51 protein-coding genes and 7 pseudogenes are annotated in these 53,696 nt (G+C 70.1%); 32 read left to right on the top strand and 26 right to left on the bottom strand.

The features are described 5' to 3' along the window. Positions 1 to 1,030, bottom strand: a pseudogene (locus ACFVJQ_RS32855) (IS200/IS605 family accessory protein TnpB-related protein); the annotation flags it as partial. 137 nt (positions 1,031 to 1,167) lie between these two features. Between ACFVJQ_RS32855 and ACFVJQ_RS32850 the strand changes: the two are divergent. The 3 genes and pseudogenes from ACFVJQ_RS32850 (at position 1,168) to ACFVJQ_RS32840 (ending at position 5,032) form a co-directional block, all read left to right on the top strand. After that, the gene (locus tag ACFVJQ_RS32850) at positions 1,168 to 1,401 is read left to right on the top strand and encodes a hypothetical protein (RefSeq protein ID WP_385517521.1); all 234 of its coding nucleotides are present in this window, start codon (positions 1,168 to 1,170) and stop codon (positions 1,399 to 1,401) included. Between the two features lie 132 nt (positions 1,402 to 1,533). Next, the gene (locus ACFVJQ_RS32845) at positions 1,534 to 3,072 is read left to right on the top strand and encodes a glycoside hydrolase family 43 protein (protein WP_385517528.1); all 1,539 of its coding nucleotides are present in this window, start codon (positions 1,534 to 1,536) and stop codon (positions 3,070 to 3,072) included. Positions 3,073 to 3,788: 716 nt separating this feature from the next. Continuing rightward, positions 3,789 to 5,032 (top strand): annotated as a pseudogene (locus ACFVJQ_RS32840) (RNA-guided endonuclease InsQ/TnpB family protein). Here the strand turns inward: ACFVJQ_RS32840 and ACFVJQ_RS32835 are convergent. After that, positions 5,029 to 5,388, bottom strand: coding sequence for an ArsR/SmtB family transcription factor (locus ACFVJQ_RS32835; RefSeq protein WP_385789247.1), 360 nt, complete (start codon positions 5,386 to 5,388; stop codon positions 5,029 to 5,031). The pseudogene ACFVJQ_RS32840 and the gene ACFVJQ_RS32835 overlap by 4 nt on opposite strands. Before the next feature lie 135 nt (positions 5,389 to 5,523). Between ACFVJQ_RS32835 and ACFVJQ_RS32830 the strand changes: the two genes are divergently transcribed. The 4 genes from ACFVJQ_RS32830 (at position 5,524) to ACFVJQ_RS32815 (ending at position 9,383) form a co-directional block, all read left to right on the top strand. Continuing rightward, positions 5,524 to 6,501: a zinc-binding alcohol dehydrogenase family protein gene (locus ACFVJQ_RS32830; RefSeq protein ID WP_385789245.1), complete on the top strand. Its 978-nt coding sequence runs from the start codon at positions 5,524 to 5,526 to the stop codon at positions 6,499 to 6,501. A gap of 188 nt (positions 6,502 to 6,689) precedes the next feature. Then, on the top strand, positions 6,690 to 7,367 hold the full coding sequence (locus ACFVJQ_RS32825) for an SDR family NAD(P)-dependent oxidoreductase (protein ID WP_385516160.1): 678 nt from the start codon (positions 6,690 to 6,692) through the stop codon (positions 7,365 to 7,367). Between the two features lie 153 nt (positions 7,368 to 7,520). After that, positions 7,521 to 8,408 (top strand): hypothetical protein, encoded by an 888-nt coding sequence (locus tag ACFVJQ_RS32820; protein ID WP_385789243.1) that lies wholly within the window; start codon positions 7,521 to 7,523, stop codon positions 8,406 to 8,408. 207 nt (positions 8,409 to 8,615) lie between these two features. After that, on the top strand, positions 8,616 to 9,383 hold the full coding sequence (locus ACFVJQ_RS32815; protein WP_385789241.1) for an SDR family oxidoreductase: 768 nt from the start codon (positions 8,616 to 8,618) through the stop codon (positions 9,381 to 9,383). A gap of 45 nt (positions 9,384 to 9,428) precedes the next feature. Here ACFVJQ_RS32815 and ACFVJQ_RS32810 read toward each other — a convergent pair whose 3' ends face one another. Next, positions 9,429 to 10,127 (bottom strand): TetR/AcrR family transcriptional regulator, encoded by a 699-nt coding sequence (locus ACFVJQ_RS32810; RefSeq protein WP_385789239.1) that lies wholly within the window; start codon positions 10,125 to 10,127, stop codon positions 9,429 to 9,431. A gap of 180 nt (positions 10,128 to 10,307) precedes the next feature. Here ACFVJQ_RS32810 and ACFVJQ_RS32805 point away from each other — a divergent pair, with 180 nt between their 5' ends. The 3 genes from ACFVJQ_RS32805 (at position 10,308) to ACFVJQ_RS32795 (ending at position 12,099) form a co-directional block, all read left to right on the top strand. Beyond that, positions 10,308 to 10,703 carry a hypothetical protein gene (locus ACFVJQ_RS32805; RefSeq protein WP_385516164.1) on the top strand — a complete coding sequence of 132 codons (396 nt, stop codon included), beginning with the start codon at positions 10,308 to 10,310 and terminating at the stop codon, positions 10,701 to 10,703. Between the two features lie 68 nt (positions 10,704 to 10,771). Next, the gene (locus tag ACFVJQ_RS32800; RefSeq protein WP_385789237.1) at positions 10,772 to 11,716 is read left to right on the top strand and encodes an alpha/beta hydrolase; all 945 of its coding nucleotides are present in this window, start codon (positions 10,772 to 10,774) and stop codon (positions 11,714 to 11,716) included. 56 nt (positions 11,717 to 11,772) lie between these two features. After that, a complete protein-coding gene (locus ACFVJQ_RS32795; protein WP_385789235.1) occupies positions 11,773 to 12,099 on the top strand; it encodes a winged helix-turn-helix transcriptional regulator in 327 nt (108 codons plus the stop codon). Positions 12,100 to 12,477: 378 nt separating this feature from the next. Here the strand turns inward: ACFVJQ_RS32795 and ACFVJQ_RS32790 are convergent. Both ACFVJQ_RS32790 and ACFVJQ_RS32785 read right to left on the bottom strand, forming a co-directional pair. Then, a pseudogene (locus ACFVJQ_RS32790) lies at positions 12,478 to 12,846 on the bottom strand (MFS transporter); the annotation flags it as partial. Positions 12,847 to 13,225: 379 nt separating this feature from the next. Continuing rightward, positions 13,226 to 13,473, bottom strand: a pseudogene (locus ACFVJQ_RS32785) (helix-turn-helix domain-containing protein); the annotation flags it as partial. 186 nt (positions 13,474 to 13,659) lie between these two features. Between ACFVJQ_RS32785 and ACFVJQ_RS32780 the strand changes: the two are divergent. From ACFVJQ_RS32780 to ACFVJQ_RS32765, 4 genes are all read left to right on the top strand, one after another. Next, the gene (locus ACFVJQ_RS32780) at positions 13,660 to 14,067 is read left to right on the top strand and encodes a DUF2255 family protein (RefSeq protein ID WP_385516167.1); all 408 of its coding nucleotides are present in this window, start codon (positions 13,660 to 13,662) and stop codon (positions 14,065 to 14,067) included. Next, on the top strand, positions 13,994 to 15,040 hold the full coding sequence (locus ACFVJQ_RS32775; protein ID WP_385789233.1) for an NAD(P)-dependent alcohol dehydrogenase: 1,047 nt from the start codon (positions 13,994 to 13,996) through the stop codon (positions 15,038 to 15,040). Before ACFVJQ_RS32780 ends, ACFVJQ_RS32775 begins: the two co-directional genes overlap by 74 nt. A 109-nt stretch (positions 15,041 to 15,149) precedes the next feature. Continuing rightward, on the top strand, positions 15,150 to 15,650 hold the full coding sequence (locus tag ACFVJQ_RS32770; RefSeq protein ID WP_385516169.1) for a cation:proton antiporter: 501 nt from the start codon (positions 15,150 to 15,152) through the stop codon (positions 15,648 to 15,650). Positions 15,651 to 15,687: 37 nt separating this feature from the next. Next, complete coding sequence (locus ACFVJQ_RS32765; RefSeq protein ID WP_385789231.1) at positions 15,688 to 16,557, top strand: low temperature requirement protein A; 870 nt, start codon at positions 15,688 to 15,690, stop codon at positions 16,555 to 16,557. A 25-nt stretch (positions 16,558 to 16,582) separates the two neighbouring features. Here the strand turns inward: ACFVJQ_RS32765 and ACFVJQ_RS32760 are convergent, their stop codons facing one another. The 4 genes and pseudogenes from ACFVJQ_RS32760 to ACFVJQ_RS32745 form a co-directional block, all read right to left on the bottom strand. Then, positions 16,583 to 16,966 carry a nuclear transport factor 2 family protein gene (locus tag ACFVJQ_RS32760; RefSeq protein WP_385516171.1) on the bottom strand — a complete coding sequence of 128 codons (384 nt, stop codon included), beginning with the start codon at positions 16,964 to 16,966 and terminating at the stop codon, positions 16,583 to 16,585. Positions 16,967 to 17,040: 74 nt separating this feature from the next. Continuing rightward, positions 17,041 to 17,832, bottom strand: coding sequence for an SDR family oxidoreductase (locus ACFVJQ_RS32755; RefSeq protein ID WP_385789229.1), 792 nt, complete (start codon positions 17,830 to 17,832; stop codon positions 17,041 to 17,043). Beyond that, positions 17,829 to 18,764, bottom strand: a complete 936-nt coding sequence (locus tag ACFVJQ_RS32750) for an SDR family oxidoreductase (RefSeq protein ID WP_385789227.1) — start codon at positions 18,762 to 18,764, stop codon at positions 17,829 to 17,831. Before ACFVJQ_RS32750 ends, ACFVJQ_RS32755 begins: the two co-directional genes overlap by 4 nt. Before the next feature lie 178 nt (positions 18,765 to 18,942). Then, positions 18,943 to 19,497 (bottom strand): annotated as a pseudogene (locus ACFVJQ_RS32745) (integrase core domain-containing protein); the annotation flags it as partial. Between ACFVJQ_RS32745 and ACFVJQ_RS32740 the strand changes: the two are divergent. Beyond that, a pseudogene (locus ACFVJQ_RS32740) lies at positions 19,487 to 19,690 on the top strand (hypothetical protein); the annotation flags it as partial. The pseudogenes ACFVJQ_RS32745 and ACFVJQ_RS32740 sit on opposite strands and share 11 nt — an antisense overlap. Before the next feature lie 717 nt (positions 19,691 to 20,407). Here ACFVJQ_RS32740 and ACFVJQ_RS32735 read toward each other — a convergent pair. From ACFVJQ_RS32735 to ACFVJQ_RS32720, 4 genes are all read right to left on the bottom strand, one after another. Further along, positions 20,408 to 20,677 (bottom strand): hypothetical protein, encoded by a 270-nt coding sequence (locus ACFVJQ_RS32735; protein WP_385789225.1) that lies wholly within the window; start codon positions 20,675 to 20,677, stop codon positions 20,408 to 20,410. Positions 20,678 to 20,836: 159 nt separating this feature from the next. Continuing rightward, the gene (locus ACFVJQ_RS32730; protein ID WP_385789223.1) at positions 20,837 to 22,471 is read right to left on the bottom strand and encodes a cation acetate symporter; all 1,635 of its coding nucleotides are present in this window, start codon (positions 22,469 to 22,471) and stop codon (positions 20,837 to 20,839) included. After that, complete coding sequence (locus ACFVJQ_RS32725; protein ID WP_385516175.1) at positions 22,471 to 22,782, bottom strand: hypothetical protein; 312 nt, start codon at positions 22,780 to 22,782, stop codon at positions 22,471 to 22,473. The genes ACFVJQ_RS32730 and ACFVJQ_RS32725 overlap by 1 nt, the downstream gene beginning before the upstream one ends. 319 nt (positions 22,783 to 23,101) lie before the next feature. Then, positions 23,102 to 24,478 (bottom strand): PucR family transcriptional regulator, encoded by a 1,377-nt coding sequence (locus ACFVJQ_RS32720; RefSeq protein WP_385516176.1) that lies wholly within the window; start codon positions 24,476 to 24,478, stop codon positions 23,102 to 23,104. A 365-nt stretch (positions 24,479 to 24,843) separates the two neighbouring features. On the opposite strand from ACFVJQ_RS32720, the gene ACFVJQ_RS32715 reads away from it, so the two are divergent. From ACFVJQ_RS32715 to ACFVJQ_RS32690, 6 genes are all read left to right on the top strand, one after another. Next, complete coding sequence (locus tag ACFVJQ_RS32715; protein ID WP_385516177.1) at positions 24,844 to 25,713, top strand: ABC transporter ATP-binding protein; 870 nt, start codon at positions 24,844 to 24,846, stop codon at positions 25,711 to 25,713. After that, a complete protein-coding gene (locus ACFVJQ_RS32710) occupies positions 25,710 to 26,645 on the top strand; it encodes an ABC transporter ATP-binding protein (RefSeq protein ID WP_385789220.1) in 936 nt (311 codons plus the stop codon). Before ACFVJQ_RS32715 ends, ACFVJQ_RS32710 begins: the two co-directional genes overlap by 4 nt. Then, positions 26,642 to 27,532 carry a branched-chain amino acid ABC transporter permease gene (locus ACFVJQ_RS32705; RefSeq protein WP_385516179.1) on the top strand — a complete coding sequence of 297 codons (891 nt, stop codon included), beginning with the start codon at positions 26,642 to 26,644 and terminating at the stop codon, positions 27,530 to 27,532. The genes ACFVJQ_RS32710 and ACFVJQ_RS32705 overlap by 4 nt, the downstream gene beginning before the upstream one ends. Further along, positions 27,525 to 28,781, top strand: coding sequence for a branched-chain amino acid ABC transporter permease (locus tag ACFVJQ_RS32700; protein WP_385789218.1), 1,257 nt, complete (start codon positions 27,525 to 27,527; stop codon positions 28,779 to 28,781). The genes ACFVJQ_RS32705 and ACFVJQ_RS32700 overlap by 8 nt, the downstream gene beginning before the upstream one ends. After that, complete coding sequence (locus ACFVJQ_RS32695; RefSeq protein ID WP_385789216.1) at positions 28,778 to 30,031, top strand: ABC transporter substrate-binding protein; 1,254 nt, start codon at positions 28,778 to 28,780, stop codon at positions 30,029 to 30,031. The genes ACFVJQ_RS32700 and ACFVJQ_RS32695 overlap by 4 nt, the downstream gene beginning before the upstream one ends. Before the next feature lie 163 nt (positions 30,032 to 30,194). Further along, a complete protein-coding gene (locus ACFVJQ_RS32690) occupies positions 30,195 to 30,506 on the top strand; it encodes a hypothetical protein (RefSeq protein WP_385516182.1) in 312 nt (103 codons plus the stop codon). A gap of 40 nt (positions 30,507 to 30,546) precedes the next feature. Here ACFVJQ_RS32690 and ACFVJQ_RS32685 read toward each other — a convergent pair whose 3' ends face one another. From ACFVJQ_RS32685 to ACFVJQ_RS32665, 5 genes are all read right to left on the bottom strand, one after another. Next, positions 30,547 to 31,845 carry a S8 family serine peptidase gene (locus tag ACFVJQ_RS32685; RefSeq protein WP_385789214.1) on the bottom strand — a complete coding sequence of 433 codons (1,299 nt, stop codon included), beginning with the start codon at positions 31,843 to 31,845 and terminating at the stop codon, positions 30,547 to 30,549. After that, positions 31,842 to 33,551: a S8 family serine peptidase gene (locus ACFVJQ_RS32680; RefSeq protein ID WP_385789212.1), complete on the bottom strand. Its 1,710-nt coding sequence runs from the start codon at positions 33,549 to 33,551 to the stop codon at positions 31,842 to 31,844. Before ACFVJQ_RS32680 ends, ACFVJQ_RS32685 begins: the two co-directional genes overlap by 4 nt. A gap of 378 nt (positions 33,552 to 33,929) precedes the next feature. Continuing rightward, on the bottom strand, positions 33,930 to 34,772 hold the full coding sequence (locus ACFVJQ_RS32675; RefSeq protein WP_385789210.1) for an alpha/beta hydrolase: 843 nt from the start codon (positions 34,770 to 34,772) through the stop codon (positions 33,930 to 33,932). A 380-nt stretch (positions 34,773 to 35,152) separates the two neighbouring features. After that, positions 35,153 to 35,758 (bottom strand): TetR/AcrR family transcriptional regulator, encoded by a 606-nt coding sequence (locus ACFVJQ_RS32670; RefSeq protein WP_385516185.1) that lies wholly within the window; start codon positions 35,756 to 35,758, stop codon positions 35,153 to 35,155. A 188-nt stretch (positions 35,759 to 35,946) separates the two neighbouring features. Next, positions 35,947 to 36,732: a tetratricopeptide repeat protein gene (locus ACFVJQ_RS32665; RefSeq protein ID WP_385516186.1), complete on the bottom strand. Its 786-nt coding sequence runs from the start codon at positions 36,730 to 36,732 to the stop codon at positions 35,947 to 35,949. Between the two features lie 286 nt (positions 36,733 to 37,018). Between ACFVJQ_RS32665 and ACFVJQ_RS32660 the strand changes: the two genes are divergently transcribed. Beyond that, positions 37,019 to 37,594, top strand: coding sequence for a TetR/AcrR family transcriptional regulator (locus ACFVJQ_RS32660; RefSeq protein WP_385516187.1), 576 nt, complete (start codon positions 37,019 to 37,021; stop codon positions 37,592 to 37,594). 49 nt (positions 37,595 to 37,643) lie between these two features. On the opposite strand, the gene ACFVJQ_RS32655 is transcribed toward ACFVJQ_RS32660, so the two are convergent. Both ACFVJQ_RS32655 and ACFVJQ_RS32650 read right to left on the bottom strand, forming a co-directional pair. Continuing rightward, positions 37,644 to 38,069: a cupin domain-containing protein gene (locus tag ACFVJQ_RS32655; protein WP_385273042.1), complete on the bottom strand. Its 426-nt coding sequence runs from the start codon at positions 38,067 to 38,069 to the stop codon at positions 37,644 to 37,646. Between the two features lie 283 nt (positions 38,070 to 38,352). Continuing rightward, the gene (locus ACFVJQ_RS32650) at positions 38,353 to 39,591 is read right to left on the bottom strand and encodes a thiamine pyrophosphate-binding protein (protein WP_385789207.1); all 1,239 of its coding nucleotides are present in this window, start codon (positions 39,589 to 39,591) and stop codon (positions 38,353 to 38,355) included. A 221-nt stretch (positions 39,592 to 39,812) separates the two neighbouring features. Between ACFVJQ_RS32650 and ACFVJQ_RS32645 the strand changes: the two genes are divergently transcribed. Continuing rightward, positions 39,813 to 41,723, top strand: coding sequence for a glycoside hydrolase family 9 protein (locus ACFVJQ_RS32645; protein WP_385789205.1), 1,911 nt, complete (start codon positions 39,813 to 39,815; stop codon positions 41,721 to 41,723). Here ACFVJQ_RS32645 and ACFVJQ_RS32640 read toward each other — a convergent pair. Both ACFVJQ_RS32640 and ACFVJQ_RS32635 read right to left on the bottom strand, forming a co-directional pair. Then, the gene (locus tag ACFVJQ_RS32640) at positions 41,707 to 41,886 is read right to left on the bottom strand and encodes a hypothetical protein (RefSeq protein WP_224739995.1); all 180 of its coding nucleotides are present in this window, start codon (positions 41,884 to 41,886) and stop codon (positions 41,707 to 41,709) included. The genes ACFVJQ_RS32645 and ACFVJQ_RS32640 overlap by 17 nt on opposite strands. Before the next feature lie 61 nt (positions 41,887 to 41,947). Then, positions 41,948 to 42,142, bottom strand: a complete 195-nt coding sequence (locus tag ACFVJQ_RS32635) for a hypothetical protein (protein ID WP_385789202.1) — start codon at positions 42,140 to 42,142, stop codon at positions 41,948 to 41,950. Between the two features lie 130 nt (positions 42,143 to 42,272). Here ACFVJQ_RS32635 and ACFVJQ_RS32630 point away from each other — a divergent pair, with 130 nt between their 5' ends. Beyond that, positions 42,273 to 42,719, top strand: a complete 447-nt coding sequence (locus ACFVJQ_RS32630) for a DUF6924 domain-containing protein (protein ID WP_385516191.1) — start codon at positions 42,273 to 42,275, stop codon at positions 42,717 to 42,719. A 75-nt stretch (positions 42,720 to 42,794) separates the two neighbouring features. Here ACFVJQ_RS32630 and ACFVJQ_RS32625 read toward each other — a convergent pair. After that, positions 42,795 to 44,034: pseudogene (locus ACFVJQ_RS32625) on the bottom strand (cytochrome P450). Between the two features lie 522 nt (positions 44,035 to 44,556). On the opposite strand from ACFVJQ_RS32625, the gene dacB reads away from it, so the two are divergent. From dacB to ACFVJQ_RS32600, 5 genes are all read left to right on the top strand, one after another. After that, a complete protein-coding gene (dacB, locus tag ACFVJQ_RS32620; protein ID WP_385789200.1) occupies positions 44,557 to 45,900 on the top strand; it encodes a D-alanyl-D-alanine carboxypeptidase/D-alanyl-D-alanine-endopeptidase in 1,344 nt (447 codons plus the stop codon). Positions 45,901 to 46,061: 161 nt separating this feature from the next. Further along, positions 46,062 to 47,099: a ricin-type beta-trefoil lectin domain protein gene (locus tag ACFVJQ_RS32615; protein ID WP_385789198.1), complete on the top strand. Its 1,038-nt coding sequence runs from the start codon at positions 46,062 to 46,064 to the stop codon at positions 47,097 to 47,099. A gap of 49 nt (positions 47,100 to 47,148) precedes the next feature. After that, on the top strand, positions 47,149 to 48,114 hold the full coding sequence (locus ACFVJQ_RS32610) for a transcriptional regulator (RefSeq protein ID WP_385789196.1): 966 nt from the start codon (positions 47,149 to 47,151) through the stop codon (positions 48,112 to 48,114). 379 nt (positions 48,115 to 48,493) lie between these two features. Then, on the top strand, positions 48,494 to 49,408 hold the full coding sequence (locus ACFVJQ_RS32605) for an acyl-CoA dehydrogenase family protein (protein ID WP_385789194.1): 915 nt from the start codon (positions 48,494 to 48,496) through the stop codon (positions 49,406 to 49,408). Next, the gene (locus ACFVJQ_RS32600; RefSeq protein ID WP_385789192.1) at positions 49,392 to 50,354 is read left to right on the top strand and encodes a helix-turn-helix domain-containing protein; all 963 of its coding nucleotides are present in this window, start codon (positions 49,392 to 49,394) and stop codon (positions 50,352 to 50,354) included. Before ACFVJQ_RS32605 ends, ACFVJQ_RS32600 begins: the two co-directional genes overlap by 17 nt. A 3-nt stretch (positions 50,355 to 50,357) precedes the next feature. Here the strand turns inward: ACFVJQ_RS32600 and ACFVJQ_RS32595 are convergent, their stop codons facing one another. Both ACFVJQ_RS32595 and ACFVJQ_RS32590 read right to left on the bottom strand, forming a co-directional pair. After that, positions 50,358 to 50,948 (bottom strand): flavoprotein, encoded by a 591-nt coding sequence (locus ACFVJQ_RS32595; RefSeq protein WP_385789190.1) that lies wholly within the window; start codon positions 50,946 to 50,948, stop codon positions 50,358 to 50,360. 71 nt (positions 50,949 to 51,019) lie between these two features. Continuing rightward, positions 51,020 to 51,364, bottom strand: a complete 345-nt coding sequence (locus tag ACFVJQ_RS32590; protein ID WP_385789188.1) for a hypothetical protein — start codon at positions 51,362 to 51,364, stop codon at positions 51,020 to 51,022. A gap of 57 nt (positions 51,365 to 51,421) precedes the next feature. Here ACFVJQ_RS32590 and ACFVJQ_RS32585 point away from each other — a divergent pair, with 57 nt between their 5' ends. Together ACFVJQ_RS32585 and ACFVJQ_RS32580 are read left to right on the top strand one after the other, a co-directional pair. Continuing rightward, positions 51,422 to 51,787: a hypothetical protein gene (locus tag ACFVJQ_RS32585; RefSeq protein WP_385789186.1), complete on the top strand. Its 366-nt coding sequence runs from the start codon at positions 51,422 to 51,424 to the stop codon at positions 51,785 to 51,787. Between the two features lie 156 nt (positions 51,788 to 51,943). Continuing rightward, complete coding sequence (locus tag ACFVJQ_RS32580; protein WP_385789184.1) at positions 51,944 to 52,417, top strand: DNA starvation/stationary phase protection protein; 474 nt, start codon at positions 51,944 to 51,946, stop codon at positions 52,415 to 52,417. A gap of 81 nt (positions 52,418 to 52,498) precedes the next feature. Here ACFVJQ_RS32580 and ACFVJQ_RS32575 read toward each other — a convergent pair whose 3' ends face one another. Further along, the gene (locus tag ACFVJQ_RS32575; RefSeq protein ID WP_385516199.1) at positions 52,499 to 53,038 is read right to left on the bottom strand and encodes a CGNR zinc finger domain-containing protein; all 540 of its coding nucleotides are present in this window, start codon (positions 53,036 to 53,038) and stop codon (positions 52,499 to 52,501) included. A gap of 118 nt (positions 53,039 to 53,156) precedes the next feature. Between ACFVJQ_RS32575 and ACFVJQ_RS32570 the strand changes: the two genes are divergently transcribed. Further along, the gene (locus tag ACFVJQ_RS32570; protein WP_385516200.1) at positions 53,157 to 53,585 is read left to right on the top strand and encodes a hypothetical protein; all 429 of its coding nucleotides are present in this window, start codon (positions 53,157 to 53,159) and stop codon (positions 53,583 to 53,585) included. Positions 53,586 to 53,696: the final 111 nt, after the last annotated feature.

The following is a 53,696-nucleotide window of genomic DNA, read 5'->3' as shown; positions in this document are numbered from 1 at the left end:
AGCGGTCTGTTCCCCTGAGGCCTCCGGCCACCACGAATCTCGAAGTCCATTGCCACCTCTGAGCTGAGGTGTTGCAACGACCACTAGAACTCAGGGTGTCCACGCCGACCAGGCCGCCCGCGCGGGCCGCCGCCAGCGGCACGGCCTGAACCGGGGGGATCGTCCAGGACGCGGTCAGGTACCAGCGCCCGCGGCCTACGTCTTCGTGGATGCGGTAGGCCACCGCACGGTTGGCTGCCACGCGGTCGGCCCACTGCTCGCCCCGGTGCGCGAACGACACCTTCGCCGCCAGCACGTACCGGCCGTGCGCAGCGTTCGCCAGGTGCGCCAGCGGCGCGGGGAGCTTGATCGAGACCTCGCCGTCAGGGGTGACGCGGATGGTCTCGTTGCCGAACCGCTTCCCGGACTCGCCGTCCGCGGCGAGGAACCACCGCCCGGCCTCCCACCGGGCGTGCCACTCGGCCTCGGTGAGCTGAGCGGCATCCAGGTGGTGGCGGGTGTTCAGCAGCCGCGTCCCGCCGCGCACCACGCGCACCCGCCCGGCCTCACGGTCAGCCCGGGCCGCCTGGAGCCGGTCTTCGAGCAGGCGCAGGCGGCGGGACTTGGCGAACCACTCCTGCCTGCTGCGGTAGCCGCCCGGCACCTGCTTGGTGCCCTTCGCGCCCACGGGCAGGGACAGGCGGTGCTCGATCGTCTCGATCCCGGCTTCCAGGCTCTGGATGTGTGCGAGCTGGCCGCGCCGGGCGAGCGCCCACTGGTCGTGGCTGGCCTTCGTGATCGACCCGGCCCAGCGGGAGGAGGACTCCCCGGTCAGGGCCTGCTTGCGCTGCGCCCACTGCTCGGTGTCGTGATCGTGCCCGGCCGCGCACCGCGCCCTCAGGTCACGGGAGGCGAGCGAACCGAGGTGGTCGCCGACCAGGCGGAGAACCTTCTCGTCCTCGGCGGTCAGGCCCTTGAGCCGGGTACGGATTGCGACCCCCGAGGGGCCGGCCACCACGAACGGCGCCGCCACCTCCCGCAGTCCACCCACCACTTCACCCCCGATCCCGCATCGAAGAAATCCGTCACCACACCCAACGACCACCACTGGCGAAGGTCACGCATTCGATGCAAGAACTCTCGTTCCCTGCCAGGGGAGTGTGCCTGCCACTGCCCGAAGGCTCGCTCATGCGCGCCCGAACACGCTCAAGTGCCGTCGATCGCCACCTGTTCACAACCCCCGGCCACCGTCTGATCACGTACTACGCCGAGCGGGACACACCCGAGTACGACGCCCTGGTCCTCCTCGACATGCTCGGCTCCCAGCCGTCACCGTCCAGGGCGACGCAGACGGAACGCCCGTCGCCCACGGCCCAGGACGACGGCCCCGATCGAAGCGCTTCGACGCCGCCGCGGCCATGACGACCTATCCATACTCTGCTGACCTGTTGACATGCCGCAGACCCGCATGCGAACTTTCGAAGCGCTTCAACAATTCTGCCCGTGCGGCCCACCTCGGTGTTCACTCCCCCGACCACACCCCTCAGGACGGACATGGCGTTCTTCGACAATCCCGTGATCCCCGGCTTCAGCCCGGACCCGAGCATCTGCCGGGCCGGTGACGACTACTACGTGGCGACATCCAGCTTCGAGTACGTACCGGGGGTGCCGATCTGGCACAGCCGTGACCTGGTGCACTGGCGGCTGATCGGGCACGCCCTGGACCGGCCCTCGCAGCTGGAGCTGCCCGACACTGCCCCGTCGTCCACGGGGGTGTACGCGCCCACACTGCGGTACCACGACGGCCGGTTCTGGCTGATCACGACCGTGGTCGCCGGGGCGGGCAACATCCTGGTGACCGCCGAGGACCCCGCGGGACCGTGGTCGGACCCGGTGCCGGTCGGCGTACCCGGCATCGACCCCGACCTGGCCTGGGAAGAGGACGGGACGTGTTGGTGCGTGTTCTCGTCGGACGGCATCCGCGGGGTCCGCATCGACCCGAAGTCCGGCGAACTGCTCGGCGAGCCGGTGCCGATGTGGTCGGGCAGCGGGCTGCAGTATCCCGAGGGCCCGCACCTGTACCGGGTCGGCGACTGGTGGTACCTGCTGCTGTCGGAGGGCGGCACGGAACGTGGGCATGCGCTGTCGCTGGCCCGGGCCCGCGCCCTGCCCGGGCCGTTCGAACCCCACCCCGCCAACCCGGTGCTGTCCCACCGCAGTACCGGTCACCCGGTGCAGAACACCGGCCACGGCGACCTGGTGCAGGCACACGACGGCACGTGGTGGATGGTGCTGCTCGGAACCAGGCCCCGCGGCGACACACCGATGTACCACGGCATGGGCCGGGAGACGTTCCTGGCACCCGTGCGGTGGGAGGACGAGTGGCCCTTGCCCGGCCCGCTGGAGTTGCGTGCGCAGGCCCCGGCGCTGGCGCCGCATCCCTGGCCGCAGGAGCCGGACCGGGACGACTTCGACTCCCCCGCCCTCGCGCCGTGCTGGGTGTCGCTCCGACGCCACGACCCGGAGGCTGTCCGTCTCGACGAACGGCCCGGCCACCTGGTGCTGCACGCCCGCGGGGACAGCCTGGACAAGCCCGGCGCACTCTTCGTGGGGCGGCGCCAGCGCCATGCCGACTGCACCGCGCGCACAGCGGCCGACGTCGCCGAAGGCGGCCGGGGCGGACTCACGGTACGGCTGGACGAGGCACACCACTACGAGGTGGAGGTGGGAGACGGCATGGTCCGCGCGGTCGCCAGGATCGGCCCGCTGCGCCACACCGTCGCCGAACAAGCCGTACCGTCCGGCCCGTTGACCCTGCGGATCGACGTCACGACCTCCGACATCCTGCCGCCCACGGTCACAGCCCGGAGCACGGACCCCGACACGACTCCCCCGCCCGGCCTCCGGGTCGGCGGCCCCGACACCCTCCGTCTGGGCTACGAGACGGACAGCGGGGACTTCGAGATCCTCGCCGAACTCGACGGCCGCTACCTCACCACCGAGGTCGCCGGCGGCTTCACCGGCCGGGTCTTCGGCATGTACGCCACGCGAGGCAGCGTGGCCTTCGACTGGTTCGAGTTGCGGTCCGCCTGACCGCCGGCGCCGCCCCCGTCGGTCGGCGGCACTCACCCTTGCGATCGCCCTGCCCCCGCTGGCGCCGGTTCCGCGTAACTGGACGCCGTAGCCGCCCTGTTCAGCCTTGCTGAACAGGGCTTTCATTCGGGCCTTGCCTCCGGCCCCAGGATCGTGAACGGCCGCTGGCCCCGGCAGCTCGCCGGCCGCCCCGAAACCGTACGGGACCAGCTCCTGCAGATGATCGAGCAGACCGGAGCGACCGAAGTGATGTTCCAGAGCATCAGCCCCGACCAGGAGGCCCGCCGCCACTCCCCACGCGCTCATCGCCGAGGCACTCGGCATCAAGCCCGACGTGCGGCCGACTGCCGTCGACGCGGCATGAGAGCTACGGCAAGAACAGTCTCCTAGCCCTGACCACCACCAACCCGCCGCCGGGGCGGGTTGTCAGGCTGCTGTCGGAGTGCGCGTGAACGGTGTCGCTCCGGGCATGGTGGAACCATCGGGCGCAGGTGTGTGCCTTCTGACTGGCCAGGGCCGGCGCGCGGGCCACTGTTCAGCGGGTCTTGCGAGGAACCCCGGGCGTTCACGCCCGGGAGGAATCGCATCCCGGGGTGGGCGGTGCGGAGCACCGCGGTGGCGTTTGGCGCGGAGCGCCGGGATGGTCCGGCAGGCGGCCGGAGAGGATTTCTGTATTCGAATGCGGGGGCTTGAAGGTGTCGGGTAGCGTCGCGGCCGTGAAGCTGGTGGTGCAGGTGAAGCTGCTGCCGACGCCCGTGCAGGCGGCGGCACTTGAGGCGACCCTGCGCGCCTGCAACGAGGCCGCGACCTGGGCCGGCGAGGTGGCCTTCGAAAAGATGTGAAGAGGAACTTCGCGCTACGCAGGCTCACCTACGACGAGATCAAGACCAGGTGGGGGCTGGGTGCGCAGGCCGCCCAGCATGTGATCAAAAAGACCTGTGACGCATACGCGACGCTGACGGCCAACCTGAAGGCCGGGAACCTCGGGAAACCCGGCTCGAAGCGGTACCGCAGGGCCACCGAGAAACCGGTCGCCTTCCGGCCGGACGGGGCACAGCCCTACGACGACCGGATGCTGTCCTGGCAGATCGCCGAACGCCGGGTCTCCATCTGGACCGTCCGCGGCCGGGTCAAGGACGTGGCGTTCACCGCCGCCCCCGAGCAGCTGGCCACCCTGGCCCTGTACCGGCGGGGCGAGTCCGACCTGGTGTGCCGGGACGGCATGTGGTTCCTGAACGCCACCTGCGAGGTACCCGAAGCAGCGCTGAACACGGAACCGGCGGGCTTCCTGGGCATCGACCTGGGCATCGTGAACATCGCCACCACCAGCGATGGCGAGATCATGGCCGGACGCGGGCTCAACCGCACACGGGTGCGGGAACGCGCGCTGCGCACCAAGCTGCAGAAGAAGAACACCCCGTCCGCCAAGCGCCGGCTGAAGAAGCGCAGGCGTAAGGAGGCGCGGCGGGCACGGGACATCAACCACAAGATCGCGAAGCATGTGGTGGCCGAGGCAGAACGCACCGGTCGCGGGATCGCCCTGGAAGATTTGACGGGCATCCGCGAACGGGTACGGCTTCGCAAGCCCCAACGGGCCACCCACTCCAGCTGGTCCTTCGCCCAGCTGGGGGCGTTCATCGCGTACAAGGCCCGCCGGGCGGGGGTGCCGGTGGTGTACGTCAATCCGGCGTACACCTCCCGCACCTGTGCCGAGTGCGGCCACATCGACAAGGCGAACCGGGTCTCCCAGGCCTGGTTCGCATGCCGGAACTGCGGCGCCGTTGCGCACGCGGACCGGAACGGCTCCCGCAACATCCGTGCGCGAGCGTGGGAGTTGTGGCGAAGCGGGGCGCAGTCAATCGCCCCTGCCCCACCTCCGGAGCGCACGCGCCGGGGCGGGGCTGGACGCAAACGCAGTGTCACCGCCAGTGATGCCCGTTGTGCAAGCCCGGTGCTTTAGCGCTGGGTAGTTGACTCGGCGCCATCGGAGCGCAGGAGCAGGTCGAGCAGCCCGGGGAAGCGCGCATCGAACTCCTCGCGGCGCAGTCGGTTGACTCGCTTGGGCCCCTGGTCACGCTGTTCGACGAGGCCGGCGCCGCGCAAGACCGAGAAGTGGTGACTGAGTGCGGCTTTGCCGACGGGCACGTCGAAGCTGCCACAGCTGCGCGTCCAGTCGGCGGAGCCCGCCAACTCGCGGATCAACTGGATGCGCACGGGGTCGGCGAGCGCGGACAGCGCGGTCAGGACGGAGACGTCTTCGGGATCCGTGTGCACCGGCGCCGCACGGTGACTGCTGCCCGCAGCCTGCTTCGACATGCCCCTCTCCTCGCCATGCGCATCCTCGCTGGGTCCCCCTGGGAGTCCCAGCCGCTTGCTTAGTGTTCGATGAGCATCTTACAGTCCCAGTGTTCGCTTTCTGTTGAACACTTCGCCGAAGGGTGCGTTCCGCTTATGCGTGCAGTCGAGTTCCAGGAGTACGGCGGCCCCGAGGTGCTGCAGCTCGTGACGGCCGAAACCCCCCGGCCCGGGCCGGGCCAGGTGACCATCGACGCCGCGTATGCGGGCGTGAACTTCGCGGACCTCAAGGCGCGCGCGGAGGGGTACCGGGTGGAATCGCTGCCCTTCCGCCCGGGCCTGGAAGTCTCCGGACGGATCCGGGCCGTCGGCCACGGCGTCGAGGGACTGCACCCGGGTCAGGAAGTCGCGGCCCTCGTCGACAGCGGCGCCTACGCCGAGGTGGTGGTCGCCGAGACCGCCACCGTTTTCCCGCTCACCGAGGGCCTGGACCTGCGGACCGCCGCCACGCTGCCCACCGTGCTGCCGACAGCGCACGCCCTGCTCCACGAGGTGGGTCGACTGCACGCCGGAGAGAGCGTGCTGGTGCACGGCGCGGCGGGCGGCATCGGCACGGTGGCCGGGCAGCTCGCCCGCGCGGCGGGTGCCAGTGCTGCGTACGGCGTGGTCTCCTCCGCAGCCAAGGCCGGGCACGCTCTCAAGCACGGCTACGACGAGGTGTTCACCACAGACACGTTCTCCGACGACGTCCGCCGCGCCACCAACGGCAGGGGCGTCGACCTGGTCCTCGACCCGGTCGGCGGTGACACCCTTCGCCGCGGCCTCGACACGCTGGCCGTCTTCGGACGCCTGGTGTCCTTCGGCAACGCGAGCGGGGCAGAACCATGGCACGTCGGGCAGCCCGAACTCTACGCACAGGGCCGTTCCGTCGCGGGCTTCTCCATCCTGGCACTCGCCCAGTCGGCACCCGAGGCACTGCGTTCGCTCACCGAGCGTGCCTTCCGTACGGTCACCGACGGCACCGTGAGCCTTCCGGTCACCGCCGAGTTCCCCCTGCAGGACGCGGCCGAGGCCCACCGGCTCATGGGCGGGCGCACCTCAACGGGCAAGTTGCTGCTGCGGATCACCGACTGAGCACGACGGCTCCGGTAACCGTCCGGACCGCGATGCAGAGCAGCTACCGATCGCAAGCAATCGGATTGCCCTATCCATTTCGTGGTACTGTTGCAGCAGTGAACCGGAAAGACCTATCCGAATCCGAATCGGATAGACCTATCCATATTTCGGCTTCCCCTGCCATGTCTTCCACGAAAGGACTTGCTGTGACCAGCATTGCCATCGTCGGAGCCGGCCCCCAGCTGGGCCTGGCCATCGCCCGCACCTTCGGCTCCGAGGGTTTCGACGTCGCCCTGATCTCCCGCAACCGGGAGAAGCTCGACGGTCTCGTCGGTCAGCTCACTGCCGAAGGCATCACCGCCGCCGCGTTCCCCGCGGACGTGCTCGACCGCGACGCGCTCGCCCAGGCCCTCAAGGACGCCGCCGCGCAGTTCGGCGGCATCGATGTCCTGGAGTACTCCCCGGTCGGGACGTTCGGCTCCACCGCTCTGACCACTCCGGCCGAGACCGAACCGTCTCATGTGCAGCACGAGATCGAGTTCCAGCTGTACGGGGCCATCGCCGCCACCAAGGCGGTGCTGCCCGCAATGCGTGAGGCGGGAGCGGGCACGCTGCTCTACACCACCGGAGCCGGCTCCATCGACCCCGTGCCGGAGGTCGGCAACGTCAACGCCGCAGCTGCTGCGCTGCGCAACTGGGCGATCAACCTGCACAAGGAACTGGACGGCACCGGCATCCAGGCCGCCCACGTCGGCATCGACGTGTCGATCGGCATGTCGGTCGTCCCCGGATTCCCGACAGCCAAGCCTGAGCAGATCTCCCCCGTCTACTGGGAGCTGCACACCACCAAGCGCGACGAGGCCGAGCTCGTGTTCAGCCTCTGACACCGCATCGGATTTCATGAGCCGCTCCCAGGCCGCGGCGTTCGCGGCCTGGGGCGTCACAGAGACCACCAAGTCCGGCGCGCAACTCATCCCCTGTCATCCGCGGCCTGCTGATGCCCCCTTCAGCCATGCCCCCTCAAGGAACAGACCGGCATGACCACAACCACCGATCCGTCCTACGTCGACCCGGCGCTGATCAACCCCCGCGCGGTACGCCTTGTCGAGGCGTTCAAGAACGCCCTGGCCCGCCTGCGTGACGAGGACGGACTGACCTTCGACGACCTCAACGCGGTCGCCGACCTGCTGCAGAGGATCCAGACCGCCACCGGCGCTCCCCTGGCGCTGGTCGCCATGCCGCTGTACAGCGAGCTCTTCCAGGGCGGCCAGGACGGCTACACCCCCTCCGAAGACGTCGACAGCCCCACCTACATCCCCGGCTCCCCGCGCATCGACAACCCCGGCACCCTGCCGATGCGACCGGACGAACCCGGAACCCCGCTGATCGCCTCCGGCCGCGTCCTGGACGGCCACGGCCGACCGCTCGAGGGCGCCAAGCTGGACATCTACCACGCAGCCGACAACGGCAACTACTCCGGGCTGTACGACGACGGAGTGCTCAGGTACAACCTGCGCGGACACCTGTTCACCGATTCCGACGGCCGCTACGCCTTCACCACCATCACCCCCGTCGCCTACGCCGACCCCCACATCACGGCGGTCGACGGGGTCGCCGAAGCCGTCGCGGCCCTCGGACGCAGCCTCTACCGTCCGGCCCACATCCACTACGAAGTCCACCACCCTGACCTGATCACTCCCTGGCGGGGCGAGATCTACTTCAAGGGAGACCCCGTCATCCCCGTCGACTTCGTCGGCGGCACACTGGCCCCTCCCGCCCTGCAGGCCGACACCGTCCTGCACGAGGATCCCGAGGACATCGCCCAACACGGATTCCAAAGCCCCTACAGGACCATGGAGTTCGACTTCATCCTCAAGACCCGCACCAGCCCCGACACCATCACCCCGAAGGCCACGCCGGCATGACCCCGGGGACACAACGGTCTGGTCGCCTGCCCGGCTGAACGCCGCCGGATCCCACAGCCACCGCTGGAACATCACTCACCGCACAGCCCACCACATCCACATCCCGACCTCGACTGATGGTCCACACGTCGGAGCGCCGCTCAACGTCAAGCGCTTCCCGACGTCGTGCGTGCCACGGTTCGACCGGGACTTCGAAGGGACATCATCGTGAAGAAGCTCAACGGCAGGACCGCTCTCGTCACCGGTTCCAGCCGGGGCATCGGCCGGGCCACGGCCGTCGCCCTGGCCCGTGAGGGAGCCCTGGTCGCCGTGCACTACGCGCACAACAAGCAGGCCGCTCAGGAAACCGTCGAGCTCATCGAGAAGGACGGCGGCCGGGCCTTCACGGTCCACGCGGAACTGGGCGTGCCCGGCGACGTCGACCAGTTGTTCCAGGGTCTGGAGGCCGGCCTGAAGGAGCGCACCGGGCGGACCACCCTGGACATCCTGGTGAACAACGCCGCCGACACCTCGGCCCCCGGCACCGCTCTGGGGGAGGTCCCCGTCGAGGAGTTCGACAGGATGTTCGCGGTCAACACGAAGGCGCCCTTCTTCATCACCCAGCGCGCCCTCGGGCTGATCCCCGACGGGGGACGCATCATCAACATCTCCTCCGCTCTGACCCGGGTCGTCAACCCCGCGCACACCGTCTACTCGATGACCAAGGGCGCCCTCGAACAGCTCTCGCGGAACTTCGCTCGCCACCTCGCCCCCCGGGGGATCACGGTCAACACCGTGACCCCCGGCACCACGGACAACGGGAGTGAGTTCTTCAAGGTCCCCGAGGTCCGGGAGCAGATGGCCCAGTCGTCGGCGTTCAAGCGCCTCGGCGAGCCGGAGGACGTCGCCGACGTGGTGGCCTTCATCGCCACCGACGAAGCGCGCTGGATCACCGGCGCGTTCATCGACGCCACCGGCGGCAGCCTCCTCTGCTAGGGCACCGCCGTGCCCCGGCCGGGCGCGGTGGTTTCGGTCCTGCGGTCAGCTGCTCTTCCCCGGCTCCGACGACGTGATGTCCGTCGGGCTGCCGCGGAGCATGGCCTTGTAGAGGGCGTCGTGCTCGGGCGAGGCGGGCAGCGGGCCGCGGGCGGGAGCCTCGAAGGACTGGATCAGCAGGGCGGCGACGCGGCGCCAGGCGTCGGGAGCGGCGTCGCCGGTGGCGCTGACGACGCCGGCGTTGGCCATGTGCAGCAGCACCAGATCCGAGAGGTCGAAGTCCTCGCGCAGCCGGCCTGCGGCCTTGGCGCGGTCGATGAGCCGCACCATGCCCTCATAGGCCTCGTTGCGGCGCTTCTCCAGGGCCTTGGCGGTGGGGAAGGTCATGGTCAGCACGTCGGCGAAGCCGGAGTCGGCGGCCTGCATCGCGCAGGCGGTCTCGATGTAGCCGACGAAACCGTTCCAGGGGTCCGGATCGTCGAGGGCAACGGCGACGGTGTCGGCGTAGGCGTTCATACGGTCGACGAAGACGGCGTCGACCAGCTCCTCCTTGGTGGGGAAGCGGCGGAACATGGTGGCGATTCCCACCCCTGCCTGGCGGGCCACGGAGGCCATGGAGGCGTTCAGGCCGTCGCGCGCGAACACCGTGCGGGCGGCGGCGATGATGCGCTCCCGGTTGCGCTCGGCGTCGCTGCGCAGCGGCTGGGCGGCGGTGTCGTCGGGGTGCTGGGCGCCAGAGGTCATGCCGGCCAGTCTAGCAATCGGATAGGCCTATCCGATTTTAGTGCTACGCTGACACCATAGGCCGGATCGACCCATCCGGAATCGCGAAGTGGATAGGCCTATCCAAAAGGCGGGGTGATCTCGCCGAGGCGTCGGCAAGATCACCCCCATCACCGGACGCACCCCCTCCCGACCGTGCTGATGCCCGCCATAAGCAACCCCCTCTTCCAGGAGCAGACCATCGTGACGTCGACCACCGATCCGTCGTACAACGACACGGAGTTGTACGACCCCCGCGCGGCACACATCGTCGAGGCGTTCAGGGACGCCCTGGTCCGCATGCGCGACGGAGAGGAACTGACCATCGAGGACCTCGATACGGCCACCGATCTGCTGCAGATGGTGCAGGCGACCACCGGCACCTCCCTGGCGGCGGCGGTCATGCCGCTGTTCAAGGAGGTCTTCCAGAGCGGTCGGGACGGCTACACCCCCGACGAAGGGTCAACAGTCCCACCTACGCACCCGGCTCCCCACGCATCGGCAACCGCGGCGCGATGCCCGTACGACGGCACGAACCCGGAGCACCGTTGGTGGTAAAGGCATAGCGACACCCCTCTGGCACCACACCCCGAGTTGTCCCAGCACCTGCCCGCCGAGGAGGCGACATGACCTACGCGTACGACCCCGAGATCACACCGCGGCTTTCGATGCTCCCGAGCGGGCCGTTCACCGACGTCCGGGCGCTGCGCGCGCTGGGTGAGGAAGCGGTTCGGAGCGGTCTGTCGTCCTACGAGCCGGACATCGAGATCCGTACCCGCGACGTCACCGTCCCCGGGCCCTACGGATCGCCGGATGTCAGGGTCCGCGTCTACGCGCCCGCCGAGCGCGACGGCCTGCTGCCCGGACTTCTGTACATCCACGGCGGCGGGTTCGTCATGGGCAGGATCGAGCAGTTCGACGCCGCGGCCACGCGCATCGCCGCGGAGGTCGGAGCGGTTGTGGTCTCGGTCGAGTACCGGCTCGCGCCGGAGAACCCGTTCCCGGCCGGGCTGGAGGACTGCTACGCGGCCCTGGCGTGGACCGCGAAGTCGGCGAGCGAGCTCGGCATCGACCCGGACCGCATCGGCATCGCGGGGGAGAGCACCGGTGGTGGTCTCGCCGCCGCCGTGGCCCTCCTCGCTCGTGACCGCCGCGGGCCCGCACTGTGCTTCCAGTACCTGGGCGTCGCCGAACTCGACGACCGCCAGGAGACGCCGTCGATGCGCGACTACGACGACGTCCCGCTGTGGAACAGCCAGGCCACACAGGTCAGTTGGGACTGCTACCTCGGAGAGGGACGCCGGCGCACCGCCCGTGTATCCCCCTACGCCGCGCCCGCACGGGCCGAGGACCTGTCCGGACTGCCCCCTGCGTTCATCACCGCATGCCAGTACGACCCGTTCCGCGACGAGGACATCGACTACGCCCAACGCCTCGCACACGCCGACGTCCCCACCGAGCTCGTCCTCTACCCCGGCGTCCTGCACGGAGGCCTCATCCCTGAGTCTGCGGTGGGCAGGCGTGTCCTCGCCGACATGATCGCGGCGCTGCGCCGCGGCCTCGGCGTATGAGGCGGCTGGCGCACTCGACCCCGCACGGTGCTCACCGTCACGAGACGGGGTCCCGCATGCAGGTCGACGAGGGCATCACACGCGTCTTCCAGCTGCTCGGAAAGCGCTGGACCGGCCCGATCGTGTCCGTGCTGATCGGAGGGCCGGCGTACTTCGTCGACCTGTGCCGGGCGGTTCCCGGGATCAGCGAGCGCATGCTCTCCCACCGACGCACCGAGCTCGGCGCCGCGGAACTCGTCGTCCGCGAGGTGGACGAGGGGCCGCCGCCGCGGGTGTCCTACCGGCTGACGGAGGCAGGGGCGGCGTTGGATCCCGCGCTCAAGGAGCTTGCGCAGTGGGCGAAGACCCATCTGCCGGAGGCGAGGCGACCGGCCGACTGTTGAGGCCTCTTTGCCTCCCGCCGCAGCAACGGCGCTGAGGATCTGAGTCAAGCGGGGCTGCTGAGATGGATGAGCCTGGCCGATTTGTTCATCAGGGCCGTCAGTACGTACGGCGCGACCGTGTTGACAGTGATCTCCTCCGGAGAGTGCATGGTGCCGGCGTTGTGGATGACGGCGTCGAAGCGGCCGAACTCGGCAGCCTGCCGGGCAACGCCGCGGATCTCGCTGTGTTGCGCCCGAGCCCGGTGGATGCCCCGGTCACCAGAATCAGTGCCATGTCGGTCATCTCCCGTCCGTCTGCGTGGTGATGGGTGCGGTGAAGTGGTCGGGAGTGCCCGCCGCTTGTCGAGGTGGTGCGTGAAGTGGCCCGCTCCGAGCAGGCGCGGACGGGGCGAGCAGCGCGGCGAACACGCCCTGCAGGGCCCGGCCGGTGAACATCATCGCCTCGTTGCCGGCGGCGCCACCGATGACGGAGGCCACCGCGAAGCCGACCAGGCCGGTGACAAAGGTGGGCTTGCGTCCCCACAGGTCGGCGAGCCGGCCGCAGAGCAGCAGCAGGCCGCCGAAGGCGAGGGCGTAGGCGGTGATCACCCAGTGCCGGTTGGCGACGGCTATGTCCAGGTCGGCCTGGAGCGAGGGCAGGGCGATGTTGGTGATGGTCACGTCCAGGACCACCAGCAACTGGGCGAGCGAGATAAAGATCAGCGCCGTCCACCGACGTGGATCGGGCAGGCTGACGGGGTGTGACATGGCGTGAGAAACCTTGGTTCTGGGGTGGGGACGACGGTGGCGGGGCGGCGGCATGATGGCCGGCGCACGGCGTCACGCCGTTCGGGCGTCTCGGCGTTGAGATGCCACGGGGTGTCAGAATCCGGACGGCATCGGCTGCCGCGGTGGGCGGCTGAGCGGATCCCGGTCCGGTCGCATCACCGACGTTCGCACCCGCGTCGATGAGGGAAAAGAGGAGAGTTCCTCCCGGGAGGACGGTTCCGGGGAGCACTGTTGGGGGGAGTAATGCACCCCCTCACAGCAGGCGGGTGTGAACCTGGAGGCCTGCCCCGCGATATACGCCCGCACCACGGACCGGCCGGCGCCGGACACCGCACGCTGACGTCGGCGCCGTCCGGACATCGGCGGCCAGGGCACGGGCCAGCGCGTCCACGACGGACGGGCTCGGGCGGGTCTCCTTGCCCCGCTCCAGGCGGGTGTAGTAGTCGATGCTGATGCCGGCCAGGGTGACCAGCTCCTCGCGGCGCAGCCCAGGCGTACGACACACCCGGACCCGGCCTCCAGACCGACGTCCGCAGGCGTCACCCGGGCCCGGCGGGCACGCAGGAAGCGTCCCAGCTCGATGCCGCTGTGCTGCTCATTCCTCACGAACTCCACTCTGCGGGCGGCCCTGACCTGTGCGGGAGGGCGGTGGGGGGCCCTGTCACACCCCGGAACGCCGCTCCCCGGCACAACACGGCCTGCCGCCCGCCGTCCGTCGCGATCAGGCTGGATTCCGGTCGGAAGAACCGCCTCGTTCCCAGATGAACCACCTCGTTCCCGGGAGAGACACCCGTGCCCCGTGCCGCCGCCTCCACGCAGCGATCCGCCGGCGTCGAAACCAGCCGCGCAGGCGGTGCCGGTGCCGGCTGGGCCATCGGGGCCGGCGGCGTGACGAAGGACGTCACCTTCGTCGACGCCGACGAGGAGATCGACGACGCCGTGGACGCCGCCTACCGAAGCAAGTACGGGCGCTGCGCCGCGTCCGTCATCCAGGCCGTCACCAGCCAGCGGGCGAGCTCCCCGACCAGGCAGCTCGTCCCCCGCCAGGTGCCCGGCCTCCCCCAGACTCCGGTGGCCGGGACCCCGGCCACCGCTCATCCGGAACACCAGCCCCCACAGGAGAGTTGTGCTTACCGCAAACGCGTACGCCGCCACGTCCGCGACCGAACCGCTCACCCCGATGACGATCGAGCGGCGTGAGGTCGGCCCGCGTGACGTCCTCATCGACATCAAGTACTGCGGCATCTGCCACTCCGACATCCACCACGCCCGCAGCGAGTGGGGCGAGCAGACCTACCCGGTCGTGCCCGGCCATGAGATCGCCGGCGTGGTCGCCGAGGTCGGCTCCGAGGTCACCAAGTACGCCGTCGGCGACAAGGTCGGCGTCGGCTGCCTGGTCGACTCCTGCCGCGAGTGCGAGTACTGCAAGGCCGGCCGCGAGCAGTACTGCGTCCAGGGCGGCGGCACCCTCACCTTCGGCGACACCGACAAGTACGGCCAGTTCACGCAGGGCGGCTACTCCACCCGCATCACCGTGGACCAGGACTTCGTCCTGAAGCTCCCCGACAACGTCGACCTGGCCAACGCGGCGCCGCTGCTGTGCGCCGGCATCACCACGTACTCGCCACTGCGGCACTGGGGCGCCGGCCCCGGCAAGAAGGTCGCCGTCATCGGTTTCGGCGGGCTCGGCCACATGGCCGTGAAGTTCGCCCACGCCATGGGTGCCGAGGTCACCGTGCTGTCGCAGTCGCTGAAGAAGCAGGACGACGGCAAGAAGCTCGGCGCCGACCACTACCACGCCTCCAGCGACCCGGAGACCTTCGAGAAGCTGGCCGGCATCTTCGACCTGATCATCAACATGGTCAGCGCGAAACTCGATCTCGACGCCTACCTCGGCCTGCTGGCCGTCGACGGCGCCCTGGTCAACGTCGGTGCCCCGGCCGAGCCTCTGTCGGTCAACGTCTTCTCCCTGCTGATGAAGGGCCGCACCTTCGCCGGCTCCCTCATCGGCGGTCTGCCTCAGACGCAGGAGATGCTCGACTTCGCCAGCGAGCACGGCATCGGTGCCGAGGTCGAGGTCATCCCGGCCGAGAAGATCAACGAGGCGTACGACCGCGTCCTCGCCTCCGACGTCCGCTACCGCTTCGTCATCGACACCTCGACGCTGGCGTGAGCCGCTGACAGGCCCGAAAGCACCCCGTACGGGGGCCGTCTCCCCCGTGACGCCCCCGTACGGGGCCTCGATTCCTGCAACCACCTGCACAAACGACGGGAGACACGCCGTGCTCGGCCTCGATCTCATCGTGGTCCTGGGGCTCGCCCTGCTCCTCGGGGAGGGCATCGGGCACCGCCTGCGTGTCGCACCGCCCGTGCTGCTGCTTGTCATCGGTGCGCTGCTGGGTTTCGTCCCCGCACTGCGTGAGGTCCATCTGCCGCCCGAGGTGGTGTTGCTGCTGTTCCTGCCCGCGCTGCTGTACTGGGAGAGCCTGACGACCTCGCTCCGCCAGATCCGGCGCGACCTGCGCGGCATCATTCTGATGGGCACCACCCTGGTGATCGCGACCGCCGGTGCCGTCGCCGTCGTGGCCCATGCTCTGGGTCTCGGTTGGGGCCCGGCCTGGGTACTGGGCGCGGCCGTCGCCCCGACCGACGCCACCGCCGTCGGCGTCCTGGCCAAGTCCCTGCCCCGCCGCAACGTCACGCTGCTGCGCGCCGAGAGCCTGATCAACGACGGCACCGCGCTCGTCGTCTACGGCCTCGCCGTCGGCACTGACCGTCCCTGAGGCGTGGGACGACGCTCCGGGTGGTCTGTACGGGCCGTTGGTCCTGCCCTGCGCCTATCTGTTCGTGCGCTGCGTGCACCTCGTCATCTACGCCCGTCCGGCGTGCGACGACCGGGGGCTGCTGCGTCAGATCGCCGTGTCCTGGCCGTCGGTGGTCAGCGGTTCCGCCCTGCTGATCACGGGCGCGGCGATCGGCGGTGGATGGCAGACGGCGCTGTACGCGGCGGCGATCGTCGTGGACTGGGGCGGCGTCTACCTCACCTCCCGACGCGGCAGCTGGCGCATCCACAGCGCCGCGTACTTCACCGAACGGCACCAGCTGTTCGTCATCATCGCCATCGGCGAGTCGCTCATCGCCATGGCCGCCGGGGCCACTGACCATCCGGTCACCACAGCATTGCTGGCCGCGGGAGTCCTTGGCGTCGGTGCGGGGGCGGCGCTGTGGTGGCTGTACTTCGACGTGGTGAGCGTGCTGGTGGAGCACAGGCTGGACGAGACGCGGGGCCAGGCCCGTCTGAGCCTGGCGGTCCATGCCTACGGCTACGCCCACTTCCCCATCGCGGCAGGCATCGTCCTGGCCGCCCTCGGCGTCGAAGGGGTCGTGGCGTATGCCGACAGCGGCAAGGGCCTGGGCGGCTTCTACGCCGGCGCGCTGTGCGGCGGAGCCGCCACCTACCTCGCCGGACTGCTGCTCTTCGGCCGTGTCTCGGCAGGGGTCTGGGGCCCGTTCCGGCTGACCGCCCTGTGCCTGTTGCCGGCCTGGCTCCCGGCGGCCGTCGTACTGCCGCCGTTGGCGGCGCTGGGGGGGGTCGTCGCGGTGCTGGCGGCGGTGGCCGTCACCGAGACGTGGTGGTACGCGGAACTACGCCGCAGCGTCCGACCGGACCACGGACACGTTGCCGGCTGATCGCAGCCTGTCGTGGGCATCCCGGTCACCAGGTCGTGGCGACGGTGCGGAGCGTGGCCCAGGTGTCACCTCTGCGGGCGTAGTCGGTGGCCAGTTGCAATCGCCAGTTCGTGCGCGTGCCGTACACCGTCGCGTCCGTGACGGTCCGGACGACGAGGCGGGCGGTGTCACCCTCGACATCCAGGGTCAGGTTCTTCTCGTCGATCGTGTGGTACACGAACCGGCCTGCCCGCATCTGCGACAACCACTCCTTCTTCGGCTGCTTGTAGCCGGTCAGATGGGTGAGGGTGAAGTCGTCGTCCAACAACTGGTCCAGCGCCTCGGTGTCACCCTTGTCCATCGCTTCGAGATGGGCATGGTGAGCCTCGAGGATTTCCTCTCGGGCACCCTGATCAGCTGACGGCTGCACAGTGGATCCTGTCGTTGTGGAAGACCGGTCCGGTACTCGGACATGGACGTGGACGGCGCCCCTTCACGGTGCCGTCAGGACCCGGCGAGTGCCCGGACCGCTTCGAGGTCGTCGCGGACCCGCTGAGGCTCCTTGGCCAGGGGCATGTTGTTCTCGTCGCGGACCGCGTCCAGGGCGCCGGGCGCGTCCTGGTCCAGCGCGGCGAACAGCGGAACCAGGTCGCTGGGCGCGGGGCCCTGTTCCGCGATCAGTTCGAAGGTCCGGCCCACTGCTTCCGGGACGGTGACGGCCTCCACCAGCACCTGGGCGATCTGCGCGCGGGAGATGACGCCGTCGGCGGGGCTTCCGGAACGCCGCTTGTCTCCCTGCAGGAAGACGAGGCGGTGGTCGTCGGGACCGTTCATGTCGAACCAGCCCGGCCGCACGATCGTGTACGGAAGGCCGCTGGCACGGACCAGGCGCTCGGAACGGCGCTTCCACTCGACCAGATGGTCGTACACGCTGCTGCGGGAGGTGACGCCGATGGCGGTCATCAGCACGATACGGGGCGTCTGTCCGTCCAGGGCGGCCAGGATGTTGCGGACTCCGGCGTAGTCGACGGTCTCGGGCGACGAGTGGGCGGTGCCGTCGGAGCCGTGTGTCAGCACGATGGCGTCGATGTCGGCGACGGCCTTGTGCAGGGTCTCGGGCCGCGTGACGTCGGCGACGGCGACCTGTGCCTCGGCGGGGAGCTGCCGCTCCGCCTTCGCAGCGTCACGTACCACAGCACGGGTGACGTGCCCCCGAGCGATCGACTCGGCCACGACGAGCCGTCCGATGCTGCCCGTCGCGCCGACCACCGACACGGTCATGGGTGCAGTTGTCATGGTTCCTCCGTCTGCCGTGGTGTCAAGGGACATATGTGGGCTCCGCGTCCTGGCGCGGAGAGGAGTGTGATGAATGGCTGAAGTCGGGCTCCTGGCTGGTCAGGGGGTTCCCCGGTGCGCAGTGCTGCGGTCACTCCGCCGTCCATGAGGAGGTCGGCGCCGGTGATGAAGCCCGCCTGACGGTCGAGGAGGAAGACGGCCGCGTCGGCGACCTCGTCGGGCGTGCCGAAGCGTCCCGCCGCCGACACCTTGCGCACCTGCTCGAACCACTCGCCGCGGGGCCCGGACAGCTCGTCCCGGGCCAGGGGCGTGATGATGACGCCGGGGCTGACGGCGTTGACACGGGCTCCGCGCTTGCCCCACGCGACGGCGGCGGTCTGCACCCGCAAGGAGTTGGCCCGCTTGGACAGTGCGTAGGCATGGACGGTGGAGCCGACCTGGCCGGGCTGGAGGAAGGGCAGCTCAAGCAGCTTCGAGGTCTCGGTGGTGACGAGCGCATGCTCGATCTCCGGGACGTAGGGGCTCTCCCGGTGCCCGGCCATGCTGGCGATCACGATGCCGGCCCCGCCGCGAGCGACGACGCGTGCGAACGCGTCCAGGACCATCGCCGTACCCACGAGGTCGACGTGCAGGATCCGCTCGATGCTCGCCTGGGCGGGGGAAACGCCGGCGGTGTGCACGACCTGGGTCACCGGCCCGAGCGCCGCCGCCGCGTCGGCGAGCGCCTCGACCGCGTCGTGGTCGGAGACGTCGGTGACCCGGGTTGTCACCTCGTACCCCTCGCTGCGCAGTCGTTCGGCGGCGGCCGCGGCCGCTTTCTCGCTGTGGTCGGCGAGCAGCACGGTACGGCCGGCACCGACGCGGCGCGCGATCGCGAGGCCGATGCTGCCTGACCCGATGACGACTACTACTTCCCTGGCACCCTTGCTCATGTCTCCAACCCTTTGCCGGTACTGGGCCGCAGGCGCAGGCCACGAACGCGGTGACGTGGACCATGAGCCCGACCCGGAAGGCTCCTGCGCCACCCACGTACAGGCTGCGGGAGGGATGGGCAGGGCGGCAGGCCGTGCTGTGCCGGGGAGCGCCGTTCCGGGGAGTGACAGGGCCCCTCAGAGGCCCAGGCAGGCATTCACGCCTACGTATGTCGAGGCGGGCGATCTGCCCTGGATCGATGATTGCCTGGGGCAGGGGGTGCAGCGGCTGGGCGTTCGCGAGGCCCTGATGCGGCCGATGGGAGTTGTAGAACCGCTCGAACTCCCGCAGGACGTAGTGGAGGTGGTGCTGGTTCCAGATCAACGTGCGGTCCAGCAGCTCACGCCGACACGTCTGCACCCACCTCTCCGTAATCGAGTTCATTCGCGGCAGCTGTACGCCGCTGAGCACAACCTCGATCCCCGCGTCCTTCAAGACGGCATCGAACAGCTCAGGGAACTTCCCATCCCTGTCCCGGATCAAGAACCTTGCCCGGCAACCCGCGTCCTCCAGGTCCATGGCGAGATTCTTCGCGGCCTGGACCACCCAGGCCGCGGACGGGTGCGCGGTCGCGCCCAAGATCCGGATCCGGCGGTTGGCGTGCTCGATCACCACGAACACGTACAGCCACGCCCCAGTCAGGGTGACCGTCTCGAAGAAGTCGCACGCCAGCAGGGCATCGACCTGGGAGCGCTGGATCATGGGGCGCCCCGACAGCGCCGTGCCGCCCTCGGAGCTACGCGACCTCAACTACCTCGCCCACGCCGCCTGCCTCGCGGGCACCATGGACATCGCCACCGCACTCCTGCGGATGCAGGGACCGTATGCCACGCGAACTCCCCGGTCGTACACCGGGGATCCGGTCAAGCAGATCGTCAAGTGGCGTGGGCAGGAGCGGGGTGAACGGACATGTCGCCCGCACTCATCGGCTCTTCGGCCGAACCGGAACACCAGAGGGGCTGCCGCACGGGTGAGACTCGACATCTTCAGCGAGATCCAGGACCCGCGACCATGTGGGCGACGTTCACGAATACCAGCGCATCACAAAGGCGTTGGAGCGGTCCTGGCTCCCCGACCGAACTCGGCTACGGCTGCTGGTGCAGGCCGAGCACCTCGGTGCGGCGGGGTTCAGTCTCTCCTTGGCGCCGGAGCTGTTCCAGACCGTGCTCTCCCCGCAGACGCGGCGGATCCGGCTCGGCCACGCCGCCGTCCACGCGCCAACCGCGATCAACCATCCGATCCGGGTGGTGATGGGGCCACCATGCTCGGTCGGCTCAGCACCGGGGCGGGTCGAGTTGGCGCTGACCGGCCCACCGCGCCGGAGTGCTCCACAGCCGGTGAGCAGGTTCGAATCCCGCCGGGGGCGCCACGCAGAAGGTTGCCGGCGACGTCTTCCTCTCCGCTGCCATTCCTTCCTCTTCGCTCGTTCGCGGCATCGCCCCGCCCGGTCGGCCGGGCAGGAGGTCCGCCATATCGGCGATGGCATCAATGCTGCCACTGGTCAGTGTGACGCGACAGGTGGCCGGTTCCGTCCTGTGGTCATAGCGGATCTCCAGCCGGAGTGTCTCGAAGAGGCGGCGCGACAGTGCGTCCGGCATGTCGGTCACGTCGACCGAGGTGACCGGCACTCGACTCGGCGCTCGTTGAGGTCCCGGACGAAGCTCTGGTCAGGGTTGTAGACCAGTTCCAGGCCGCGCAGGAGCCGTTTGTCCTTGGTCTCCGCCTCGGCGACGGCCCTGCGCAGGGATGCCGCGCGTAGCTCGCGTTCGCGCTGGGCGTCGGCGTCCATCCGGTCCAGGGTTTCGGTGAGCAGGTCTCGTCGGTACTCGCCGAACACCCGGTCGGACAGGAAGACGCCGAGGCCTTCGAGCATGCCCGCCTCCGGCACCCAGACGCTCGGGGGGGTGATCCGCGGCCCGATACGGCCTCTTCGGCGCACAGACGTAGCAATTGACTCCCTTACTCGGCTTGCCGTGGAAGCGGCGGTCGGTGGAGCGTGTGAGGGCGCTCCGCCGCCCGCCGCCTTCGTGCGTCAGTGCGTCAGTGCGTCAGGCTTGACCGGCGCCTCTGCCACCGGGGCCGTATGCCGCTGTCCCGTCACGCTGCCGAGCCAGCCGAGCAGGAACGCGACGGGCAGCGACACCAGGGCGACTGTCTGGAGCGGGAACCAGTCGATGTGCCACTCGGGCACCAGCGCCATCGGGTTGCCCGAGAAGACGGGGCTGCACACCTGGAGTCCGATCGCGGAGCCCAGGCCGCCGTACAGCGTCCACAGCAGTCCCCGGCGTGTGAAGCCGCGCCAGAACAACGCGTACACCAGCGCCGGGAGCAGGCAGGAGGCCGCCACCGCCAGGGAGAGCGTGGACAGGAAGCCCATGTTCCAGCCCTGGACCCACACCGCGCAGCAGATGCTCAGCACCCCGACCAGGGCGGACGCGATACGGGCCGCGGCCACCTCGCGGCCCTCGGTGGTACGCCCGCGGCGCACCACGTTGGTGACGAGATCGTGGGCGACCGCGCCCGCCGCCGCCAGGGTCACGCTCGCGACAACCGCAAGGGTCGTGAGGAACACCGCGCAGGCGACCAGCACGACGAGCCATGCCTCGCCCGTCTGCGCCGACGATCCTCCCGCCAGATCGCCGGTGAGCATCAGCAGGCTGCTGGTGGCTCCGGGATCGGCGGCGAGAATCTTCGGGGCACCGATCACCGCCGCGGCACCGAAGCCCATCACGGTGGTGACGAGGCAGACGGCGCCGACGATCCCGATGGTGTGGCGGACCGTACGTCGGGCGGCGGCCGGGTCGGGCGCGGTGTTGAGCTGGGTGGCGACATGGGGCAGGCACGCCACGCCCAGCACCACGGTGATCATCAGGCCGATGAAGTCGAGCGTGCTCTCGACCGGGCCGCCGGCGGCGAAGCGCAGGCCGGGACGCATATAGCCCTCGGGTCGGCCGCTGCCCCGAGCGGCGGTGTCGATGAGGGAGTCGGCGCTCCAGTGGAAGCGGTGGAGCAGCACCGCGGCCACGGCGAGCGCCATGGCGAGCAGGAACACTGTCTTGATGATCTGGAGCGCGATCATGCCTCGCATCCCGCCGAAGGCCGTGGCGCAGACGACGAGCGTGCCGATCATGACGATGACGGTCTGTTCGGCGCCCGGCCCGGAAAGGCCGAGCAGCATGGCGGTGGTCCGGCCCGCGCCGGAGAGCTGGACGATCAGATACGGGATACAGGCGCTCAACGTGACGACGGCGGCCGCAATCCGCACAGCGGGCCCCGGGGCGCGCAGGGCGAAGGTGTCGCCGAGGGTGTAACTGCCGCGCTCGCGCAGCGGGCCGGCCAGCAGGAGCAGGACGCCGAGCGACAGCACGGTGCACAGGGCGATGAACAGGCCGTCGAAGCCGAAGACCGCGACGGCTCCCGTCGTACCGAGCACGGTTGCGGCGGAGAGATAGACGCCGGAGAGGACGATGGCGCCCTGCACGGGGCGCAGCCTGCGGCCCGCGGTGTAGAAGTCGTTGACCCGGTCGCGCTCGGGGCCGTTGAGCACACAGATGAGCAGCATCGGGACGATGAACGTCAGAAAGCCGACGAGGACCCAGGAGCGGGTGTCCGTGTCCAGGTCGAGGGTGCCGGGTGCCCCTGCGGCAAGCAGCATCTGAGGAAGCATCAGCGCTCCCCCTGCGGCTCGTACGAGGCCTCGCCGTAGGGGGTCTCGTCGTAAGGGGCTTCGCCGTAGGGGGTGCGGTCGTAGCGCGCCGCCGTCCACAGCAGGAGCGAACCCTGGGCGAGGAGTGCGACGACGCCGAGGGTGATCTCTCCGGCGACTCGCGTGGCCAGCAGGTCCTCGGCGGTGCAGGCGAGCAGGAGGTGGACCGCGAAGGTCAGTCCGTTGACGAGCAGGAAGGATCTGCCGGGCGGGTGGGGCCGGGGTCTTTGATGGTGCTGGGGGGTGTGCGGATGGGCGTGCTGATGGGCCATGGAGCTCTCCTGGCGGGCAGGGATGCGCGCATCGCCCGGCTCGGGCGATGCCTTGCGCGGGCATTGCCCCTGACGGCATTGCCCCTGATGCGGGCTCACCAGAGCACGTACCGACCAGTCAGTCCATGCGCTTCGGGCACGCCGTTGTCCGCTCCCAACGCCGGAGGGCGGTGACTGTGCTGATGCCCATTCAGCCACCCGCGGGAAGGAAACCGGCCACAGCGGTACGGCCGCCGGGAGAGGTGACGGGCATGCGCGGCGGCCCGAGCCGGGGCACGCATCGCGTGCTCGCGGTGGACATACGTCGCAACCTGCGGCCTCAGCCGTCCACGTCGCGATCCCAGGCGTCCGCGCCGCCGAGGACGGCCGCAGGCCCGAGCAGTTGGAGTGCGTCGAACGCGAGCGTGAGCCGTACGAGGTCGCGGGGGCGGGACAGTTCGAGCCCTGTGATCTGCTCGAAGCGGCGCAGCCGGTTCAACACCGTGTTGCGGTGGCACAGCATGTGCCGGGCCGCCTGGACCGCCGAGCCGCCCTTCTCGATCCACACCCCGAGCGTGTCGATCAGCGTTTCGCGGTCGGCGGGCTCCAGGTCGTACAGCGGCCGGAGCACCCGCAGGGCGAGTTCGGCGGACAGGTCGGGCCGTGAGATGAGCAGACCGTCGGGTAGACGGGCGTCGAGCCGGGCGACCTCGCCGTCTCCCCGGCAGGTGCGCAGGGCGAGTCCGGCCATGTCCCGCGCACGGGGCAGGTTCTCCAGACCCTGGACGACCGGGCTGACGCCGATGCGCATGCCGGGACCGGCGTCGAGGGCGGAGACAAGCGCGTCGAGCGGGCGGTCGCCGAGATGCGCGACGAGCACATCGCGCCGCCCCCCGGTGTGGCGCAGGACGCGCATGCCGCGGATCTCCGGGACGGCGTCGGGCGTGCGGCCGAAGGGCGGCGTGGCCCGTATCTCCGCGACCGCGAAGCGTCCGTCGGGCGGCAGGTTGAGGATCGACGCCGCGTCCCGGATGAACGCCGGGTCGTTGCGGCTCTCCAGTACGGCGGCAAGGATCAGGCGAACGCGCTCGGTATGGCGGCTGGCCACACCCTTGGCGACCTGGCGGTAGGCGTCGGCCAGCAGGACGCAGTCGCGGTCGTTGCTCTTCCACACCAGCTCGGCCACGCGCACGAGGTGCCGCTGGTCGCCGAGGCCGTCCCGCTCCACGGCGCCGATGATCCCGCTCCAGACCTCCGATCCGGCTACCCGGAAGGCGTGCAGCACCTCGTCGAGGGGGCGGCTCTCCTCGGCCCGGCGGATGCCGAGCTCACGGGTGTAGCGCTCGACGTCCATGATCCGGTCCGGGTCGAGGGCGGCCTCCAGGGTGATGCGTACGCCCTTGTACACGGACTGCGGCAGGTCGGGCGGTGCGAGCACCGGGTCGGCGTAGTACGGCACCTCGGTGCGGATCTGGTCCACCACGGTGTCGCTGAATGCCCGGCCGCGCCCGAGCAGGCGCCGGCAGGCGTGGTCGAAGAGCTGGTGCGGCGAGGGCTCGTCGGCGGGCTCGGGCAGGGTCGGTGGCGAGCCGACGGCGGTGGCGCCGGGGGGTGGGCCGACGGCGGCGGCATCAGGCCGCGGACCGGCGGTGGTGGTGGCAGTGCTGGCGGTGGTGACGCGGGGGCGGACCGCGCCACGGACGGAACTGGTGTGCATGGACCCTCCAGACGGACGGGGCGTGCGAGAACAGCACGGCGGGTCGCCATGTCTTGCGCTGCGCGGGTCGCAGGTGAGTGGCTCCACCGGCCGGCGATCGGCGTGTGCCCATGGAGCGCGCTTCAAGGAATCCACATGCTAAGCAGTCGGTCACTCCCTGAAACGAAACGTCCGTCAAATCGTGATGATCCACGCACAGCAGGAGGTACGGATTGTGCCCCCTCACAAGCGGATCACGCCCCGGCTGGGAGCTGACAGCGACTCGCTCCCAGTCCATGGACGCCCCGCTACCACCGTGTTCTCGTAGCGCTCCAGTCCGGCGCCCGGCACGCGCCCGCTCGACGATGAGCAAGGAGAACGCCCTGATGAGCCCACCAGAAACCGAGGCGGGGACCCTTCGGGTCAGCGATCTGCACGTCAGCTACGGACGGTCCGTGCAGGCGCTCCACGGGGTGTCGCTGACCGTACCGCAGGGCCGGATCGTGGCCGTACTCGGCTCCAACGGAGCGGGAAAGTCCACGCTGCTCCGTGCGGTCTCGGGGACCCTCGCACTGCACCGCGGCACGGTCGAGCGCGGCACGGTGCACTTCGACGGTGTACGGCTGAGCGGCGACGCCGCGCGGTCCGTGGCCGCCGGGGTGGTGCAGGTGCCCGAGGGCCGGCGGATCTTCGGCGCCCTTTCGGTGGAGGACAACCTCCGGGCCGGGTTCCTGGGGTCGGCATGCCGCTCCCGCGCCGAGCTGCGGACGGCCCGCGAGCGCGTCTTCGCGCAGTTCCCGGTGCTGGCCGAGCGGCGGCGGCAGGCCGCCGGGCTGATGTCCGGCGGCGAGCAGCAGATGCTCGCGATGGGCCGCGCGCTGATGGCGGCGCCGCGGCTGCTGCTCCTCGACGAGCCCTCGCTGGGGCTCGCGCCGCTGATGGTCCAGCGCATCGCGGAGATCATCCGTCAGATCAACGCCCAGGGGACCTCGATCCTCCTCGTCGAGCAGAACGCCGCTATGGCCCTGGAGCTGTCCGACCGCGCGTCGGTGCTGGACGTCGGCCAGGTGCGGCTGGAGGGGGCATCGGCCGACCTCGCCGCGGCGGACGAGGTGCGACGGCTGTACCTGGGCGAGACGTACGAGACCGGCTGCGGCACGCCCGACGCGGACGGCGACGCCGCGTACGCGACGGCCGCGAGCGCTCCTTCCGTGACGGGACCGGGACTGACCGAGCTTGGCAGGTGGAACGGATGAGCATCGGCACGACGGCCACGACCCCCGAGGCCGCCACGACCCCACCGGACAGAGGACCCGACCCGGTCCCGGCCCTCACGGTCGAGAACCTGACCGTGCGTTTCTCCGGCCTGGTCGCCCTCGACGACCTGTCCTTCACGGTCGCGCCCGGCACGATCCACGCGCTCATCGGCCCCAACGGCGCGGGCAAGTCGACCTGTTTCAACGTCATCTCGGGCGTCTACCGCGCCACCGCCGGAGCCGTCCGGTACGCGGACAAGGACCTCACCCGCTTCGCACCGCACCGCATCGCCCAGCTCGGCGTGGCCCGCACCTTCCAGAACATCGTGCTGACCCACGGGACCGTCGCCGACAACCTCATGCTCGGCCGCCACCGGCTGACCCGGGCAGGCTTCACGGCGAGCGCGCTGCGGCTGCCCCATACGGTGCGCGAGCAGCGCCGCCACCGGGAGCGCGCGGCCGAGATCGCCGACTTCCTGGGCCTCGGCCCGGCGTTCGACAAGCCGGTCGGCGGGCTCGCCTACGGCGACCGCAAGCGGGTGGAGATGGCGCGTGCGCTCTGCATGGAGCCCAGGCTGCTGCTGCTCGACGAGCCCGTCGCCGGCATGCACCCCACCGAGCGCTCGGCCATGGCCGAGACGATCGCCCGGGTGCGTGACGCCCTGAACATCTCGATCCTCATCGTCGAGCACGACATGGGGCTGATCATGCGGATCGCCGACTCGGTGACCGTGCTCGACTTCGGCCGCCTCATCGCGGACGGGCCGCCCGAGCGCATCCAGAACGACCCAGCGGTCATCAGCGCGTATCTCGGCACCCCGGTCCAGGACACCGAGCCGGAACCGGAATCTGCCACGGACACGGACACCGGCACGGACACCGCCGAGGCCACCGCCCCGGACACCGAGCGCGACTCGGAGGAAGCATCATGATCAAACTCACCGAAACCGTCCTCAACGGACTGGCGCTCGGCTCCGTCTACGCCCTGATAGCTCTGGGCTTCGTCGTGATCTTCAAAGCGTCCGGCGTGATGAACTTCGCGCACGGCTCCCTGCTGCTCTTCGGCGGCTGTGTCACGGCCCGCCTCCACGACGCCATCGGCTTCATCCCCGCCGTCCTCGTCGGCGCCGCGCTCGCCGCGGCCCTCGCCGGACTCGTCCAGCTGCTGGCCACCCGCGGCCTGCGCGGCGCGGAGATCCACACACTGACCATCCTCACCATCGGCGTGGACGTCCTGCTCAGCACCGAACTCAACCGGCAGGTCGGCGCCGACTACCTCACCATGGGCGACCCCTGGGGCGCCGATGTGACCCGGCTCGGCAGCATCACCGTCGCCGACGCCCGGATCGCGAGCATCGTCGTCGCGGTCATCGTCATCGGCGCGTTCTTCGCCGCCTTCCGCTGGTCCCGCTGGGGCCTGTCCATGCGGTCCGCCGCCGCCGACCCGGAAGCCGCGGCCCTGATGGGCATCCGGCTGGACCGCGTACGGCTCATCGCCTGGTGCGTCGCCGGGGCGCTGGCCGCGCTCGCCGCCGTGTTCCTCGCCGCGTTCCCCGCGCCGGGACTCGACCGTACGACCAGTCAGATCGCCTTGAGCGCCTTCCCCGCGGCGATCCTCGGCGGCATGGACTCGGCCGCCGGCGCGCTCGTCGGAAGTCTGGTGATCGGCCTGACCGCGGCGATGGCCGCCGGCTACCAGAACGAACTGAGCGTTCTCGGCGCCGGATTCTCCGATGTGGCCCCCTACCTCGTGATGGTGCTCGTGCTCCTGGTCCGGCCCACCGGTCTCTTCGGATCGAAGGAGCTGACCCGTGTCTGACACCCGCGACACCACTGGCTCCCATGACACCACTGGCACCGTCGACACCATGGCGGTTCCCGCCCCCGCGGCCGCCGATTCCCCGTCCGTCCAGGCCGGCTGGTCCGGCAGGCTCGGTCCCCGCGGGCGGCGCGCGGCCGCTCCGGCCGCCGGCGTACTGGTCCTGCTCGCCCTCCCCTTCTACGTCACCTCGTTCTGGCTTCAGACGGGCCTGTTCGCCATGGCCGCCGTCATCGGCGCCATCGGGCTGAACCTGCTCTCCGGGACGACGGGCCAGCTCTCCCTCGGCCACGCCTTCTTCCTCGCCGTCGGCGCGTACGGCTATGTGTGGCTGGCGGCCGAGCCGTCCGGCACCGGTTCCAGCAGCCTGTACGGCCTCGGGCTCCCGCCGGTCCTCGCCTTCGTGCTGGCGATCGTGCTCGCCGGCGCGGCGGGCGGCCTGTTCAGCCCCATCTCCGGCCGGCTGCGCGGCATGTACCTGGGCATCGCCACCCTCGCCCTGGTCTTCCTCGGCCATCACATGATGCTCAACGCCCCGCAGGTCACCGGCGGCTTCAACGGCCGTTCCGTACCGCCGCTGGACATATTCGGCTTCTCCTTCACCGACACTTCCCCTGACGGGCTCGCCGTCCTCGGCGTCCCCTTCGGGGGGCTGGAGCGCCTGTGGTACGTCGGCCTGGCCCTGATGGCCGTGGCCTGGCTCGCCGCCCGCAACATCCTGCGCGGACGCCCCGGCCGCGCCCTCGGCGCCGTACGCGACAGCGAGGTCGCCGCCGCCGTGATGGGAGTCCATCTCACCCGCTACCGCGCCTCCGCGTTCATCGTCTCCTCGATGTACGCGGGTGCCGCGGGCGCCCTGCTGGCCCTGGTGTTCAAGCGCGTCGTCCCCGACCACTTCGGCCTGCTGCTGTCCATCGACTACCTCGCGATGATCGTCATCGGCGGCCTCGGCTCGGTGGGCGGCGCGGCCTGCGGCGCCGTCTTCGTCGCCCTGATCCCCCACCTGCTCACCAAGTACGCCGACGGCCTGCCCCTGCTCACCGCTCCCGGCACCACGGGATCCGGCGTGTCCCCGGGCGACGCGGCCCGCTATCTCTACGGCACCGCGATCGTCCTCGTTCTGATCTTCGCCCCCGGCGGCCTGGCCGGACTGGCCCACAGACGGCCGCGCCGCAAGGGCGACGACTCCCCCCGCACCCGGCGTTTCCCTCTCCGCACCCGCACCACCCCGAAGGAGCACACCCCATGAGAAGCACCCGACTTGCCCCGGCCGCGGCCGTCATCACCGCACTCGCCCTGAGCGCCACGGCCTGCAGCACCAAGAGCGGTACCGACGCGAGCAGCGCCGGCAGCGACGGCGTCAAGACCGGCCCCGGAGTGACGGAGAAGACCATCACCCTGGGCGCGCTCACCGACCTCACCGGCCCGTACGCCTCGCTCGGCAAGAGCATCGTCAACGCCCAGCAGCTGTACGCCGACCAGCTCAACGCCTCCGGAGGCATCTGCGGCCGGACCGTCAGAATCACTGTCAAGGACCACGGCTACGACGTCCAGAAGGCCGTGTCCGCGTTCACCGAGACCGAGCCGAACGTGGCCGCCGTGTCCCAGATGGTCGGCTCCCCGGTGGTGTCCTCGCTGTCGCAGGAGCTCGAGTCCAAGCACCTGCTCACGTTCCCGATGGCCTGGGCCTCCACCCTGCTGGGCGGCGAGTACGTCCAGGTGGTCGGCTCCACCTACGACGTCGACATGATCAACGGCGTCGACCACGTCGTCCGTACGGCCAAGCTGAAGGCGGGCGACAAGATCGGCCACGTCTACTTCGAGGGCGAGTACGGCGAGAACGCGCTCGCCGGTGCCACCTACGCGGCGAAGAAGGCGAAGCTGACCGTCGTCGGGCAGAAGATCAAGCCCACCGACCAGGACCTGACCGCCCAGGTCACCGCGCTCAAGCAGGCCGGCGTCAAGGCGATCCTGATCAGCGCCGGTCCGCGTCAGACGGCCGCCCTGGTCGGCACCGCCGCCGCCGTGGGCTTCACCGTCCCGGTCCTCACCAGCTCGCCGGGCTTCGCCCCGCAGCTGATGGCGACCCCGGTCGGACCCGCCCTGGAGAAGATGCTCCAGGTGGTGAGCCCCGCCCCGGCGTTCACTGACAACCCCGCCATGCAGAAGCTCGCCAAGGACTACAAGGCGAAGTACCCGAAGGACCTGCTCGACTCAGGTGTCGTCAGCGGCTGGAACGCGATCAGCGTCCTCGGCGAGGACCTCAAGGCAGCCTGCAAGGCGAAGGACCTGACGCGCGAGGGCATCGCCGCTGCCCACCGCAAGCAGTCCCGGCTCACCGTGCTCGGCGTGCCGCTGGACTTCTCGGACCGCACCAAGCCGCCGACGTACCAGACCTTCATCCACAAGCCGGCAAAGAAGGCCCCCGGCGGCCTCGCGAATGTCGAACCGGCCCACGAGGTGCCCGCGGCGCGGACCTACGCCCTGCCCAAGGGCTGAACCCGCCCGGCCCAAGGCATGGCCAAGGAGCTGGAGGCGGTCCCGGCCCAGCAGGAGGAACTCGTGGTCGCGGAGCGGGTGCTGGCCAGGCTGCACGCGGAGGCGACTGCCGGGCAGGCCCGCGGGCCGGGCGGTGCTGCTGGTGCCGCACGGGGAGATGGAGATGGACGAGAAGGCTCTGCCCGAGGAGTACCGGAAGGTTTTCGACGTCGTCCGCTCGGCCGACGAGCCGCTCATGACCCAGGACGTGTGCCGACTGCTCGGGAGCAGTGCGCAGCCGCGGTTGGACCTCGAACCGGCGGACTGCAATGGCGGTTCCGCACAGCGGTTCGTGCTGAACTCCAGCCACGATCTGGTCAGCGGTCTCGCGGACAAGTGCGGCGCGGATGTACGCGACAACGGAACGGCGAACGGCACCCGGCTCCAACTGTGGCCCTGCTCCGGCGGTGTCGACCAGAAGGGGTCCACGACCTGAGCTCCGGCGGGCCGTTGAGCGGCCCACCGGAGCCGTCCGGTCAGCCGCCGATGCTGACCAGTGTGCCCGTGCCGTCCGGGTATCCGATGTACGCGGTGGCCGGAGCGGTCGTGTTCACACCGGACCACTTGCCGGTGGCGGTGAACGGCACGCCCGGTTCGGTGGCGGGGCGCGTCGGGGACACGGTGAAGGTACCGGTCGTGGGGGTGTCCATCCCCACGAGGTTCGACTGGAGGGTGAACTTCGTGGAGGAAGTGCCCTCCAGGTAGTCGAAGGCGAAGACGGACGCGAGGTACTTGCCAGGGGGCAGGGACGACAGGCTGACGCGCCCCTGGTGCGCGTACGCGCTCAGGTCGCCCATCATCTGCCCGGGCCGCCCGTCCGTCGGTGCCGTCCAGATCAGCAGGGCCACCTTCGCGTCGGGGTTGTCCGTCCTGACGAAGAACTCGCCCGCCTTGCCGCCCTCGGGCACCGTGAACGCGAAGTCCTGCTCACCGTCCGCCGCGGCGGAGACCTCCCCCTGCACCGGCCGGCCCGCGACCGGGGCGTAGCCGGTGAGTGTCACCTTCTCGGTTCCCGGGGTCAGGGAGTAAGAGACGCCGCCCTCGCTCCCGGCGCCGACGACCCGATCGGGAGCCAGCAGCGCGTACGGGGTCACCGCGATCGGGCTGCGGACCGTGACCTGTCCGCTCCCGGTCCAGGTCAGGAACCCCGTGACCGGAGTGCCGGAGACCGCGGTGGTGCGCGTCAGCTTGATGCTCACCTTCGCGGTCTGGCCGGCGCGGGTGAAGCGCAGCGTGGCGGGCGTGACCTCGGCACGGAAGCCGGGCAGCTTCACCGAGGCCCGGTACACGCCCGGGCGAACCGCGGTCAGCGTACGGGTGATGGTGCGTGAGCCGAGCAACTTGCCCACGGAGATGGACGGGTAGTTGAGGTTGCTGGGATCCATGGGGTCGGTACCGGTCCCGGTGTCGATGCCGAGGCCTTCCTCGTATCCGAGCCAGTCGGTGTTCGACGCGTCGTACACCAGGCCGGGGTTGAGCATGGCGGCCGGATCGACCTCACCGGATCCCTGCTCGTACGGGTCGGTGTTCGCACCGCCGGACGCGGTCTTGGTGTCCACGGCGGTCGTCATCATGGCGGACTTCACCGCCATCGGGGACCACGTGGGGTGGACGCCGAAGTAGAGGGCCGCGAGACCGGATATCTGGGGGGCGGCCATCGACGTGCCCGACAGGAAGTCGAAGTCGTGACCGAGGTTGCTGGGCGGCGCGACGGCGGCGAGTACGCCTACGCCGGGGGCGGCGATGTCCGGCTTGATCAGCGCGCCCTGGTTCACGGTCGAGGGGCCGCGGGAGGAGAAGGCGCGATCTGCGGGTACGGCGCCCCAGAGGAACCGCCTGGCTGGAGCGTCACGGTGGCGCCCGGCGTGGCCGCGTAGTCGCGGACCGTCGTGGCTCCCGGGACGTTCAGATGTACGGTGGGCACGGTGTGGATGTCCGCGTCGGTGTCCAGGGCGGTGGTGTTGACCAGGACCATGCCGACGCCGCCCGCCCGTGCCACCTCGGCGGACTTGCTGACCCGGGCGGTGACGCCGCGGTCGCACACCACCACTTTCCCGGCCGTCTTCGCCGGGTCGAGAGAGCCGTCCCGGCACAGCCGTGCCGCCTCGTCCCCGGCCTCGGGGGTCTTCACGTCACCGGCCCGGACCAGCGGCTTCGGCCCGAGCACCGCGCTCACGGTGGTGCTGCCACCGACGAACGTCCGGCCGTCGCCCAGCTTCACGGTGGCCTCGGGGAGCGCCAACGTGCTCGCCGCGACCGTGGTGGTCCAGGGCGCCGTGTTGTCCAGGGTCCGAGCGTCGGGCCCCTGGTTGCCCGCGGCCGTGGAGACGAAGACCCCCGCCTGGGCCGCGGCCCGGAAGGCCTGCTGGATGGGCGCGTCGAGCTGCGACTCCACCAGGCCGCCCGCCGAGAAGTTGATGACGTCCACGCCGTCGGCCACCGCCTGGTCGATCGCCGCGACGATGTCGGAGTCGTAGCCGCCGGAGTCCTGTTCGTCCTTGCCCGTCCACAGCGCCTTGTACGCCGATACGACGGCGCCCGGCGCCACTCCGGAGATCTTCCCGAAGTCATGCCCGTCCACGGTCACAGGGACGTTCGCGTCGCCCGCCGCGGTGGACGCGGTGTGAGTGCCGTGGCCCCCGCCGTCCCGCGGCGACACGTAGTCGTTGCGCTTTTCCGGAGGCGTCGCGGCCAGCCAGCCGTCGCCGAAGTACCGCGCGCCGACGAGCTTGGTGTTGCAGGCGGCTTCGGTGAACTCCTCACCGGTCTGGCAATGGCCGCTGAAGGTGCCTCCGTCGGCCTTCTTCATCTTGATCTCGTCGCCCTTGAGGAACGGGCGGTAGGGATCCTTGGACGTGGGGGGCTCGGTGCCCAGGGCGGGCCCGGCGAACGACGCGCTCTCGGGCCAGATGCCGGTGTCGATGACGCCGACCACCACACCTTTTCCGGACTTCGCGGTGCCTCCGAGCTTCGACCACAGGCCGTGCCGTCCTGACAGGCCCAGGAAGTCGGTCGACCTGGAGTCGTCCGTCACCTTGTTCCACCCGTCCGGGCTGACCTTGAGCACACCCGGCTGCCGGCTCAGTCTCGCGGCCTGAACAGCCGTCAGGTTCGCCGTGAAACCGTTGGTCACCGTCGTGTAGCGGTTGCGTATCCCGGCCCCGGCCGAGGCGGCGACCTTGTTCTGCCGGTCCTTGAGGTAGTCCCGGTAGCGGTGCGTGTCGCCGCTGTTGGGTTCGGCTTTTCCGCCCGGCTCCGGCGCGGTGGCGGCCAGGCCGGCCACGCCACCTTCGTAGAGCGCGACGGGCGCGTCCCTCAGGGTGACGATGTAACGGCCGGCCGGGAGGTGCCCGGACAAGGGGGTGGGGGTCCCCGGGCTGCCTGTGGCCTGCGCCGGTGTGCCGGAACAGACGGTGGCGAGGGAGACAGCGAGAGCCGCCGCACCCGATGCGAGTGTCTTTCTTCGAAGCGTGGAACTCACACGTTCCTCCTGAGGAGTGAGCCGGAAGGTGTATCAAGCACCTTCGAGTGGTGCTACGCGTGGGGGCCAAGGAGTGCGACGACAACAGAGCAACGGAGGTGGAGGTGGCAACGTCGTCGCGGCGAAGAAAGTGAACGCTGTTCCTCGGAAAGGTGTCCAGACAGTTCGATGGCGGGTTTGGACGGATGACCAACTGCGCCACGACCGGCGGGCAATACCTGGGCCACTCCGCAATCACCCAGCCGAGATACATGTGAGTAGTGGGCCCCGAGCCGTCATCCATGCGGGATGTGCGACGGCTGAACCGAAGCCTCCAGCGAACGCGGCGGGCGCGGCATCAACAGGAACAGTGCTTTCGGCGACCGTATCCGGATTGGTTCAGACGAGCCCGGCGATGACGTCGGCCAACCGGTCGGGCATCGACAGGAACGGTGAGTGTGCGGACTCCAGCGTGACCACGTGGGTCCTGTTGTGCGGGAAGACGCTGTCGGCCTGGGTGATGAACAGGCGCTGGAGGGCCACAGGGATGGTGTTGTCCTGGGTGTACAGCACGTAGGTACGCGGGACCGATCCCAAGCGCTGTGCGGTGAGTGTGACGGGCTGTGTGGCCATGGCGGTCGGTGACTCGCAGCCGAGGAGAGCGATCGCCGCGTCCGCGACGTCCTGGTCGACACCGCCGTAGAACGCGCTGCGGATAGCAGGCCGGAGGTCGTCGGCCGTGGTGTCGACACGCAGTGCGCCGACTGCGGCGGGATCGGCAGCGAGCAGACCCAGCGACTCCTGGCCTTCAGCCTCCGGCAGTGATGGATGGGTGATGCAAGGGGTGCCGGAGGCGGGCATGTATGCGGTCACGTAGACCAGATGCCCGAAGAGCTCGGGGTGGCGTTCGGCAGCCAGGGTCAGCGCAGCGCCGCCCATGCTGTGAGCGACCGCGGTGGCTGGTTCGCCACGGCCCGCCCGCCGGGCCTGCTCGGCGAGCACCGTGGCCGCCGTGTCGAGGTCGACGTCCGCGATCGGGGACTTCTCGGACGAGAAGTCCGACGGGACATGAGGACGTCTGGTGCTCGCGGCCAGCCGTCTGGCCTTCAGACCGTGGCCCGGCATGTCGACGGCCACCGACGCCACACCCCGCGCGGCGAGATCGAGCGACACCTCGCTCCAGCACCAGGCGCCGTGAAAGAACCCGTGAACCAGCAGAACAGGACCCTTGAGTACAGCCATGATCGCCCCTTCGAAAGGTGTGATCCTGACTTCTCGTCACTGGCCTTCGATAGGGGCGACCGCGAGGCACACCGAGAAGAGCGGCGCGGTGCCGACGCCGGATCGAGGCCGGGGTCGAATTCCTCGGATGGTATTCGGCCGACGGCACGTGGCTTGGCCTCACCTGCCACCCGAGCGTGTCCGAGTACAGGTGCCTCCAACCCATGACCGCCCAGGCATCCGAGTCGGGATGACGTGGTGGATCTCCATGGCGCACTCAGTGCGCTCGCGGAGCGCGGTCCGCGGCGGGCCGGCTGCGGAGGAGGACCCATGCTGTTCGGCGGACTCCTCAGCGAGGCCCTGGCAGCCCGCAAGAGCAAGGCCCGGGGCGTGCGGTCCACTCATACCGCTGTCTGATCAGCGGCCCGTAGCTGGGCAATTGCCCAGTCCAAGGCCGCTTCCAAGTGCGTGATCTGCCCGGTGGAGAGCAGGAGCGCCACTCCCCCCTGCAATCCGGCCAGCAACGCGGCGGCGGCTGTGTCCACATCGAACGCGTCCGGCAGTCGGCCACTGTTCTGGAGCGCCCGCATTCCGTCGGCAATGTGGTTCTGCCACGTCCGCATCAATTCACTGACAACCGCCTGGGTGCCTTGTGAGGCGAAGCCGACCTGTTTGAGCAGTGCTCCGAGGGAACACGTATCGCCCTGCTCCGCATACCGTTCGACGACCGTGTCCCGCCACTGGTACCAGGCCTCCCAGGTATCCAGTTGGCCCAGGTACGGCTGCTGATCGTCCAGGACCCGGTCCGCCTCATAGTGGGCGACCGCGAGCAGGAGCTCCTCCCTGCCCCCGGGAAAGTAGTGGAACAGCTGGCTCTTGCTCGCGTGGGTCCGTTCCCGGATGTCGTCCAGTGTTGCTGTGAGGCCTGTCTCCCGTAGGACTTCGGCAGCCCCGACCACGATTCGAGCGCGCGTGGCCCGTCCCTTGGGTGTCAGAACGTGTGCCATATCGCTGTTTCCCTTCACCGCACCAGTGCAATTCATTCTAGGAGCGGTGGGACACCGGTCGGGACGGCACGGAGGAGGGTTGCGGGGGGGCCTTGCACGGCGTGGTGTGCTTCACATGTGATGCCATGCCGGAAATGCCACTCGCGTCCTCGCTTCATCGCATGTGAAGGTCGACCGGCGCCGGTCAGTCAATCGGCGAGGCGGGCTTTCGGCTGTGGCAGAGACTCCGCCTTGGCGCGCATCTCCGCGGCGCGGGCGACGCGCAGGGCGCTGAAGAGTTCGGCGGCCCGGTTCCAGTTCGCCCGCGCCAGTTCGACTTCTCCCAGTTCCAGCTGGGCGGATGCGAGGTCATTGAGCAACTCCGCCTGCTTGTACTCGTCGAGAAGCTCCTCGTAGAGCCGTAGTGACTTCTGGTAGTCCGCGATCGCGGACTCGACATCGCCCAGGCGCTGTCTGATGTAGCCGATGTTGCCCTGTACGCCTGCCTCGTCGTGACGGTTCCCGGTCTTTCTCAGCAGGGGGAGCGCCTCCTCACACCAGGCGATCGCTTCCTGGTGGTCGCCGAGCACGGCATGGAACCAGCCCACGATGGCGATGGAGCGTGCGATCTCGTACGGCCGGCCGAGCTTGAGGCGGCGGAAAACCCAGTCGATCGGGTGGCACTCGCGTGTGTCGGGGAGTTCCATGACCAGGGGGACGGTGTGCTGAGGGTCCGGCGTGAGGCGCCAGACCGCGCCTGCGTGACGCGTCAGTATTTCGCCGACGTAACAGCCGAAGGCGACGAGGGAGTCGGCCATCTCCTGGCCAGTGGCACCGTCGGTCCGGAAGCCGTCGACTATGTCCTCCACCAGGTCGATGCTCCCGGGGCTGTAGTCCAGCTCGGCGTCACTGATGTCGGCCGCGGCCTCGACGATGGCAGCTGCGTGGAGAGGCGCGCTGTCGGGCTCCAGGGGGTAGTTCAAATGCAGCTGCATGTTTGTCCTCGGACCGTTGCCGTCGATGCCGTCGAGGCTAGCCGGAGAACATCCGTCAGGCATGCCCCTGAGCATAAGCATTTGGCACCACTGACCTGCCCCGACCAACAGACACCATACGGCCAAGGTGCGCACATGCTTCGCGCCCTTCGGCCAGGAGATGTTTCTCTCTCCGACCACTGCAGTCGGCAGTCAGTCGACTCATGCCTCCGGACGGATGTCCCGCCAAGGTGGGAGCCGTGCCCTGACCTGCACGCGCTGAAGACTCCGAGAAAGGGGCCCACGTATGGCACGTCCTCGTGCGTTCGACACCGACCTGGCACTGAAAAGGGCCATGGAGCTGTTCTGGAAGCAGGGGTACAGCGCCACGCCACTGCCGCATCTGACAGCCCGGCTAGGAATCGGCAGTGGCAGCCTGTACGCGGCGTTCGGTTCCAAGGAGGGCCTGTATGCACAGGCCCTGAAACGCTACTGCGACGGGCTGGTCGCGGATCTCGAGGGGCAGATGGATTTCGCCCCCGACATTCGCACGACGCTGCGCAGTGTGCTGCTCGCGCTGGCCCTGGCCGACGTGTCGGACCCTGAACGCGGCTGTCTGCTGGTCAACGCGACGACAGAGCGCGCCGCCCACGGCAGCACGGTCGAACAGGTGAGGTCGACCATGGCCGCCGTGGAGTCCGTGCTGACCGGGGCGTTGGAACGCGCTCGGGTGCGGGGCGACCTGGGCACCGCACAGAGCCCGGTGGAACTGGCCCGCTTCCTGACCACGTTCATTCAGGGCCTGCATGTCATGGGCAACGCACGCGCGGACCGGTCGTTCCTGGAGTCGGCCGTGTCCACGGCCCTGAAGGTCCTGGACTGAGGCAGCGCGTGGGTCGGGCCCGGCTCGTCGCTGGAGGAAAGGAGGAGTCCTAGTAGTTGGTCACCAGGGGCTTCGTCTCGTCGACCACGTACGTGGAGAGCATCATCGTGGTCACCGTGCCGACGTTGCGAGCGTTGTGGATGACACCGTTCGGGATGAAGAACGGGTCACCTGTGCGCAGCCGGAGCGGCGGCCGGTCGTCGAACTCCATCAGGACGTCGCCGCGGACGATGTATCCGACCTCGACACCGGGATGGCTGTGACGGCCCGACTCCTTGTGCCGGGGAATCTGCACGAGCGTCTGCACGGCCTCCCAGCCCTCGGCGGGCGAGGGGTGTTCCTGAAGCAGGGTGCGTGTGACGCCTGCAGTCGGATCGGAGTCCGCAGCTGCGGCGGTCGACGACAGAGCGGCTACGCCGAGCGCGCCGGCCGCCGCGGCCCCGCTGGTACGGAGAAGAGAGCGGCGATCGATCATCACAGGTCCTTTCGATCGGTAGGCATCAAGCCGACCAGGCAGGTAGAAAGTTCTTCCAACACAAAACAACCATGTGTCTCAGTAGACACACAAGGGCGTAAGTCGGCCAACCTGAATACGTGTGCACACATGTCGAGGGCCGGTGCCGGGGACCGGCCTCCCCTCGCCGCGGTTGCGCCCTGTCGGCCGTCCGCCCGGACCTGGACGAGTTCCGCGTCTGTGTGTCCCTCGCCAGGAACCTGACGGCACAGAGAGATCCGCAGCGGGCGGTGGCGGTGCTGCGTCAGGGGGCTCGCGCTGTCGTGCCGTGGTTGAACGAACCGAGCAACCGCCGGTGCCCGTTGAAGGTCAGATAGCGGGCCGCCCACACCACCGGGGAGCCGACGTCGACGGTGAAGACGGCGTCCCGGTCCGCGAGGCGGTCGATGGTGCGCGCCACGAACTGCGGGTGGATCGGGGTGCGTTCGTGGTCGTTGACGGCGAGCGCGTCCAGCGACTTACGGGTGCGGGCGTAGTGGGCGAGGGCCTGGTCGAAATGGTCGCGGTGGGTCTTGATGGTCAGCAGCGGCAGCAGCGCGGGCAGGGTGTCGCGCACACTGCCGACCAGGGGCAGGTCGACATGGGTGCGGCGGCCGATCTGCTCGCCGCGGATGTCGAGCTGGATCACCTTCGCGTCGCGCGGATAGAACTGCCGGTAGGGGAAGTCGGTGCCCAGCATGAGCAGGGTGTCGGCCTCCTCGATCGCCTTGTAGCCGGAGGCGAAGCCGAGCAGTCCGGTGAGCCCGACGTCGTACGGGTTGTCGTACTCCACGTACTCCTTGCCGCGCAGGGCGTGCACGACCGGGGCCTTGAGGATCTCGGCGAGCCGGACCAGGTCGTCGTGGGCACCGGCCGCGCCCGCACCTGCGAGGATCGTCACCCGCTGTGCGTCGTTCAGCAGCTCGGCGGCCTCGTTCAGGGGCTCGTCATCCGGGCGGACGACGGTCCGAGTCGGTCGTACGACCGTGGGGGGCAGGTCCCGGCCGGTCTTGGCGAGGAAGATCTCGCCGGGTACGACCACGACCGCCACTCCCCTGCGTTCGACGGCCGCCCGCATCGCCATCTCCAGGATGCGCGGCCCGGACTCGGGGCTGGTGACCACCTCCGCGTAGACGCTGCACTCGGCGAACAGCTCCTGCGGGCGGGTCTCCTGGAAGTAGCCGGAGCCGATCTCACTGCCGGGGATCTGGGCGGCGATGGCGAGGACCGGCACACGGCTGCACTGGGCGTCGAAGAGCCCGTTGATCAGGTGCAGGTTGCCCGGACCGCAGCTGCCGACGCACACATTGAGCTCGCCGGTCAGCCCGGCCTCGGCCGCCGCCGCGAACACGGCGCTCTCCTCGTGCCGCACATGCACCCAGTCGACGCCGTCCCGGCGTATCCCGTCCGTCAGACCGTTGAGCGAGTCACCGGGCAGGCCGTACAGACGGCTCACTCCGGAGGCCTCGAGCGAGGCGATGACGTGGTCGGCGAAGGTGGGCATGCGGTTGCCTTTCATCGGTCGTGAGCGCATCCGGCGGGGCAGGGGCGCCGCCTGGATCACGGCTCGCCGCGTTTGATGAGCGCCTGATCAGTCTCCGGGAACGGACATTGCGCACACATCCGTCGAATGACTGCGTCATCGGCGCCAGGACACCTTCGGCTTCTCGGTCGGACGACTGTCGGATGCCGACCCCCCATGCCCCGTAGGACACACTGTGTGCCATGAAACCCTTGTCCCGGTTCGTTCCGGCAGTCACGGTCACGGTCGCCTCGTTCGTGACGGCGGGCGGCCTCGTCTCCTGCTCGGCGGACGACGCCGCCGAGCCCGCGGAGATACGTGTCAACCAGGCCGGATATGTGACCGGTGAGAAGAAGTACGCCTACGTCATGGGAAACGGCGACGACCTGGCCGACGCCGGCTTCACGGTGGTCGACGAGCGCGGGCGCACCGTCCTGCGCGGCAGGCTGGGCCCCTCGACCGGTTCCTGGAACGCCGCCTACGACACCGTCCGCACCGTCGATCTGTCGGCGCTCCGCCGGACCGGCACCTACCGGCTGCGGCTGACGGGCTCGGCGGAGGGCCGGTCACCGCGCTTCCGGGTCGCCTCGGCGGGGCAGTTGACGGACGCGCTGCGCGCGGACAGCGTGCGCTTCTTCCGCACCCAGCGGGACGGCGGCGACGTACTGCCGGAGCAGACCGGCCGCGTCGCCTCCCACCTGACCGACGAGCGGGCCGTCGTCTACGCGCCCCCGCGCTACACGGCCGGCGGCGAGCGGACGGCCGCCACCGCGCTGACCGAGGTGGCGGGGCCCGTCGACGTGTCCGGGGGCTGGTTCGACGCCGGTGACTTCCTCAAGTTCACGCACACCACGTCGTACGTCGTCGGGCAGCTGCTGACCGCCGTGCGCGACACACCTCCGGTGCCCGGGCTTCCGGCGGAGGCGGACCACGGGCTGGACTGGCTGGACAGGATGTGGGACGGCCCGGACGGCGTCCTGTACGCCCAGGTGGGCCTCGGCAGCGGCAACGCGCGGCTGCGCGGCGACCACGACATGTGGCGCCTGCCGGAGGAGGACGACGCTCTTTCCGTACGGCCAGGCGACCCCGACTACTTGGTGAAGCACCGCCCCGTGTTCCGCGCCAACACCCCTGGCGACCCCATCAGTCCCAACCTGGCGGGCCGGGTGGCCGCCGCCTTCGCGCTGGCCGCGCAGGTACGGGCCGAAGAAGACCCGGAGGCGGCGCGGCGGTGGCTCGACAAGGCGGCGGAGGTGTACGCGCGCGCCGACACCGACCCGCACGGGCGCCTGTTCACCACCGCCCCGGCGAGCTACTACCGGGAGGACTCGTGGCGGGACGACATGGAGTGGGCGGCCGTGGAACTCGCCCGCTCCGCCCGCGAGTTGGGGGACGGCCGAAGCGTGCGGTGGCAGCGGGAGGCGGTCGGCTGGGCGAAGGCGTATCTCCAGTCCGGCGAGCGCGGCACCCTGGACGTGTCGGATGTCAGCGCCCTCGCCCACGCGGATCTGCTGTCCTCGCCCGGACTGGACGGGGACACGAGGAACGCGCTCGAAGCGGATCTCAGGCGGCAGTTGGCGGAGGGCACGCGGCAGGCCGCCCGGGACCCGTTCGGCGCGGGTGTCGTCCTCACCGAGTTCGACGCCGTACCGCGCACTTTCGGGCTAGTGGCCACGTCCGGGCTCTACGCGCGCGTCACGCGTGACCACCGCTTCGACGCCTTCGCCTCCCGGCAGCGCGGCTGGGTCTTCGGTGCCAACCCCTGGGGCACCAGCTTCGTCATCGGCGCGGGTGAGACGTACCCGCACTGCCCGGAGCACCAGGTGGCGAACCTCGCCATGAGCCGCACCGGGCGGGGGGACATCCTGCGGGGTGCCGTGGTCAACGGCCCCAACAAGGCGGAGCTGTTGGGCGACCTGGAGAGGTTCGACAGCATGCGTCCGTGCTCCGCCGAGCCGTCCGGACACCGGTGGTCCGACTTCGACGGGCACGGTGCCGGCTACGTCGACGACGTGGCCGCCTGGCAGACGGTCGAACCGGCGGACGACTTCACGGCGACCGCCCTGCTCGCCCTCTCCCTCACCGCGGACACGGCGGTCACAGAACTGCGCTGAGAAACGTGACGGCCGCCAGCCGGCGGGTCCTCCTGGTGTACTCCTCGGCCTCCCGGTCCGGCTCCCGCCGGTCGTTGCAGTTGACCCGGCGGAGCAGCTCCTCGATGGCCTCCTGCTCCTTGCCCAGACGGCCCGGGAAGAGGGGGTATTCGTAGGTGTTCATGACCTGTCCTGTCGACGGTGGGTGCTCAGCGGCGGCTGCGGTACGGGCCTGCACCTGAGTGCTACAGCCCCAGGTCGAGGGCCAGGCACGAGAAGGTGCGCCACGCACCCGTGTCCTCGGGAGAGGTTTTCGCCCCGCCGTTCGGCCCGGACTCCACCACTTCAGTCATGTCCTCGTAGCGGATGCGCTCGGGCAGCTTGCCGAAGCGCACACGCCGTGCCGCCGCGGCGGTGTCCATCGTGGCTTCCTGGTTCATGACCAGCCTCCACTTCGTGGATCGTGGACGGGTCCTGTCGGTCGACAGGACTGCTTTCAGCTTGCACCCAGCCTCGTCACCAGTCAAGGTGGTGACGCATTGATATGTGTGACCTGTACGGCTGGCTGACATGCCCAGGCATGAGAGACCTTCCGCACACCGGACACACCTTGCTGATCCGCATCGACTTCTCGACGAGGCGGCCCGGCAGAGCCTTCATACCGTTGTCACCACTCCTGACGAGGAGGACGGCTTCCTCGCGGCGCTGCACATCGTGGACGACCCCGCCTACCGCGACCTGACCGCCGAGCGGCTCGTCGCACTCGCGCCCGCCGAGGACGACCTGCTGATCGTGGCGGACGGCAGGGCCTTGACGGAGGCGGAGATGCCGCTGCCGACCGTCATGAGGACGGACGCGGAGGACGAGGACGACGAGGGGCCGGAGCAGGGCTTTGACGAACTCAGGGTCGTGGCCTCGAAGTTGTGGTCCGTCGAGAACAACGTCTCGCTCGCCAACATGGACTGGGAGGAGTTCGTGGACGCCGCCGAGGCGGACGGCGTCTTCCGGGGATTCTGAGGCTTGGAGGTTCACGCCGTCCGCAGCCGTGACTTCGATGCCGGCCGGGTCCATCGGGTGGGAGTCCAGCACATCTCAACCGGTGCGGTAGCGCACCGGCAGGGACAGCACGCCGCGCCATGCCGGACGGGAACCAGGCGAGGGAGTCGGCGGGGACCGCCAGTTCCAGGTGCGGGACGCGGGTGAGCAGGGTGTGCAGGGCGACGCGGACCTCCAGGCGGGCCAGCGGGGCGCCCAGGCAGTGGTGGATGCCGTGGCCGAAGGAGAGGTGCCGGACGGCGGAACGGGTGATGTCGAGCGTGTCCGGGTCGCCGCCGTCGGGCAGGGGGGCGTCGCGGCCGGCGGAGGCGAGGGCCACGGTGACGATGCCGCCTCGGGGGATCCGCACTCCGCCCAGCTCCAGGTCCTCGGCGGCGTATCGGTTCGTGGTGCGCTCGACGGAGGTGTCGTAGCGCAGGAACTCCTCGACCGCGTTGGGCAGGAGCCCCGGGTCGTCCCGCAGCAGCCGCAGCTGGTCGGGGTGCCGGAGCAGCGCGAGCACGGCGTTGCCCAGGAGATTGACGGTGGTCTCGTGGCCGGCGATGACGAGGAGGGCCGCGGTGCCGGCGAGTTCCTCCTGGGAGAGCCGGCCGTCGTCCTCGTCCCGGGCGGCGACGAGGGCGGACATCAGGTCGTCGCCGGGGGTGCGGCGCTTGTCCTCGACCAGTTCGCGCAGGAACGCGTGCAGGCTGGCCACCGCCGCGGCGTACTCGGGGTGGCTCACCTGGAAGGCGAGGGTCGTCCAGCGGCGGAAGTCCTGGTGGTGGGCCTCGGGGATGCCGAGCAGTTCGGCGATCACCGCGACCGGCAGCGGCGCGGTGAAGGCCTCCACGAGGTCGAGTTCACCGGACGGCGGCATGGCGTCGATGAGTTCGTTGGCGATCCGGGTGATGCGCGGCTCCAGTTCGGCGGACCGCTTCGGGGAGAAGGCGCCTGACACCAGACGGCGCAGCCGGGTGTGCTCGGGCGGGTCCGCCTCCAGCATCTGCCCGCCGAACCCGGTGCCGCGCTTGTGCCCCAGGAAGCCCGCCGCCTCCAGCATCTCCACGGCCGGCTGCGGGTCCTTGAGCAGCGCCGGATGGGTCAGCGCCTCGCGGGCCAGGTCGTAGTCGACGACCACCCAGCCCGTGATGCCGGGGAAGAACTGCGCCGGATGAATGGGGCCCTCCGCGCGCAGCCGTGCGTACTGCCGGTGGGCGTCCGCCTTGAACTCCGGGTCCATGATGACCAGTTCGCCCGGTTCACCGGCCGACAGGGCCTGCTGGTACGTGTCCATACGTGTGTCCTCGATCCGTACGACCCTGCCCGTGCAACAGCCGTCATGCAGGACACGGAGCAAGTGCACAGAAGGGTTCACTCGTGCACTTGCCGCCAGGTGTCCGCGGGCCGCGGCGTCATCGCACTCCGACCGCTTCCAGGCTGCTCGGTGCCTCTCGGGCGTCATGGCTCCCCGCGAGCAGACGCGGTCCGCGGTCACGCGGTCGACGCCGCTCGGCCGCTCTGCGCCCCCGCCGGGGAACCAGCAATTCGCGGCGGCCAACGCCGTCACGGCGGACCATGGCGCCCGCCACAGGGCCGTCTTCCGGCACGCGGACTTCATCGGCGGCACCCTTCACCTGTCACACCGATCAGGACACCTGCGTGAGTCCAGGCACACATGTGCGATGCTCGTCGGCCTCTGCGACCGTACCGACACCACACATGACGAATGGTAGGGTGCGCGCCGATCTTCTTCTCACACGTTTCTGTACTCGGACCTTGGGATTCCATGAGTAACTCGGCAGAGGAAACACAGCAGATGAATGCCTTCGTCCCGGGCGGCCGGCGTCGGCACCGCAAGGTGAGACAGGGCGGCTCGGGAGTCCGGCGTGCCGTCGTGCTCGCGATCGCGGTGCCCATGGCCTCGGCCGCGCTGGCGGGGCCCTCGGCCTTCGCCGCGTCCGGCAACAGCGCGACGGGCACGGCGGCCGACGCGACCGAGGGTGTCGACGCCGACGACCAGCAGATGGCCGCGAACCTGGACACCCGGGTGCTCGACCAGCGGCTGGGCTCCGACGTGAGCGGTGTGGTGCTCGACGCGGACTCCGACAGCACCCTGTGGGACCACAACGGCTCCACCGCGCTGATGCCGGCCTCGAACGTCAAGCTGGCCACGTCGACCGCCGCCCTGACGGTGCTCGGCCCGGAGCACCGCTTCACCACCAAGGTGGTCTACGGCGACGGCACCCTGACCCTCGTCGGCGGCGGCGACCGCACCCTCACCAGCGCCGACCTCGCCGAGCTGGCGCAGACCGCGGTCGCCGGACTGCAGAAGGCGGGCCTGACCTCGGTGAAGATCGCCGTGGACGACAGCCTGTTCCCCGAACCGACCCTCGCCGACGGCTGGAACGAGGGCTACTACCCGGACTCCGTCGCCCCGGTTCGCGCCCTGGTCGTCGACGGACGCGGCGTCCAGGACACCTCCATCGACGCCGGGCAGACCTTCGCCGAGCTGCTCGCCGAGAACGGCATCACCGTCGACGGCGACGTCACACGTCGTACGGCAGCCCGCACCGACGTGCCCGTCGCACGCCACAAGTCGGCCCCGCTGGGGGACATCGTCAAGAAGATGCTCAAGACCAGCGACAACAACATCGCCGAGACCCTGCTGCGGATGACCGCCCTGGGCGCGGGACGCCCCGCCACCTTCGAGGGCGGCACCGAGGTCGTACGCCAGGTGCTCAGCCACCGCTACGGCGTCCCTCTCGACCACTTCGAGATCCACGACGGCAGCGGCCTGTCCCGGGCCGACCGCATCCCGGCCGCCACCCTCGCCCAGATCCTCGAACTGCTCACGGAGCCCCGCTACGCGCACACCCTGGGCGCCATCCTGGACGGCCTGCCGGTCGCCGGTGAGGCGGGCTCCACCCTCGGCCCGGAGTGGGGCCGGTTCGACGACCCGAACTCCCAGTGCGCGGTCGGCAAGGTGCAGGCGAAGACCGGCACTCTCACCGGTGCCATCGCCCTGAGCGGTCTGACCCGGACCGACGACGGCGAATGGCGGGTGTTCTCCTTCATCGAGAACGGCTCCACGGCCGCTCCGAACGACATCAAGGACGCGATGGACGGCCTCGCCGCGACCGTGAACGGCTGCTGGGCCTAGCCAGATCCGGCAGCCGGGTACCGCCCGCCGAGACGCCGCCCGACCGCGAGGTCGGACGGCGTCCGTGTGCGTGGCACCGGTCCTGCCTCACATACAGCGGCCCGCCGCCGGGCCCTCCGCGACACTGCCGCCCATGCTCCGGCTCCGCTGGAAAGGAACCCATGAAGCCTCCACACACGCCCCGTTCGCCGGGAGACCTCCCCAAGAGGGTCCCGGGCAGCGCCAGGTCGGTCGGTTCCGGGCCCGCCCAGGACGGCGACACGGCCGGTGCCGCGGAGCCGGCCGCGCCGGGGAGCGTCGGCCGTACGCCGGACGCGGCCGGGAGAGGCGCCTCCCTGCCCCGGCTCGCCCAGATCTCCTCCCTCGGGTCGCGGAGGAACGCCGGCCGCGGTGCCGACGCCCCCGGCGCCGCCACGAACAAACCCGGCGACGACGTCGCACGTACCGGCGACAAGGCCCGGCGCGAGGGATTCCGTGGTGCCCTCGGCGTCGTGGGCATCGTGGGACTGCTCGCGGTGGGCGGCGTCCTGCTGACCCTGGGCCTGGTCGGCGGGCACGACGACAGGCGCGACGGGGCGCCGGTCGCCGTCGACTCCGGTGACTACGGCACAGACGTCGTCGACGGGCTCGGCGATGTGCCGGCACCCGCGGTGAGCGCGGCCGGTACCGGCACCGGCAAGGAGCCCGATGGTGCCGCGAAGCCCACGTCCACCTCGCCCAAGAGCAGTGCGTCGAGCGAGGACGCCCCGTCCGACCGACGCGCCACCGCCCCGGCGCAGGAGCCCACCGGAACCGAGACGACCGCCCCGGCCGCGGCGCCGGGTGTGAACGTGTTCAGCCACGCCTCGCAGCGCTGCATCGACATCGTGGGCGGCAAGGCCGTGCAGGGCGCGAAACTGATGATCTGGGACTGCTCGGAATCCGCCTCGCAGCACTGGACGTTCACGGGCGGGACCATGCGCGCGCTCGGCATGTGCGTACAGCTCGCGGGCGGCTCGACGGCCGACGGGGCGGACCTCGAACTGGCTACCTGCAACGGGAGTTCGGCGCAGCGGTTCGTGCTGAACTCCAGCCATGACCTGGTCAACACGCCGGCCGACAAGTGCACGGATGTACGGGACAACCAGACGGCGAACGGCACTCGGCTCCAGCTGTGGTCCTGCTCCGGCGGTGTCAACCAGAAGTGGTCCACGTCCTGAGCGGATGCCGACCCGACGGAGGTATGTACAGGTGCTTACGGCACTGGGCATGTCCGAGCCCGATGAACGAATCTATCGGTGCTTCCTGGACCAGGGACCTGTGCTCGTCTCGGATCTCGCCGTATCGCTGGGAACATCGGCGGACCACGTTCACCGGTCCGTCGCCCGTCTCACGGAACTCGGACTCCTGCGCGCCACCGGCGGAGGCTGCTACCAGGCGACGAACCCCGAGGCCGCGCTGCTGCCCCTGCTGGCCAGGCGGCAGTTCGAGGTGGAGACGGCGCTGGCCTCGGCGCGGACGGAGATCGACCGGATCGCCGAGCGCTACCGCGACGGAAGGCTGCGGGCCGATCCGCGCAATCTGGTGGAGGTCCTGTCGGAGCGCGAGCTGATCCGGGAACGGGTCGAGGAACTGAGCAACTCCGCGACGAGCCACATGTGGGCCCTCGACCGTCCGCCCTACGTGGGCCGCCCCGATGGCCGACACCACAGCAACGAGGACGAGTTCGCCATCACGGCGGCCTGGCTGGGGCAGGGCATCGAGGTGCGCTCGATCTACTGCCCGCAGTCGATGGAGCGCCCCGGACGGTTCGCCACGCTGCTCAGACTCGCCGAACTGGGCGAGCAGTCCAGACTGCTGCCGTCCCTGCCGTTCAAACTGCACATCATCGACAAGCGAGTCGCCCTGGTCCCGCTGTCCGGCCCGGTCTACGACGACCTCGTCGTCATCCACCCATCCGGCATGCTCGACGCCCTGGTGGAGCTCTACGAGGCCTACTGGGCCCGCGCCGAGCCGATCTCCGGCACGGCGCCCGCCGCGGACGGCACCTTCGACGCGGACGACATCCTGCTCCTCGGCATGCTCAAGGCCGGGCTGAAGGACCAGGCCATCGCCCGCCAGCTGGGGTGCAGCACCCGGACCGCCACCCGGCGCATCGCCGCCGTCCTGACCAGGCTGGGAGCCGACACCCGTTTCCAGGCGGGGGTCAGGGCCGCCGCCCGGGGACTGATCTGAGCCGGCACGCGTGGCCTTCGGCTCTGTTCATCTCCCCATGGCGGTCGCGGCTGCCGCTGAACCTCACAGCGATCGAAACACGTGTCTCCAGCGTATGCGGGTATTCACCCTTGCCGATTCCCCACGTTGGAGAACCCATGAGCACATATGAGTCCGGCCCGTTGCGTCTCCCCGAGCTGCTCTCGGCCTCCGTCAAGGCCGCCGCCGAGGAGATGGAGGCCGGTCGTGATCTGCCCGAGAAGCTGATGCAGGAGCTGCGCGACAGCGGTGCCTTCCGGCTGCTCACCCCGCGCGAGCTGGGGGGTTTCGAGGCACCTCTGGAGACAGTGCTGAAGGTGTACACGAGGGCTTCGGACGTCTCGACGCCTCGGTGGCGTGGGTGGTGTGGAACACCAACTGGGGATTCCTCGCCGCGCTGCTCGGCGAGGCCGGCACCGCCCGGATCTGGGCGGACGGCCCCGATCCGATCTTCGCAAACGCCGACCAGCCTGGCACTGCGGTGGTGACCGAGGGCGGCTACCGTCTCTCGGGCACCTGGAAGCGCGTCAGCGGCGTCGACCGGGCGGACTGGCTCGTCGTGGTCGCCGTCGTCGCGGAGGACGGCAGCCCCCGACTGACGCAGGGGGGCACACCGGACGTACGGCTCTTCGCCCTGAGCCGGGACCAGCTCTCGGTCCTGGACACCGGGGACGTCAGCGGCATGCCAGGCACCGGCAGCAACACGGTGGTCGTCGACGACGTCCTGGTCCCCGACGAGCTGGTCGCCCGGTTCGACGTGCCGGCTCGTACCCAACGGCCCCTCTACCATGGTTTCATCCCCGCGCTCGTCTTCCCTGGCTGCTCCGCCGTGGTGCTCGGTGTCGCGCAGAGCGCCGTCGACGAGATCGTCGCCCTCGCCACGTCCAAGAGCACGTTCACCGGTGGCACGCTCGCGGAATCCGCTCGCGCCCAGGCGACCGTCGCGCGGTCGGAGGCGGCCCTCCAGGCGGCGCGACTGCTGTTGCTGTCCGCGGCGGCGACCGTGGACGCCGCCGGGGAGAAGGGCGAGCCCGCAACCCTCGACCAGCGGGCTGCCCTGCATGCCGCGATGGGCCACGCGACAGAGGTCAGTCGTGAGGTGCTCGTGGCCATGTACGAACTCGGCGGCTCTGCCTCGATCGACCGCGGCAATCCCGTCGAGCGGCTCTTCCGCGACGGCATGGTGGCGCTCCAGCACGCCAACCACTTCGCCCCCTTCCTGGAGGCCGCCGGGCGCGTCCGCTTCGGGTTCGATCCCGGTGTCCCCCTCTTCTGACCAGGACCCGGCGGTGGCCTGTTCACGCACCCGGTGGTCCAGCGCCAACGTCGAGCCCTCCGACACGTTCGCCTACTGGGCCGACGTCGTCTGCGACACGTTCGTCGGGGTGGCGGTGCGTCCGGAGCCGGACAGGGCCTTCGAGGGCCGGATCGAGACGTCCGTCCTGGACGCGGTGGGGTTCGCCGCGCTGACCGCGAGCCCCCAGCAGGTGGCACGGACGCGCCGGCTGATCGCGCGCGACCACGAGGACGTCCTCCTCGCCGACATCCAGCTCCACGGCCGGGCCAGGCTGGAGCAGAACGGACACGTGGCCGTGCTCACCCCCGGGGCGATGGCCTTCGTCGACAGCGCCCGCCCCTACGCGCTGGGTTTCGCGGACGACTTCTCCCAGCTGGTGGTCAAGGTGCCCAGGGCCCGGCTGCCGCACCGCTCCCTGAACGGGGCGACCGCCGTGGAACTGGGTGCCTCGGGCCCCGGCCGGGTGGTCGCCGACTTCCTCGTCGGGCTCGACCGTCTGCAGGGCCACGACCCGGGAGCGGCGGCGGCCCTGCTGCCGCACGCCGTCGACCTGCTGGACGCGGCGCTGGGATGGGCCGCGGGCGGCGCGCTGCCCCAGACGTCGGCGACGGCGTTGACGCGGGAGCGTGTCCACCGGTTCGTACGTCGGCACGCCACGGACCCTCGCCTGGACGCCGCCGCGGTGGCCGCGGGCTGCGGTGTCTCCCGGCGCACGATGTACCGCGCTCTGGCCGAGGGCGGCGAATCGCTCACGCGGCTGATCCGCAGGGTTCGGGTGTCACACGCGCAGCGGCTGGTCCTGGCGCGCCCCGAACGCCCGCTCGCCGCCGTGGCCCGCGAGTGCGGGTTCGGCGGCGAGGCACAGCTGTACCGGGCGTTCAGAACGGTCACGGGCATGACGCCCGGCGCCTACCGTTCCCGGTGACGGTCAGACGACCACGGGCCCGCTCTTCGGCATGAACTCCCTGACCACCTCGATGAACTGGGGCGGAGCCGGCGGCATGGGCGCCTTGACGAACTCGCCGAGGCCGACGTCGTAGCGCTGCCCCCACTGCGGGTCGACGACGTGGTGGCTGTCGAGGCGGAGCTGGTCCACGTTGCGCTGGACAGCGGGCTTGGCCCACATCGCGCCGGTCATCACCGGGAAGAAGACCACGGGGAAGTCGGCGGCGGCGATCGTCGCGGTCAGCATGTTCGGCACGGCGCCCGTGGCGGTGGCGGAGAGCATGTTGGCGGTGGCCGGGAGGACGGCCATCATGTCGTGCTCCACCGCCAGGGTCGCCTGGTTCTCCCGGGCCCAGTCGTCCGGCGTCGTCCCCGTCACCACTCGGTCCGCGAACAGCGCGACGGTGTGCGGCGGAAGGAACGTGGCGGCGGTGTGGGTCAGCAGGACGGTGACGGTCCCGGTGAACGTGGTGCGCAGCGCGTTGACGTACGTCGGGAGCGTGGCGACGGCGGCGGAGCCGGTGGCGCCGATGAGCAGGCGCCCACCGAAGGTGGACGGGTTTTCGCTGGTCATGTCCCCACGATGGTCCGTCGCACTGGCCGGAGTGTGACCAGGTGTGTCACGCGGGCTGACCGTCCGTGCCGTCAGCCGTCCCCGTCCTCCGCGTCGGCCAGCTGGTTGAGCCACTCGTGGAGCAGGACGCGCTCGCCGGGGCTGAGCGCCGCGGTGTCGCCGTGGTCGAGAGCGGCGCAGTGCCATGGCGCTGCCGGCGACGGGGGCGGCGCCGCCGACGTCGTGCCCCTGCGCGGGGGAAGCGCGAGGGTGTTGATCATCATCTCGCGGACGGTGTGGGAGGTCCGCAGGTCGCGGGCGTCCTCGGGAAGGCTCATCAGCGTGATGACCGTGCCCACGCCGGCGGAGTGCATGACCTCGGTCGCGCGCCCGACGCTCATCCGCAGCCGTCCGGCGGCGGCGACCCGGGTGGTCATGTGCCGCAGGCCATCGATGGCCCGTCGTCCTGGAGGGCATCCGCAAGGGCCGTACGTATGTCGCCGAGTCCTCCGCCGTCACCGTCGCCTTCAGCGCGGCTGGCGGCGGCCGGCATCGCCGAGACGCTTCGGTTGGCCGCGGACACACCCGTCGACGTGTGCCTGGAGGTGTCCGGAGTGCCCAATGGCACGGTGCGGTTCATCACCGACGAGGGCCAGATGCACCAGGAGTCGCTGGGCGCTTCCGGCACCGGCACGGTCGTGTGGCGCACCACCGCCTCGCTCGCCGCGTACGTGCGCGCCGAGGTCCGCCACCCCAAGGCGGACGGCACCCCCGGCAAGGGCAACACCATGGCTTCGGCCCCGCAGTGGGGCCCGATGGCGGCGCTGACCAACCCGGTCCTCTTGCAGATCCGGGCCTGACCGCACAAGCCGGCACGGCACACGTGTCGGTGGCCCACCTCGCACACGTGTGCTTGTTGCTGTCGTCCGACCGGCAGTCAAACGACTGATCCATGACAGACCGGTGGCTCCGACAATGGGGACGCTGGCGACAATCCGGAAAGGAACCGCACACCCATGACGGTCATCAACAGCCCACTGCCGGACAAAGAGCGCGAGATCGCGGGCAGCGCCCTGCAGGCGACCCTGGTCGACCTGCTCGACCTGTCCCTGGTGGCCAAGCAGGCGCACTGGAACCTCTACGGGCCGCGCTTCCGCTCCATCCACCTGCAGCTCGACGAAGTGGTCACCACCGCTCGCGACCACGCCGACACGGTGGCCGAACGCGCCGCCGCACTGGGAGTCAGTCCGGACGGGCGGGCCACCACCATCGCCGCCACCAGTGGGGTGCCCGACTTCGCGGCGGGCTGGACGAAGGACGTCGACGCCGTCGACGCTCTGGTGCGGACGTTCTCCGCCGTCATCGAACGGGTGCGGGAACGCATCGAGGTGACCGGCCCGGCGGACGCGGTGACGCAGGATCTGCTGATCGGCCTGACCGCCGATCTGGAGAAGCAGAGCTGGATGTTCCAGGCCGAGAACCGCGGCTGAGGGGTGCGGGGACGGTTCCGTACGAGGGGACCGCCCCCGCTGGACACATGTGCGCGGCGCCCCGGGACAGAGGCGCTCACCTTACCTTCGGCGGCGTGCCCGCAGGGCGGCTGCCTTGACGCGGTTCCCGCAGGTCCGCATCGCGCACCACTCCCGCCGGCGGCCCCGGGAGCGGTCGAGGTAGACATGGGTGCAGTCGGGGTGTCCGCACTCGCGCAGTAGGGCCGCTTCCGCGCCGGCGATGATCTCGACCGCCTCGCGGGCGAGATCGGTGAGGGCCTGGGCGGCCTTGCCGGAACGGCTGGTGCCCGCGGAGCCCAGCCGCATCGCCACCGGCACCCCGGCGGCTTGCCGGTTCACCGCGACAACCGCCCCGACGGGTAGGGGACGGCCGGTGAGACGAGCCCTGACCAGCGAGTGGATCGCCTCCCGCAGCTCCCGCGCCGTGCGCAGGTCCGCCTGGTCGGATCCGGGCCGCTCGTCGAGCAGCCCGGCCTCGACGAACCAGGAGTCGAGCAGCCCGGGGGAGCCGATCCGCTCGATCGGAACCGGCGCCCGCCGCTCCTGCAGGGTGCCCACGAAGTCGAGTGTGAGCGTCCCGCACGGAAACACATGTCTCACGTGACCCTCCTGACAGGTGACCGAACACTCTCCAGAGTAACCACCTTGACGGGTGACGAGACCTCATGGGAATCTTTCGTCACCAGTCAGAACGGTTACTTCTCGGTGAGGACATCCCATGGCAGTCGTACGCTTCCACCTCGTCTCCCAGCTCAGCCCCAAGGACGTGCTGGAGGTACTGACCGACTTCGGTCCCTCCCGCGCCAAGGCCTGGCCCACGATCGACGCCGACCACTTCGAGGTCCACGACCTCGGCGACACCTGGGCCGAGGTCACCGAGGGAACTGCCGCGGCCTGGGAGCGGGTGCGCTACGAGTGGGAACCGGCCGGTGACACGGTCACCATCACCACGCTCGACTCCAAGCTCTTCGGAGCCGGCGGCGGCTGGGTCTTCCGGATGGCCCCCGAGGGCGACGGCACCAGGGTCGACGTCGAGCTGACGCGGCAGCCGAGCACGGTCAAGGGCAAGATGCTCGCCGCGCTCCTCCCCCTGGCCGCTCCCGCGTCCCTGCGCAAGTCCTTCGCGGGGCCGCTGCAGGCGAAGTGACGTGCTCGTACATGCCGGAGGGGGGGGGGGGGGCCGCGGGGGGGGCCCCCCCCGCGTGGGCCCCGAGCGTTGCGACAGGGGGTAGAGTGTGGGGGGGGGGGGGGGGTTGTT

This window comes from Streptomyces sp. NPDC127197, from assembly GCF_042672405.1.
GTDB lineage: Bacteria > Actinomycetota > Actinomycetes > Streptomycetales > Streptomycetaceae > Streptomyces > Streptomyces flavusporus.
This window is presented reverse-complemented; position numbering and strand designations above follow the sequence as displayed.

Excerpts from the sequence above, each read along its gene's own strand:
- ACFVJQ_RS32850 (WP_385517521.1), top strand. The coding sequence starts at position 1,168 with ATGCGCGCCCGAACACGCTCAAGTGCCGTCGATCGCCACCTGTTCACA.
- ACFVJQ_RS32845 (WP_385517528.1), top strand. The coding sequence starts at position 1,534 with ATGGCGTTCTTCGACAATCCCGTGATCCCCGGCTTCAGCCCGGACCCG.
- ACFVJQ_RS32835 (WP_385789247.1), bottom strand. The coding sequence starts at position 5,388 with ATGTCGAAGCAGGCTGCGGGCAGCAGTCACCGTGCGGCGCCGGTGCAC.
- ACFVJQ_RS32830 (WP_385789245.1), top strand. The coding sequence starts at position 5,524 with ATGCGTGCAGTCGAGTTCCAGGAGTACGGCGGCCCCGAGGTGCTGCAG.
- ACFVJQ_RS32820 (WP_385789243.1), top strand. The coding sequence starts at position 7,521 with ATGACCACAACCACCGATCCGTCCTACGTCGACCCGGCGCTGATCAAC.
- ACFVJQ_RS32810 (WP_385789239.1), bottom strand. The coding sequence starts at position 10,127 with ATGACCTCTGGCGCCCAGCACCCCGACGACACCGCCGCCCAGCCGCTG.
- ACFVJQ_RS32805 (WP_385516164.1), top strand. The coding sequence starts at position 10,308 with ATGCCCGCCATAAGCAACCCCCTCTTCCAGGAGCAGACCATCGTGACG.
- ACFVJQ_RS32800 (WP_385789237.1), top strand. The coding sequence starts at position 10,772 with ATGACCTACGCGTACGACCCCGAGATCACACCGCGGCTTTCGATGCTC.
- ACFVJQ_RS32795 (WP_385789235.1), top strand. The coding sequence starts at position 11,773 with ATGCAGGTCGACGAGGGCATCACACGCGTCTTCCAGCTGCTCGGAAAG.
- ACFVJQ_RS32755 (WP_385789229.1), bottom strand. The coding sequence starts at position 17,832 with ATGACAACTGCACCCATGACCGTGTCGGTGGTCGGCGCGACGGGCAGC.
- ACFVJQ_RS32750 (WP_385789227.1), bottom strand. The coding sequence starts at position 18,764 with ATGAGCAAGGGTGCCAGGGAAGTAGTAGTCGTCATCGGGTCAGGCAGC.
- ACFVJQ_RS32735 (WP_385789225.1), bottom strand. The coding sequence starts at position 20,677 with ATGCTCGAAGGCCTCGGCGTCTTCCTGTCCGACCGGGTGTTCGGCGAG.
- ACFVJQ_RS32730 (WP_385789223.1), bottom strand. The coding sequence starts at position 22,471 with ATGCTTCCTCAGATGCTGCTTGCCGCAGGGGCACCCGGCACCCTCGAC.
- ACFVJQ_RS32725 (WP_385516175.1), bottom strand. The coding sequence starts at position 22,782 with ATGGCCCATCAGCACGCCCATCCGCACACCCCCCAGCACCATCAAAGA.
- ACFVJQ_RS32720 (WP_385516176.1), bottom strand. The coding sequence starts at position 24,478 with ATGCACACCAGTTCCGTCCGTGGCGCGGTCCGCCCCCGCGTCACCACC.
- ACFVJQ_RS32715 (WP_385516177.1), top strand. The coding sequence starts at position 24,844 with ATGAGCCCACCAGAAACCGAGGCGGGGACCCTTCGGGTCAGCGATCTG.
- ACFVJQ_RS32710 (WP_385789220.1), top strand. The coding sequence starts at position 25,710 with ATGAGCATCGGCACGACGGCCACGACCCCCGAGGCCGCCACGACCCCA.
- ACFVJQ_RS32705 (WP_385516179.1), top strand. The coding sequence starts at position 26,642 with ATGATCAAACTCACCGAAACCGTCCTCAACGGACTGGCGCTCGGCTCC.
- ACFVJQ_RS32695 (WP_385789216.1), top strand. The coding sequence starts at position 28,778 with ATGAGAAGCACCCGACTTGCCCCGGCCGCGGCCGTCATCACCGCACTC.
- ACFVJQ_RS32690 (WP_385516182.1), top strand. The coding sequence starts at position 30,195 with ATGGACGAGAAGGCTCTGCCCGAGGAGTACCGGAAGGTTTTCGACGTC.
- ACFVJQ_RS32675 (WP_385789210.1), bottom strand. The coding sequence starts at position 34,772 with ATGGCTGTACTCAAGGGTCCTGTTCTGCTGGTTCACGGGTTCTTTCAC.
- ACFVJQ_RS32670 (WP_385516185.1), bottom strand. The coding sequence starts at position 35,758 with ATGGCACACGTTCTGACACCCAAGGGACGGGCCACGCGCGCTCGAATC.
- ACFVJQ_RS32665 (WP_385516186.1), bottom strand. The coding sequence starts at position 36,732 with ATGCAGCTGCATTTGAACTACCCCCTGGAGCCCGACAGCGCGCCTCTC.
- ACFVJQ_RS32660 (WP_385516187.1), top strand. The coding sequence starts at position 37,019 with ATGGCACGTCCTCGTGCGTTCGACACCGACCTGGCACTGAAAAGGGCC.
- ACFVJQ_RS32655 (WP_385273042.1), bottom strand. The coding sequence starts at position 38,069 with ATGATCGATCGCCGCTCTCTTCTCCGTACCAGCGGGGCCGCGGCGGCC.
- ACFVJQ_RS32650 (WP_385789207.1), bottom strand. The coding sequence starts at position 39,591 with ATGCCCACCTTCGCCGACCACGTCATCGCCTCGCTCGAGGCCTCCGGA.
- ACFVJQ_RS32645 (WP_385789205.1), top strand. The coding sequence starts at position 39,813 with ATGAAACCCTTGTCCCGGTTCGTTCCGGCAGTCACGGTCACGGTCGCC.
- ACFVJQ_RS32640 (WP_224739995.1), bottom strand. The coding sequence starts at position 41,886 with ATGAACACCTACGAATACCCCCTCTTCCCGGGCCGTCTGGGCAAGGAG.
- ACFVJQ_RS32635 (WP_385789202.1), bottom strand. The coding sequence starts at position 42,142 with ATGAACCAGGAAGCCACGATGGACACCGCCGCGGCGGCACGGCGTGTG.
- ACFVJQ_RS32630 (WP_385516191.1), top strand. The coding sequence starts at position 42,273 with ATGCCCAGGCATGAGAGACCTTCCGCACACCGGACACACCTTGCTGAT.
- dacB (WP_385789200.1), top strand. The coding sequence starts at position 44,557 with ATGAATGCCTTCGTCCCGGGCGGCCGGCGTCGGCACCGCAAGGTGAGA.
- ACFVJQ_RS32615 (WP_385789198.1), top strand. The coding sequence starts at position 46,062 with ATGAAGCCTCCACACACGCCCCGTTCGCCGGGAGACCTCCCCAAGAGG.
- ACFVJQ_RS32610 (WP_385789196.1), top strand. The coding sequence starts at position 47,149 with ATGTCCGAGCCCGATGAACGAATCTATCGGTGCTTCCTGGACCAGGGA.
- ACFVJQ_RS32595 (WP_385789190.1), bottom strand. The coding sequence starts at position 50,948 with ATGACCAGCGAAAACCCGTCCACCTTCGGTGGGCGCCTGCTCATCGGC.
- ACFVJQ_RS32590 (WP_385789188.1), bottom strand. The coding sequence starts at position 51,364 with ATGACCACCCGGGTCGCCGCCGCCGGACGGCTGCGGATGAGCGTCGGG.
- ACFVJQ_RS32585 (WP_385789186.1), top strand. The coding sequence starts at position 51,422 with ATGTCGCCGAGTCCTCCGCCGTCACCGTCGCCTTCAGCGCGGCTGGCG.
- ACFVJQ_RS32580 (WP_385789184.1), top strand. The coding sequence starts at position 51,944 with ATGACGGTCATCAACAGCCCACTGCCGGACAAAGAGCGCGAGATCGCG.
- ACFVJQ_RS32570 (WP_385516200.1), top strand. The coding sequence starts at position 53,157 with ATGGCAGTCGTACGCTTCCACCTCGTCTCCCAGCTCAGCCCCAAGGAC.